Origin of the sequence: Rhodovulum sp. YNF3179, from assembly GCF_050586465.1 — a bacterium.
GTDB lineage: Bacteria > Pseudomonadota > Alphaproteobacteria > Rhodobacterales > Rhodobacteraceae > CAJXYS01.
Genome location: NZ_JBOCEG010000001.1, coordinates 1 through 54,995 on the forward strand (window position 1 = coordinate 1; position 54,995 = coordinate 54,995).

General features: G+C 69.2%; 52 protein-coding genes and 1 tRNA gene (1 of these 53 running past the window's edge). 27 read left to right on the forward strand and 26 right to left on the reverse strand.

Annotated features, from left to right (window positions below; genetic code table 11):
- Positions 1–177, forward strand: a 177-nt coding sequence (locus ACQ5SP_RS00005) for a UDP binding domain-containing protein (protein WP_430936245.1), incomplete at its 5' end; no start/stop codon positions are given.
- Between the two features lie 59 nt (positions 178–236).
- Positions 237–524: a hypothetical protein gene (locus tag ACQ5SP_RS00010; protein WP_430935128.1), complete on the forward strand. Its 288-nt coding sequence runs from the start codon at positions 237–239 to the stop codon at positions 522–524.
- A 4-nt stretch (positions 525–528) separates the two neighbouring features.
- Here ACQ5SP_RS00010 and ACQ5SP_RS00015 read toward each other — a convergent pair whose 3' ends face one another.
- On the reverse strand, positions 529–942 hold the full coding sequence (locus tag ACQ5SP_RS00015) for a GNAT family N-acetyltransferase (protein ID WP_430935130.1): 414 nt from the start codon (positions 940–942) through the stop codon (positions 529–531).
- A gap of 190 nt (positions 943–1,132) precedes the next feature.
- Here ACQ5SP_RS00015 and smc point away from each other — a divergent pair, with 190 nt between their 5' ends.
- On the forward strand, positions 1,133–4,588 hold the full coding sequence (gene smc / locus ACQ5SP_RS00020; RefSeq protein ID WP_430935132.1) for a chromosome segregation protein SMC: 3,456 nt from the start codon (positions 1,133–1,135) through the stop codon (positions 4,586–4,588).
- Positions 4,589–4,695: 107 nt separating this feature from the next.
- On the forward strand, positions 4,696–5,904 hold the full coding sequence (locus ACQ5SP_RS00025) for a Hint domain-containing protein (protein WP_430935134.1): 1,209 nt from the start codon (positions 4,696–4,698) through the stop codon (positions 5,902–5,904).
- Here the strand turns inward: ACQ5SP_RS00025 and ACQ5SP_RS00030 are convergent.
- From ACQ5SP_RS00030 to ACQ5SP_RS00040, 3 genes are all read right to left on the reverse strand, one after another.
- Positions 5,890–7,071 carry a lytic murein transglycosylase gene (locus ACQ5SP_RS00030; protein WP_430935136.1) on the reverse strand — a complete coding sequence of 394 codons (1,182 nt, stop codon included), beginning with the start codon at positions 7,069–7,071 and terminating at the stop codon, positions 5,890–5,892. The two genes, ACQ5SP_RS00025 and ACQ5SP_RS00030, sit on opposite strands and share 15 nt — an antisense overlap.
- A gap of 102 nt (positions 7,072–7,173) precedes the next feature.
- Complete coding sequence (serA, locus tag ACQ5SP_RS00035; protein ID WP_430935138.1) at positions 7,174–8,769, reverse strand: phosphoglycerate dehydrogenase; 1,596 nt, start codon at positions 8,767–8,769, stop codon at positions 7,174–7,176.
- 55 nt (positions 8,770–8,824) lie between these two features.
- Entirely contained in the window at positions 8,825–9,982 is a 1,158-nt protein-coding gene (locus tag ACQ5SP_RS00040) for a phosphoserine transaminase (protein WP_430935140.1), read from the reverse strand.
- A 157-nt stretch (positions 9,983–10,139) separates the two neighbouring features.
- Here ACQ5SP_RS00040 and serB point away from each other — a divergent pair, with 157 nt between their 5' ends.
- Positions 10,140–11,027 (forward strand): phosphoserine phosphatase SerB, encoded by an 888-nt coding sequence (gene serB / locus ACQ5SP_RS00045; RefSeq protein WP_430935142.1) that lies wholly within the window; start codon positions 10,140–10,142, stop codon positions 11,025–11,027.
- Between the two features lie 97 nt (positions 11,028–11,124).
- Positions 11,125–11,751: a class I SAM-dependent DNA methyltransferase gene (locus ACQ5SP_RS00050; RefSeq protein WP_430935144.1), complete on the forward strand. Its 627-nt coding sequence runs from the start codon at positions 11,125–11,127 to the stop codon at positions 11,749–11,751.
- Between the two features lies 1 nt (position 11,752).
- Here the strand turns inward: ACQ5SP_RS00050 and ACQ5SP_RS00055 are convergent, their stop codons facing one another.
- The 5 genes from ACQ5SP_RS00055 to ACQ5SP_RS00075 all read right to left on the reverse strand — a co-directional run bounded on the left by ACQ5SP_RS00055 (position 11,753) and on the right by ACQ5SP_RS00075 (position 15,904).
- Positions 11,753–12,577 (reverse strand): SDH family Clp fold serine proteinase, encoded by an 825-nt coding sequence (locus ACQ5SP_RS00055; RefSeq protein WP_430935146.1) that lies wholly within the window; start codon positions 12,575–12,577, stop codon positions 11,753–11,755.
- A 63-nt stretch (positions 12,578–12,640) separates the two neighbouring features.
- Positions 12,641–13,279 (reverse strand): hypothetical protein, encoded by a 639-nt coding sequence (locus ACQ5SP_RS00060; protein WP_430935148.1) that lies wholly within the window; start codon positions 13,277–13,279, stop codon positions 12,641–12,643.
- A 41-nt stretch (positions 13,280–13,320) separates the two neighbouring features.
- A complete protein-coding gene (locus tag ACQ5SP_RS00065) occupies positions 13,321–14,085 on the reverse strand; it encodes a class II aldolase and adducin N-terminal domain-containing protein (protein ID WP_430935150.1) in 765 nt (254 codons plus the stop codon).
- 126 nt (positions 14,086–14,211) lie between these two features.
- The gene (locus ACQ5SP_RS00070; RefSeq protein WP_430935152.1) at positions 14,212–15,540 is read right to left on the reverse strand and encodes an ammonium transporter; all 1,329 of its coding nucleotides are present in this window, start codon (positions 15,538–15,540) and stop codon (positions 14,212–14,214) included.
- A gap of 25 nt (positions 15,541–15,565) precedes the next feature.
- Positions 15,566–15,904 carry a P-II family nitrogen regulator gene (locus ACQ5SP_RS00075; RefSeq protein ID WP_430935154.1) on the reverse strand — a complete coding sequence of 113 codons (339 nt, stop codon included), beginning with the start codon at positions 15,902–15,904 and terminating at the stop codon, positions 15,566–15,568.
- Between the two features lie 262 nt (positions 15,905–16,166).
- Between ACQ5SP_RS00075 and ACQ5SP_RS00080 the strand changes: the two genes are divergently transcribed.
- Positions 16,167–18,323 (forward strand): transglycosylase domain-containing protein, encoded by a 2,157-nt coding sequence (locus ACQ5SP_RS00080; protein WP_430935156.1) that lies wholly within the window; start codon positions 16,167–16,169, stop codon positions 18,321–18,323.
- A 9-nt stretch (positions 18,324–18,332) separates the two neighbouring features.
- Here ACQ5SP_RS00080 and ACQ5SP_RS00085 read toward each other — a convergent pair whose 3' ends face one another.
- From ACQ5SP_RS00085 to ACQ5SP_RS00100, 4 genes are all read right to left on the reverse strand, one after another.
- Positions 18,333–18,737, reverse strand: a complete 405-nt coding sequence (locus tag ACQ5SP_RS00085) for a hypothetical protein (RefSeq protein ID WP_430935158.1) — start codon at positions 18,735–18,737, stop codon at positions 18,333–18,335.
- A gap of 105 nt (positions 18,738–18,842) precedes the next feature.
- Complete coding sequence (locus ACQ5SP_RS00090; protein ID WP_430935160.1) at positions 18,843–19,427, reverse strand: HPF/RaiA family ribosome-associated protein; 585 nt, start codon at positions 19,425–19,427, stop codon at positions 18,843–18,845.
- 78 nt (positions 19,428–19,505) lie between these two features.
- A complete protein-coding gene (locus ACQ5SP_RS00095) occupies positions 19,506–20,081 on the reverse strand; it encodes an MlaC/ttg2D family ABC transporter substrate-binding protein (protein ID WP_430935162.1) in 576 nt (191 codons plus the stop codon).
- Positions 20,082–20,100: 19 nt separating this feature from the next.
- Complete coding sequence (locus tag ACQ5SP_RS00100) at positions 20,101–20,874, reverse strand: MlaA family lipoprotein (protein ID WP_430935164.1); 774 nt, start codon at positions 20,872–20,874, stop codon at positions 20,101–20,103.
- Between the two features lie 353 nt (positions 20,875–21,227).
- On the opposite strand from ACQ5SP_RS00100, the gene ACQ5SP_RS00105 reads away from it, so the two are divergent.
- From ACQ5SP_RS00105 to ACQ5SP_RS00125, 5 genes are all read left to right on the forward strand, one after another.
- A complete protein-coding gene (locus ACQ5SP_RS00105; RefSeq protein WP_430935166.1) occupies positions 21,228–21,695 on the forward strand; it encodes a RidA family protein in 468 nt (155 codons plus the stop codon).
- On the forward strand, positions 21,692–22,462 hold the full coding sequence (locus ACQ5SP_RS00110) for a glycerophosphodiester phosphodiesterase family protein (protein ID WP_430935168.1): 771 nt from the start codon (positions 21,692–21,694) through the stop codon (positions 22,460–22,462). Before ACQ5SP_RS00105 ends, ACQ5SP_RS00110 begins: the two co-directional genes overlap by 4 nt.
- A 50-nt stretch (positions 22,463–22,512) precedes the next feature.
- Positions 22,513–23,703 (forward strand): GNAT family N-acetyltransferase, encoded by a 1,191-nt coding sequence (locus ACQ5SP_RS00115; RefSeq protein ID WP_430935170.1) that lies wholly within the window; start codon positions 22,513–22,515, stop codon positions 23,701–23,703.
- Positions 23,700–23,996 carry a 4a-hydroxytetrahydrobiopterin dehydratase gene (locus ACQ5SP_RS00120; protein WP_430935172.1) on the forward strand — a complete coding sequence of 99 codons (297 nt, stop codon included), beginning with the start codon at positions 23,700–23,702 and terminating at the stop codon, positions 23,994–23,996. The genes ACQ5SP_RS00115 and ACQ5SP_RS00120 overlap by 4 nt, the downstream gene beginning before the upstream one ends.
- 61 nt (positions 23,997–24,057) lie before the next feature.
- Positions 24,058–24,831, forward strand: coding sequence for a mechanosensitive ion channel family protein (locus ACQ5SP_RS00125; protein WP_430935174.1), 774 nt, complete (start codon positions 24,058–24,060; stop codon positions 24,829–24,831).
- 37 nt (positions 24,832–24,868) lie between these two features.
- On the opposite strand, the gene ACQ5SP_RS00130 is transcribed toward ACQ5SP_RS00125, so the two are convergent.
- Positions 24,869–25,357 carry a peroxiredoxin gene (locus tag ACQ5SP_RS00130; protein WP_430935176.1) on the reverse strand — a complete coding sequence of 163 codons (489 nt, stop codon included), beginning with the start codon at positions 25,355–25,357 and terminating at the stop codon, positions 24,869–24,871.
- 92 nt (positions 25,358–25,449) lie between these two features.
- Between ACQ5SP_RS00130 and ACQ5SP_RS00135 the strand changes: the two genes are divergently transcribed.
- From ACQ5SP_RS00135 to yaaA, 4 genes are all read left to right on the forward strand, one after another.
- Complete coding sequence (locus ACQ5SP_RS00135) at positions 25,450–26,655, forward strand: NAD(P)/FAD-dependent oxidoreductase (RefSeq protein WP_430935178.1); 1,206 nt, start codon at positions 25,450–25,452, stop codon at positions 26,653–26,655.
- 8 nt (positions 26,656–26,663) lie between these two features.
- Positions 26,664–27,227: a 16S rRNA (guanine(966)-N(2))-methyltransferase RsmD gene (gene rsmD, locus ACQ5SP_RS00140; RefSeq protein WP_430935180.1), complete on the forward strand. Its 564-nt coding sequence runs from the start codon at positions 26,664–26,666 to the stop codon at positions 27,225–27,227.
- A 126-nt stretch (positions 27,228–27,353) separates the two neighbouring features.
- Positions 27,354–29,393 carry a DNA helicase RecQ gene (recQ, locus tag ACQ5SP_RS00145; protein WP_430935181.1) on the forward strand — a complete coding sequence of 680 codons (2,040 nt, stop codon included), beginning with the start codon at positions 27,354–27,356 and terminating at the stop codon, positions 29,391–29,393.
- 74 nt (positions 29,394–29,467) lie between these two features.
- The gene (gene yaaA, locus ACQ5SP_RS00150; protein WP_430935183.1) at positions 29,468–30,244 is read left to right on the forward strand and encodes a peroxide stress protein YaaA; all 777 of its coding nucleotides are present in this window, start codon (positions 29,468–29,470) and stop codon (positions 30,242–30,244) included.
- 112 nt (positions 30,245–30,356) lie between these two features.
- On the opposite strand, the gene ACQ5SP_RS00155 is transcribed toward yaaA, so the two are convergent.
- The 7 genes from ACQ5SP_RS00155 to dapD form a co-directional block, all read right to left on the reverse strand.
- Positions 30,357–32,006 carry a Y-family DNA polymerase gene (locus tag ACQ5SP_RS00155; protein ID WP_430935185.1) on the reverse strand — a complete coding sequence of 550 codons (1,650 nt, stop codon included), beginning with the start codon at positions 32,004–32,006 and terminating at the stop codon, positions 30,357–30,359.
- Between the two features lie 136 nt (positions 32,007–32,142).
- Positions 32,143–33,480 (reverse strand): lytic murein transglycosylase, encoded by a 1,338-nt coding sequence (locus tag ACQ5SP_RS00160; protein ID WP_430935187.1) that lies wholly within the window; start codon positions 33,478–33,480, stop codon positions 32,143–32,145.
- 99 nt (positions 33,481–33,579) lie between these two features.
- Positions 33,580–35,850: a ribonuclease R gene (gene rnr / locus ACQ5SP_RS00165; RefSeq protein WP_430935189.1), complete on the reverse strand. Its 2,271-nt coding sequence runs from the start codon at positions 35,848–35,850 to the stop codon at positions 33,580–33,582.
- A 31-nt stretch (positions 35,851–35,881) separates the two neighbouring features.
- Positions 35,882–37,435, reverse strand: a complete 1,554-nt coding sequence (locus ACQ5SP_RS00170) for an AAA family ATPase (protein ID WP_430935191.1) — start codon at positions 37,433–37,435, stop codon at positions 35,882–35,884.
- Positions 37,436–37,495: 60 nt separating this feature from the next.
- On the reverse strand, positions 37,496–38,641 hold the full coding sequence (gene dapE / locus ACQ5SP_RS00175) for a succinyl-diaminopimelate desuccinylase (RefSeq protein WP_430936247.1): 1,146 nt from the start codon (positions 38,639–38,641) through the stop codon (positions 37,496–37,498).
- Positions 38,642–39,016: 375 nt separating this feature from the next.
- The gene (locus ACQ5SP_RS00180; protein WP_430935193.1) at positions 39,017–40,429 is read right to left on the reverse strand and encodes an FAD/NAD(P)-binding protein; all 1,413 of its coding nucleotides are present in this window, start codon (positions 40,427–40,429) and stop codon (positions 39,017–39,019) included.
- Positions 40,430–40,550: 121 nt separating this feature from the next.
- Positions 40,551–41,378: a 2,3,4,5-tetrahydropyridine-2,6-dicarboxylate N-succinyltransferase gene (dapD, locus tag ACQ5SP_RS00185; protein ID WP_430935195.1), complete on the reverse strand. Its 828-nt coding sequence runs from the start codon at positions 41,376–41,378 to the stop codon at positions 40,551–40,553.
- A gap of 95 nt (positions 41,379–41,473) precedes the next feature.
- Here dapD and ACQ5SP_RS00190 point away from each other — a divergent pair, with 95 nt between their 5' ends.
- Positions 41,474–42,301 carry an LOG family protein gene (locus tag ACQ5SP_RS00190; RefSeq protein WP_430935197.1) on the forward strand — a complete coding sequence of 276 codons (828 nt, stop codon included), beginning with the start codon at positions 41,474–41,476 and terminating at the stop codon, positions 42,299–42,301.
- Here ACQ5SP_RS00190 and ACQ5SP_RS00195 read toward each other — a convergent pair.
- The 4 genes from ACQ5SP_RS00195 to ACQ5SP_RS00210 all read right to left on the reverse strand — a co-directional run bounded on the left by ACQ5SP_RS00195 (position 42,295) and on the right by ACQ5SP_RS00210 (position 46,045).
- Positions 42,295–43,197 (reverse strand): esterase-like activity of phytase family protein, encoded by a 903-nt coding sequence (locus tag ACQ5SP_RS00195; RefSeq protein WP_430935199.1) that lies wholly within the window; start codon positions 43,195–43,197, stop codon positions 42,295–42,297. The genes ACQ5SP_RS00190 and ACQ5SP_RS00195 overlap by 7 nt on opposite strands.
- On the reverse strand, positions 43,170–44,105 hold the full coding sequence (gene mepA / locus ACQ5SP_RS00200; RefSeq protein ID WP_430935201.1) for a penicillin-insensitive murein endopeptidase: 936 nt from the start codon (positions 44,103–44,105) through the stop codon (positions 43,170–43,172). Before mepA ends, ACQ5SP_RS00195 begins: the two co-directional genes overlap by 28 nt.
- On the reverse strand, positions 44,081–45,448 hold the full coding sequence (locus ACQ5SP_RS00205; protein ID WP_430935203.1) for an MFS transporter: 1,368 nt from the start codon (positions 45,446–45,448) through the stop codon (positions 44,081–44,083). Before ACQ5SP_RS00205 ends, mepA begins: the two co-directional genes overlap by 25 nt.
- Positions 45,449–45,514: 66 nt before the next feature.
- Positions 45,515–46,045 carry an acyl-CoA thioesterase gene (locus ACQ5SP_RS00210; protein WP_430935205.1) on the reverse strand — a complete coding sequence of 177 codons (531 nt, stop codon included), beginning with the start codon at positions 46,043–46,045 and terminating at the stop codon, positions 45,515–45,517.
- Between the two features lie 150 nt (positions 46,046–46,195).
- On the opposite strand from ACQ5SP_RS00210, the gene ACQ5SP_RS00215 reads away from it, so the two are divergent.
- Positions 46,196–46,480: a YggT family protein gene (locus tag ACQ5SP_RS00215; protein WP_430935207.1), complete on the forward strand. Its 285-nt coding sequence runs from the start codon at positions 46,196–46,198 to the stop codon at positions 46,478–46,480.
- Positions 46,481–46,547: 67 nt separating this feature from the next.
- Positions 46,548–47,867 (forward strand): glycine cleavage T C-terminal barrel domain-containing protein, encoded by a 1,320-nt coding sequence (locus ACQ5SP_RS00220; protein ID WP_430935209.1) that lies wholly within the window; start codon positions 46,548–46,550, stop codon positions 47,865–47,867.
- A gap of 6 nt (positions 47,868–47,873) precedes the next feature.
- Here the strand turns inward: ACQ5SP_RS00220 and ACQ5SP_RS00225 are convergent, their stop codons facing one another.
- The gene (locus ACQ5SP_RS00225; protein WP_430935211.1) at positions 47,874–49,238 is read right to left on the reverse strand and encodes a cytochrome P450; all 1,365 of its coding nucleotides are present in this window, start codon (positions 49,236–49,238) and stop codon (positions 47,874–47,876) included.
- Between the two features lie 128 nt (positions 49,239–49,366).
- Between ACQ5SP_RS00225 and ACQ5SP_RS00230 the strand changes: the two genes are divergently transcribed.
- From ACQ5SP_RS00230 to rplA, 8 genes are all read left to right on the forward strand, one after another.
- On the forward strand, positions 49,367–50,002 hold the full coding sequence (locus ACQ5SP_RS00230; protein ID WP_430935213.1) for a hypothetical protein: 636 nt from the start codon (positions 49,367–49,369) through the stop codon (positions 50,000–50,002).
- A gap of 90 nt (positions 50,003–50,092) precedes the next feature.
- Entirely contained in the window at positions 50,093–51,268 is a 1,176-nt protein-coding gene (gene tuf, locus ACQ5SP_RS00235) for an elongation factor Tu (RefSeq protein WP_430935215.1), read from the forward strand.
- 195 nt (positions 51,269–51,463) lie between these two features.
- On the forward strand, positions 51,464–52,600 hold the full coding sequence (locus ACQ5SP_RS00240; protein ID WP_430935217.1) for a hypothetical protein: 1,137 nt from the start codon (positions 51,464–51,466) through the stop codon (positions 52,598–52,600).
- 61 nt (positions 52,601–52,661) lie between these two features.
- Positions 52,662–52,737, forward strand: a tRNA-Trp gene (locus ACQ5SP_RS00245).
- A gap of 124 nt (positions 52,738–52,861) precedes the next feature.
- A complete protein-coding gene (gene secE / locus ACQ5SP_RS00250; protein WP_430935219.1) occupies positions 52,862–53,059 on the forward strand; it encodes a preprotein translocase subunit SecE in 198 nt (65 codons plus the stop codon).
- Between the two features lie 187 nt (positions 53,060–53,246).
- Positions 53,247–53,780 (forward strand): transcription termination/antitermination protein NusG, encoded by a 534-nt coding sequence (nusG, locus tag ACQ5SP_RS00255; RefSeq protein WP_430935221.1) that lies wholly within the window; start codon positions 53,247–53,249, stop codon positions 53,778–53,780.
- A 106-nt stretch (positions 53,781–53,886) separates the two neighbouring features.
- Positions 53,887–54,315: a 50S ribosomal protein L11 gene (gene rplK, locus ACQ5SP_RS00260; protein WP_430935223.1), complete on the forward strand. Its 429-nt coding sequence runs from the start codon at positions 53,887–53,889 to the stop codon at positions 54,313–54,315.
- Between the two features lie 4 nt (positions 54,316–54,319).
- Positions 54,320–54,995, forward strand: partial view of a 50S ribosomal protein L1 gene (gene rplA / locus ACQ5SP_RS00265; RefSeq protein ID WP_430935225.1) — the 5' portion only. 26 nt of this gene lie beyond the right edge of the window; only the first 676 of its 702 coding nucleotides appear in the window; the start codon lies at positions 54,320–54,322; the stop codon falls past the right edge of the window.

Genomic DNA, 54,995 nt, shown 5'->3' on the forward strand with positions numbered 1-54,995 from the left:
GCCGAGGACGCGGACCTGATCGTGCTGCTGACGGAATGGAACGAGTTCCGCGCGCTGGACCTGGCGCGGCTGGCCGGCGCGATGCGGACGCCGCGCATGGCGGATCTGCGCAACATCTACAACGCCGACGACGTGGCGGAGGCCGGCTTCGAGGCCTACGCGGCCGTGGGGCGCTGACGGGCGCCGCCACGGCGGGCGTAAAGCTTTCCTTAACCCGTGCAGGGCAGGCTTGGCCCATGCGTGCGCTCGTTTTGTCAGGTCTCGTTCTCGCGGCGTGCAATGCCCCGGCCCCCGACGGGCTGGGAACGCCGTCCCGGCTGGTCGAGATCGACGGCAGCCGCTTTCGCGTCTCGCAGCAGGATGGTGTCGCGACGGCGATCCGCACCGACGTCGATTTCCGACCCACCGTCGCCAAGCTTCGTCCGCGTGCGGCCCGCGCGATGGAAGAGGCGAGCGGATGTGCCGTTGTTGCGGGGTCGCTCGAGGGGGACGCGGCGCTGATGCGTGCGCGTCTCCTGTGTTGAGGACTCAGCGCAGCGTCTTCTCGAGGCAGGGCGCGCCTTGTGCGCAGGGCAGGTAGCCCAGGCCGCGATAGAGGCCCGAGGCCGGGTCCTTGCCGGAGGCATCCACTATCCGCAGATGCCGCAGATCGAGCCGCAGGGCCTCTGACTCCAGGACGGCCATCATGGCGCGGGCCACCCCGCCGCGGCGCTGCGCGGGCATGACGAAGAGGTGCCGGATCTCACCCAGGGTGCCGCAGTCGACCAGCGCCACGCAGCCCACCGCGATGCCGTCGTCCCGTGCCACGACGAGCCGTGTCTCGGGGCCGCCGAGCGCGCGCGCCCCCGGGGCGGCGGTATCGCCACGCGCCGCCGCCCAGCCTGCCAGCAGGTCGGCGACGCCCGGCGCATCGGGCTTTTCGATGTCGACGGACAGGGGCATGCCGTACTCCTCGTGGAACGCCGGTGGGATGGCCGGTCCCAACTTCGACCCGGAGCGACGCCCGGTCAAGCATCTGCTACATCTTGGGGATAACTTTGGACCCAACGCGATATGCAGCGTTAATTGTTGACTCGCTCCCCGCTGTCCAGAACACTCGGACGTCAATCGGAATCAGGGGCAGGCCGTCCGCGTGCGCTTCACGAGACTCAGACTCAACGGTTTCAAGAGCTTCGTCGATCCGACCGACCTGGTCATCGCCGATGGCCTGACCGGCGTGGTGGGTCCGAACGGCTGTGGCAAGTCGAACCTGCTCGAGGCGCTGCGCTGGGTGATGGGCGAGAACCGCCCGACGGCGATGCGCGGCGGCGGCATGGAAGACGTGATCTTCGCCGGTGCCGCCTCGCGCCCGGCCCGGAACTTCGCCGAGGTGTCCGTCGCCATCGACAATAGCGAGCGCCTGGCGCCGTCGGGCTTCAACGATGCCGACCATATCGATATCGTGCGTCGCATCACGCGCGACGCCGGCAGCGCCTACAAGGCCAACGGCAAGGACGTGCGCGCCCGCGACGTTCAGATGCTTTTCGCCGATGCCTCGACCGGCGCGCATTCGCCGGCGCTGGTCCGCCAGGGCCAGATCGCCGAGTTGATCAACGCCAAGCCCAAGAACCGGCGCCGCATCCTAGAGGAAGCGGCCGGGATCAGCGGGCTTTACCAGCGCCGCCACGAGGCGGAACTGAAACTGCGCGGCGCCGAGACGAACCTGGAGCGGGTCGAGGACGTGCTGGAGCAGTTGGCCCAGCAGCTGTCGCAACTGACCCGCCAGGCCAGGCAGGCGGCGCGCTATCGCGAGATCGGCACGGCGCTGCGCCAGGCCGAGGGCAAGCTGCTTTACCGTCGCTGGAAGGAAGCCGATGCCGCGCGGGCCGAGGCCCAGGATGCCCTGAAGGAACGCACCGCCGCCGCCGCCCGGGCGGAGGCGGCCGCGCGCGACGCCGCGAAGGACCGCGAGGCGCGCGATGCGGCGCTCCCGCCGCTGCGCGAGGAGGAGGCGATCGCCGCGGCGGTGCTTCAACGCTTGCAGGTCGAGCGTGACACCCTCCGCGACCGGGAGGAGCGCGCCCGCCAGACCATCGAGACCCTGACCGCACGGATCGAGCAGCTGGGTCGCGACATCGAGCGCGAGACGGTCCTGAACCGCGATGCCGGCGAGACGATCGAGCGGCTGGAATGGGAACAGGCGCAGCTTGAAAAGGCGGGCGAGGGCCATGCCGAGGCGCTGGAGGCCGCCGTGGAGGAAGCCCGCGCCGCGGCGCAGGTGCTGCAGGATCGCGAGGCCGATCTCGACCAGATGACCGAGGATGTCGGCCGGCTCTCGGCGCGTCACCAGTCGGCCCACCGGGCGCTGGACGACGCGCGCACGACGCTTTCCCGGAACGAGGCCGAGTCCGAGAAAGCCCGCGCCGCGGTGGCCGAGGCGGAGTCGGCCCTGGCAAAGGCCGCCGAAGATTACCGCGCGGCCGAACAGGACCAGGCCGAGGCGGCCCGCGCGGCCGAGGAGGCCGAGGCCGCGCTTGTCGCCGCCGACGACGCCCGCGGCGCGGCACAGGCCAGGGAGGCCGAGGCCCGCGCGGAACGCTCCGAGGCCGAGGGCGAGGCCAGCGCGTTGCGGGCCGAGGTCGCGGCGCTGGCCAAGCTGGTCGAGCGCGAGACCGCCGAGCGTGACACGGTGCTCGACCGGGTGCGGGTGGAGCCGGGCTACGAGGCGGCGCTGGGCGCGGCGCTGGCCGACGACCTGCGCGCGCCCGAGGTGGACGATCCCGCGGCCTCGGGCTGGGGGCTGCTGCCGGGATATCCGAAGCCGCAATCCCTGCCCGAGGGCGTGCGCGCGCTGACGAACTACGTCACGGTGCCGGAGGTGCTGGCCCGGCGCATGTCGCAGGTCGGGCTGGTGGACCGCGCCGAGGGCGGGCGGCTGCAGGCCGGGCTGCGGCCCGGCCAGAGACTGGTCAGCGTCGAGGGTGATCTCTGGCGCTGGGACGGGTTCCGCACCGCGGCCGAGGATGCGCCCTCGGCGGCGGCGCTGCGGTTGCAGCAGCTCAACCGGCTCGTCCAGCTGAAGCGCGACCTGGAGGATGCCAACGCCCGGGCCGACGGTGCGCAGCGGGCCCATGCGGTGCTGGCCGAGCAGCTGCAGGAGCTGACCCGCGCCGACCAGGACGCCCGTGCCGCCCGGCGCGCCGCCGATCAGGCGGTCACCGAGGCCAACCGCAGGCTGTCCCGGGCCGAGGCCGACCACAGCATCGCCAGCGGCAAGCTCGACAGCCAGAAGCTGGCCGTCGCGCGTTACGACGACGAGGCCGCCGGCGCGCGCGCCCGCGTCAAGGAAGCCGACGGCGCGGTCGCGGCGCTCGAGGATCTCGCCGCTGCGAAGGCCAGGGTCGAGGATCTGCGGATGACGGTCGAGGCCGCGCGCATGACCATGATGACCAAGCGATCGGCCCATGACGAGTTGCGCCGCGAAGGCGAGGCGCGCACCAAGCGGTCGCAGGAGATCGTGAAGGAGATCAGCGGCTGGCGTCACCGGCTGGAAACCGCCGGCAAGCGGATCGGGGAACTCGAAGAGCGCAAGGCGGCCAGCGAGGCGGAACTGGCCGAGGCGACCGCCGCCCCCGAGGAAATCGCCGCCAAGCGCGCCGAGCTTTCCGGCGAGATCGACAAGGCCGGGGCGCGGCGTGCCGAGGCGGCCGACGCGCTGTCGACCGCCGAGTCGGCGCTGCGCAAGGCCGAGCAGGCCGAGCGGGACGCAGAGCGCGCGGCATCCGAGGCGCGCGAGGCCCGTGCCCGGACGGAGGCCACGGCCGAGGCCGCGGCAGAGTCGGTCGCCGCCGCCGCGCACCGGATCGAAGAAGAGCTGGAGACCACGCCCGCCGCCCTGCTCGAGACGCTCGACACCGACCCCGAGAGGATGCCCGACGCCGAGACCATCGAGGCCGAGGTCAACCGCCTGAAGCGCCAGCGCGATGCGCTGGGCGCCGTCAACCTCCGCGCCGAAGAGGACGCCCGCGAGGTCGAGCAGGAGCACGACACGCTTGCGACCGAGAAGCGCGACCTCGAAGAGGCGATCGCGAAGCTGCGGTCGGGGATCAACAGCCTCAACCGGGAGGGGCGCGAGCGGCTTCTGACCGCCTTCGAGGAGGTGAATGCGAACTTCTCCGCGCTGTTTACCCATCTCTTCGGCGGGGGCGAGGCCAAGCTGGTGCTGGTTGAATCCGACGATCCGCTGGAAGCGGGGCTCGAGATCATGTGCCAGCCGCCGGGCAAGAAGCTCTCGACGCTCTCGCTGCTGTCGGGCGGTGAACAGACGCTGACCGCGCTGGCGCTGATCTTCGCCGTCTTCCTGGCGAACCCGGCCCCGATCTGCGTGCTGGACGAGGTCGACGCGCCCCTGGACGACTCGAACGTGACGCGGTTCTGCGACCTTCTGGACGAGATGACCCGGCGCACCGAGACGCGGTTCCTGATCATCACCCATCATGCCATCACCATGAGCCGGATGGATCGGCTCTTCGGCGTGACCATGGCCGAGCAGGGTGTCAGCCAGCTGGTCAGCGTGGACCTGAAGAAGGCCGAGCAGATGGTTGCCTGAGGCCGGTCGGGCGGCTACGGGCGCGGCGCCCTGCGGTGTTAAGGCGATTTTAAACCGAAATCGCGCAATCTGTCCTCTTGTTGGCCCCGCCGGGAAGAGCAAGTGGCATGCCGATTCACACGCTGACGATGCATGGGCTCGATTGTTTCACGCCCGCGCATGCCTCAACCTCTCTTGCAGAATTCGGAGAGGACGGTACGTCTTCCTTCCTGGATGTCGGCGACCGTTTCTCGTTCAACGCCGCGACGGGTCACGTCTATTCCGTCAGGTACGAAGAAGAGGGCGCGAGCCCGGAATTTCTCAACGAAGGCGGGCCTCAAGTCCTCCTCGACGACGTCACGTTGCTGTCGCCCTATGCGCCGCGCACCTCCAACAACCCGACGCTGGAGACACCCGGCCCCGGGGGGCTGACGTTTCCGGCCGGAAGCCGGATCGGCGCGCTCCATCAGGCGACATTCGATGGCAGCGACGGCGAGAGCTACACCCTTGCAGGCATTTCCCTCGACACTGATGACAAGTCCCCTTTGCACCCGTCCCTGGAAACAACCCATGTTGTTTACTGGATCGGGGCCACGCCGCCGGACGGCACCACCCTTACCGTCAGCGGGACCGCGAATGGCGGCAGCGTTCCGGTCTGTTTCACGTCGGGCACCCAAATCCACACGCCGCACGGGCCTGTCGCGATCGAGTCTCTCCGCGTGGGCGACCAGGTCACGACCCTTGCCGGGGCCGCCCGGCCGGTTCGCTGGCTCGGTGCCTGGCAGTGTTCCGGGGCGGAGATGGCGCGCATCCCGGGGGCCGTGCCGATCCGTATCGCCGCGGGGGCCCTGGGAAACGGGTATCCGGCCGCGCCGATCCTGGTGTCGCGCCAGCACCGGGTCATGGTGTCTTCCCCGATCGCGCGCCGCATGTTCGGGGCTGAAAGATGCCTTGTTCCCGCGCTCGCCTTCCTGGACGTGCCCGGCGTTGCGCCGGTTTTCAGGGCCGACGAGGTCCGGTTTCACCACGTCTTGCTGGACAGGCACAGCGTGGTTTTCGCCAATGGGCTGCCCAGCGAAAGCCTCTGGCCGGGGCCGCATGCGCTGCGGGCGCTGTCCTGTCGGAACAGGGCCGAGATCTTCGCCCTGGGCGGCCACGTCCTGGCCGCGCATCGTGCCGCGGGTCCGGCTTTCAGGATGCCGTCCAACCAGCACTGCCGGGGCCTTGTGCGGCGCCATGTGAAGAATGGTCGGCCCTTCCTTCCGGAAGGGCTCTGCCCCGCTGCGCCTGCCCGCCTGGCCAGGCGCGCGCGGGCCGCCTGCTCAGCGCAAGCGTGACAGGAGCGCCCGCGTCGGCCAGGCATCGGCCGGCAGGCCGAGGCGACGCTGTTCGGCCTGCACCGCGGCGCGGGTCTTGGCGCCGAGGATGCCGTCCACGCCGCCGACGTCATGGCCGCGCGCCTTCAGCAGGCGCTGAAGGGTTTCCATCTCGGCGCCGCCCAGACCCGGATCGGGCGTGCCGGCGTTATAGACCGGCGCGCCCGAGAGGCGGGTTGCGAAGTAGGCCGCGGTGGTGACGTAGACGAAGCTCTGGTTCCATTCGAAATAGACCCGGAAGTTCGGATAGGCGAGGAAGGCCGGCCCCTTGCGCCCCTGCGGCAGGACAAGCGAGGCGCGCATGTCGCCGGGCGGCAGGTCGCCGGTCCGCGCCCGAACGCCCATCCGCTGCCAGTCCGACACGCGGAAGTCCTGGTCGATCCCGGTTTTCAGCCAGTCGAGGTCCTGCGGGACCTTCACTTCCTGCAGCCAGGGCTCGTTCGGCCGCCAGCCGAGCGCGCGCAGCATGTTGGCGCCGCTCAGCAGCGCGTCGGCCGGGCTGCTCTTGAGCCGCACTTGCCCGTCGCCGTCCCCGTCGACGCCCAGCGTCAGGATGTCCTCGGGCAGCATCTGCACCATGCCGATCTCGCCCGCCCATGCGCCGGTGGTGGTGCGCGGGTCGAAGTCGCCGGTCTCGAAGAGTTCGAGCGCGGCAAAGACCTGCGGGCGGAACAGCTCCGGGCGGCGGCAGTCATGGGCCAGGGTCACCAGCGAATTCAGCGTGTTGAAATCGCCCTGCACGGCGCCGTAATCGGTTTCCAGCGCCCAGAAGGCCAGGAGCACGCCGGGCGGCACGCCGTAGCGCTGCTGTGCCGCGCGGAAGATGTCGTCGTAGCGCGCGCGGTTCTCGCGGCCCTTGTTCAGCCGGTACTGGCTGATGACCCGGCGCGAGAAATCGATGAAGGACATCTTGAAAATGCCCTGCGCGCGGTCGGCGCGGATGGTCGCGGGATCGCGCCGGACATCGGCGAAGAACCGGTCCACCGTTGCACGATCATGGCCGCGGCGCTGCGCCTCGGTCTTGAGATCGGCGACGAAACCGCCGAAATCGCCCCCGCAGGGCACGCTGGCCGCCGCAGGAGCCGCAAGCGCCAGGAGCCCGGCGGCGAAGAGTGAGAGAATGCGCATGAATGAAAGCCCTTGGGTAAACCTGTCGGCAGCTTAGCAAGGCCGCGGATTCGGGCAACCCGTGGGCGGGCACGCCGCGCCGGGGCGGCGCGCCCCGTCTCGTCAGGCCACGTCGAATTCGAGCGGGCGCACCTGCCGGAAAAGCCCGGTGTCCTTCAGCGCGTCCAGCACCGGCGCCGGCGGCTGCTCGTCCAGGTAGAGAAGCGCGATGGCGTCCCGGCCGCGATCCGACCGGCCGAGGGTGAAGTTGGCGATGTTCACGCCCCCCTCGCCGAGCGTCCGGCCCAGCGTCCCGATGATGCCCGGCACGTCCTCGTTCGTGGTGTAGAGCATGTGCTGGCCGATCTCGGCGTCGATGGTGATGCCCTTGATCTGGATGAAGCGCGGCTTGCCGTCGCTGAAGACCGTGCCGGCGATGGATCGCTCGCGGCTGTCGGTCACGACGGTCAGCTTCACATAGGCGTCGAAGACGCCGGATTTCTCCTGCGTGGTGGTGGAGATGTTGATGCCACGCTCCTTCGCGACCAGGGGCGCCGAGACCATGTTGAGGTCCGGGTTGGTCGGCTGCATCAGCCCGGCCACCGCCGCCGCGTTCAGCGCGGCGGTGTTCATCTCGGCCACCCCGCCGTTATAGAGGATGTTGATTGCCTTGATCGGCTCGTCGGTCATCTGGCCGACGAAGCTGCCGAGATGCTCTGCCAGCTTGACCCAGGGCGTCAGGATCGGGGCCTCCTCGGCGGTGATCGAGGGCATGTTGATCGCGTTCGACACCGCGCCGTGCAGAAGGTAGTCGGACATCTGCTCGGCCACCTGGATCGCGACGTTCTCCTGTGCCTCGGTGGTTGCCGCGCCCAGATGCGGGGTCACCACGACCCCGGGCAGGTTGAAGAGCGGGCTGTCGGTTGCGGGCTCGACCTCGAAGACGTCGAAGCCCGCGCCCGCGACGTGGCCCGACTGGATGGCCTCGGCGAGAGCCGCCTCGTCCACCAGCCCGCCGCGGGCGCAGTTGATGATGCGCACGCCGGTCTTGGTCTTGGCGATCGCATCCTTGTCCAGAATGTTGCGGGTCTTGTCGGTCAGCGGCACGTGGAGCGTGATGAAGTCCGCCCGGCCGAGGAGCTGGTCGAGCTCCACCTTCTCGACGCCCATCTTCTGCGCGCGCTCCTCGCTCAGGAACGGGTCGTAGGCGAGGACCTTCATCTTCAGCCCGTGCGCCCTGTCGCAGACGATCGAGCCGATATTGCCGGCGCCGATCACGCCGAGCGTCTTGCCGGTGACCTCGGTGCCCATGAAGCGCGACTTTTCCCACTTCCCGGCATGGGTGGAGGCGTTGGCCTCAGGGATCTGGCGCGCGACGGCCATGATCATCGCGATGGCATGCTCGGCCGTGGTGATCGAGTTGCCGAAAGGCGTGTTCATCACGATCACCCCTCTCTTGGAGGCGGCCGGGATATCGACATTGTCGACGCCGATGCCGGCGCGGCCGACGACCTTCAGCTTCTCGGCCTTGCCAAGCAGCTTTTCGGTGACCTTGGTGGCCGACCGGATCGCCAGGCCGTCATACTGGTCGATGACTTCGGCAAGCCTCTCCTTGTCCTTGCCGAGGCCCGGTTCGAAATCGACCTCGATCCCGTGGTCGCGGAAGATCTGGACGGCGGTTTCCGACAGCTTGTCGGACACGAGTACCCTGGGTGCCATGCTCTGGGCTCCTTGTCAGAAGTTATTCGATTGTCGCTGGGGGGCAGCGGCCCGGTCAGGCCGCCGCGTCGAGCGCGGAAAGTTCGATCCGGTAGGCCCATTCGATCCAGGGCATCAGCGCCTGGACGTCGGAGTCTTCGACCGTGCCGCCGCACCAGATGCGCAGACCCGGGGGCGCGTCGCGGTAGGCGCCAATGTCGTAGGCCACGCCCTCGGCCTCGAGCCGCTTCGTGACGGCCTTGGCAAAGGCGGCCGGGTCCGAGATCCGGTCGTCTGTGAACTTCAGGCAGACGCTGGTGTTCGACCGCGTCTCGGGCTTCTCGGCGAGGAAGGCGATCCAGTCATGCTCCGCGACGAAGGCCTGCACCGCGGCGAGGTTGCGGTTCGCGCGTTCGCGCAGCCCGTCGAGCCCGCCTGCGGACTTGGCCCAGTCGAGCGCGGCGAGATAGTCCTCGACGCAAAGCATCGAGGGGGTATTGATCGTCGCGCCTTCGAAGATGCCCTCGTTGAGCTTGCCGCCCTTCGTCAGGCGGAAGATCTTGGGCAGCGGCCAGGGCGGGGTGTAGCTCTCGAGGCGTTCCACCGCGCGCGGCGACAGGATCAGAACGCCATGCGCGGCCTCGCCGCCCAGCACCTTCTGCCAAGAGAAGGTGGTCACGTCGAGCTTGTCCCAGGGCAGCGTCTGGGCGAAGGCGGCGCTGGTGGCGTCGCAGATCGTCAGCCCCTGGCGGTTCATGGGAATGAAATCGCCGTTCGGCACCCGCACGCCGCTGGTGGTGCCGTTCCAGGTGAAGACGACGTCATTGTCGAAATTGACCGCGTTCAGGTCGGGAAGCTGGCCGTATTCGGCCTCGTGCAGCGTGGCGTCGAGCCGGAGCTGCTTGACCGCGTCCGTGACCCAGCCCGCGCCGAAGCTTTCCCAGGCCAGCATCTCCACCGGGCGTTCGCCCAGCAGCGACCACATCGCCATTTCCACGGCGCCGGTGTCAGAGGCCGGCACGATACCGATGCGGTAGTCGGCGGGCACGCCGAGCACCTCTCTTGTGGTCTCGATCGCCTGTTTCAGCTTTGCCTTGCCGACGCCGGCACGATGCGACCGGCCGAGCGGCGCATCGGAAAGCGTGTCGAGGCTGTATCCGGGGAACTTGGCGCAGGGGCCAGAGGAAAAGCGCGGATTTGCCGGCCGCGCGGCCGGGGTCTCGATGTCCGTCATGTGGATATCCTTCCAGATATGCGCCCCTCGTTGGGGAGGGGTGTCCCACGGACGGGCATACGGCCCCGCGCGGGGTGGTGCAACCGGAAAAACTGCGGTAATCCGCCGCTTGAACGCCTGAAAGCGACACCCGCGACCACTATCGGAAACTTCGCCCATGTATATCGCCACGCTGCTGACCAACCCCGCCACGCCCCGCCTGACCGGCGCCATGGTCGAGGCGCTTCAGACGGCCTGGGGCGGCGGAACGGCGGCCTGGCTCGATCCGGACATTGCCGCGGAGTTCCCCCTCGACCGGGTGCCCGACAATCGCTGGGATGTCTGGGAAAGCCTCCAGGCCGAGGGGGTGGACCTGCTGGTGCAGCCCGCGGCGGGGCGGAAGAAGAAGATGCTGCTGGCCGACATGGACTCGACCATGATCGGGCAGGAATGCATCGACGAACTGGCCGCCGCCGCCGGGGTCGGCGACCGGGTGGCCGATATCACCGCGCGGGCGATGAACGGCGAGCTCGACTTCGAGGGCGCCCTGACCGAACGGGTGGGGCTGCTGGCCGGCCTGCCCGAAGCGGTCATCGCGGAGGTGCTGGCGGAGCGGATCACACCGGCGCCCGGCGGCGCGCAGCTCGTGGCGACGATGCGCGCCCAGGGCGCCTGGACCGTGCTGGTCTCGGGCGGGTTCACGGCCTTCTCGCGCGAGGTGGCCGCCTGGCTTGGCTTCGACGAGACCCGGGCCAACGCGTTGCTGATAGAGGCGGGCAGGCTGACCGGGCAGGTGGCGCAGCCGATCCTGGGCCGCGCGGCCAAGGTCGAGACGCTGGAGCGGGTGGCCCGTGCGCGGGGGATCGCGGAGGCTGACGTGCTGGCGGTGGGCGACGGGGCCAACGATCTCGGCATGTTGCACCGGGCGGGCACCGGCGTCGCGCTCCATGCCAAGCCCGCGGTGGCCGCGGAATGCGACCTGCGGGTCAACCACGGGGACCTGACGGCCCTGCTCTACCTGCAGGGCTACAGCCAGGCCGAGTTCGCGTTGCCCGACGCGGCCTGACCCCGCGCCATGCGCGGCCCGGATATCCGGCCCCCCGCGGTGAGAGGGTTGCGCGCCGAGGTTCGGCACGCTTTCCTCCAAGCGTAGGGAGGGCGGCATGGCCAAGAAGGATATCGGGCTCGACCAGGCCTATGGATTGAAGACCCCGGCGGATTCCGTCCGGCTTTACCGGGACTGGTCCGACAGCTACGACAGCGGCTTCGCGCGACGGATGGATTACCGGCTGCCCTACGTGGTGGCCGACGTCTTTCTCGATCTGGCCGGGCCGGGGGACGCGCCGGTGCTGGATGCCGGCGCCGGCACCGGTCTCGTGGCCGAGCGGCTCGACGGGCGGGCCGTGGACGCGCTCGACATCTCGCCGGACATGCTCGCGGTGGCGGCCGGCAAGGGGCTCTACCGCGCGACGCTGGTCGCGGACATGACGGCGACGCTGCCGATCGATGACGCCGCTTACGGCGGCGTGGTCAGCGCGGGCACCTTCACGCATGGCCATGTCGGGCCGGACGCCTTCGACGAGCTGCTCCGCGTGGCGCGGCCGGGGGCGCTCTTCGTCCTGTCGATCAATTCCGAAGCCTTCGTGAAGCTCGGCTTCGGCCCCGCCCTGGAGGTGCTCGGCAGCCGGATCGAGGGGCTCCACTACCGCGAAGTGCGCAATTACGGCGATGCGGCCGATCCCGATCACCGGGACGACACGGCGCAGATCGCCACGTTCCGCAAACGCTGACTCAGCCGGCGCGATCGCGTTCGCGCGGGGTGGGCAGGTACTCGACCCCGCCGGTATGGCGAACCGGCTGGGGATAGAGCCGCAGCAGGTCCAGCACGTCGGCGGGCATGTCGCGCGTGACGGGCAGGCCCATCCGGGCCGCTTCCTCGGCGGCGATGGGGTAGTCGTGGGTCCATGTTCCGCTGGACAGCAGGTCGGCCAGCTCCGCGGCCTTGTCGGCGTCCATGTGCTTGGCGAGCAGGTCGGCGGCGGCGCTCTTGACCTGGGCGAGCGCCTTGCGGCCCATGTCGGCGCGGATCAGCGTCTCGTCGTCGATCTCGGCGATGGGTTTGTCCTCCACCACCTTGACGATCGAGGCCGCGGGCCACTGGCCGAGTTGCGGGTCGACCGGCCCCAGAACGGCGTGATCGCTCATCACCACCGCGTCGGCGGCAAGCGCGATCAGCGTGCCGCCCGACAGCGCGTGATGGGGCACGAAGACGGTGACCCTGGCGGGGTGGGCGCGCAGGGCCCGGGCGATCTGCAGGGCTGCCAGCACCAGGCCGCCAGGGGTATGCAGCACGAGGTCGATGGGCACGTCGTCATCGGTCATACGGATGGCGCGCAGTACCTCTTCGGAATCGTTGACGTCGATGAAGCGCATTAGCGGGAAGCCGAGCAGGCGCATCGTCTCCTGCCGGTGAACGAGCAGGATGACCCGCGAATGCCGGGCCTTCTGCATCTTGTCGATGGTCATGAAGCGGCGGGCTTCCTGCACCCGTTGGCGGATCAGGGGTTGCACCGCGGCCAGGATGAAGAAGAGCCAGAAGAGATCGAAGATCGACATGCGCCCGCCCCTGATCGAGTCGGCACCAGCCTAGCCGCTGGGGGGAAGGGGGTCATCCCTTGTTCAGGCGTTGCGGCGGACCTTGTCCTCGCCGGCCAGCGCGGCCCGCACCAGGGCGGCGACCAGGCGCGGAAACTCCGCCTGCGGGACAAGCGCCGCCAGGCCCGCGCCGTCGCCGGGCAGCCCGAGGCGCCGCGCGGCTGTAAGCGCCTTCTTGTCGGCGAAGGGATAGAGTTCCGGCCAGGCCGCCTGTGCCTCGCGGCAGAAGATGTCCGCGCCAAGCTGGCCGATCCCCTTGAACGCCTGCAGCCCCGCATGTTCGGCGGCCGGGTCCCGGTCGCAGGCCTTGCGCAGCCGCCGCAGATCCCCGCCATGGGTGTCGAGCAGGCGCGCGGCGGTGTCGCCCAGCAGGGTGGCCGTGCTTTCGTCGAAGCGCTTGTAGCCATGGGCGCCCAGCACGGCGACCCGGCGGTCCCAGCTTGCCCGGGCCATGCGCGCCGGGGTGGTGAGACCGGCCGCGATCAGCCCGCGCGCGGCCGCGGTCGCCTGCCCGGCGCCGATCCGCGCCGAGTAGAGCGTGGAGGCCACCAGCCATTGGAACAGGGGCGCCGGCGTGTTGGCGGCGATGTCGATGCCGATCTCGTTGCAGAAGGTTCGCCCGTGGCGATCGAGCAACGTCTTCAGCCGGGTCTCGCGCGTCATGCCGGTCTCCTCGCCGGGGCGGGTCCGCCCGGCCGGTACCCTCAGGAGGCGTAGTCCGCGCCCTCGCCGTCGAGAATGGCCTTCAGCTCGTGCAGGTGGCGTTCGTCCTGCTCGGGATAGGTTTCCAGCTCGCGGGCCGTTTTCTCGGCGATCTCGTCGGACAGGACCCGCAGCGGCTGGCCGGTCTGGAGCGCGCGGATATAGGTCTCGGCGGCGCGCTCGAAATAATAGAGCCGGTTGAAGGTCTCGGCGACGGTCTGGCCGATCACCATCACGCCGTGATTGCCCATCACCATCACCTTCTTCTTCGGGTCGTCGAAGAGCTGCGCGCAGCGTTCACCCTCTTCCTCGAAGGCCAGGCCGCCGTAATGCTCGTCGATCACCACGCGGTTGAAGAAGGTCGCGCTGTTCTGGTCGATGGGCGGCAGGCGGCTGTCGGCCAGGCTCGCCAGCACGGTGGCGTGGATCGAATGCACATGCATCGCGCAGCGCGCATGCGGACAGTGCCGGTGCAGGCCGCCATGCAGCCCCCAGGCCGTCGGGTCCGGGGCGTCCGGCCGGTCGAGCGTTTCCGGATCGTTGGCGTCGATTTCCAGCAGGTCCGAGGCGCGGATACGGCTGAAATGCCGCTGGTTCGGGTTGATCAGAAACCGCGTCCCGTCCTCGTTCACCGACAGCGAGAAATGATTCGCCACGGCCTCGTGCATGTTCAGCCGGGCGGTCCAGCGGAACGCCGCGGCGAGATCCACGCGCTCCTGCCAGTGGTCGAGATTCGGACGGTCGGTGGCAACCGGGCTCAGGCTCATGGGATCCTCCTTCGCTCTCTCGGCCGCAGGCTAGCGGGGCGCCGGCAGGACGGCCAGAGGAATCCCGGAACGAAAAAGCCCCGGGCCGAAGCCCGGGGCCAGTTTTTCGGCTGACAGGAAGGGAGGTCAGCCTTTCGAGAACTCCGGATAGGCCTCCATGCCCATCTCGGCCATGTCGAGGCCGTTGATCTCTTCTTCTTCGCTGACGCGCAGCCCCATGACCGCCTTGATGATCGAGAAGGCGATGAAGCTGACGACGAAGACGAAGATCCCGATGGAGAAGAAGCCGACCAGCTGCATCCCGTAGGAGGCACCGTCGTTCGACCAGGCCACGATGAACGTGCCCCACAGGCCGGCGATCAGGTGCACCGGGATGGCGCCGACGACGTCGTCGATCTTCAGCTTGTCGAGCAGCGGAACCGTATAGACCACGATCGCACCGCCAACGGCACCGATCAGCGTGGCCTCGGTCAGCGAGGGCGCGAGCGGTTCGGCGGTGATCGAGACGAGGCCGGCCAGCGCGCCGTTCAGGACCATGGTGAGATCGACCTTGCCGTAGGTCACCTGGGTCAGGATCAGCGCGGCCACGGCGCCGGCCGCGGCGGCGGCGTTGGTGTTGGCGAAGATGCGGCTCACGTCGGCGACGTCACCGATCGTGCCCATGGCGAGCTGCGAGCCGCCGTTGAAGCCGAACCAGCCGAGCCACAGGATGAAGGTACCGAGCGTCGCGAGCGCCAGGTTGGAGCCCGGGATCGCCTGTGCCTTGCCGTCCTTGGAGTACTTGCCGATCCGCGGGCCGAGCACGATGGCACCGGCCAGCGCCGCGAAGCCGCCTGCCGCGTGGACGAGGGTCGAGCCGGCGAAGTCGGAGAAGCCGGCTTCGGCCAGCCAGCCGCCGCCCCACTGCCAGGAGGCTTCGATCGGGTAGATGAAGCCGGTCAGCACGACGACGAAGGCCAGGAAGGGCCACAGCTTGATGCGTTCGGCCAGCGTGCCCGAGACGATCGAGGCCGTGGTCGCGCAGAACATCAGCTGGAAGAAGAAGTCCGAGCCGGCCGAGGCGTAGTCGAGCGCCGTGTCAGCGGGCGCCACGCCCACCGGTTCGAGCGAGGTGACGGCGAAGATCGGGCCCATCCAGCCCTCGATCCACCAGTCGCCGGGATACATCAGCCCGAAGCCGACAAGGTAGTACATGATCGCGGCGATGGAGAAGAGCGAGATGTTCTTCGTCAGCTGCATGGTGACGTTCTTGGACCGCACCAGGCCGGCCTCGAGCATGGCGAAGCCGGCGGCCATCCAGAACACGAGGAAACCGCCCATCAGGAAGAGCAGCGTGGTGAAGATGTAGGCGGTCTGCTCGCCCGGTGCGCCGGAGGCGTCCTGGGCCAGCGCGAGCGACGGGGTGAGCGCCGCGGCCGCCAGTACAGAAAGGGAAGTGAGTGTCTTCTGTCTCATGGTTCAGGTATCCTTGCCTTGCGTCTCAGAGCGCGTCTGCGTCGGTGTCGCCGGTGCGCACGCGCACGGCCTGCTGCAGATCGAGGACGAAGATCTTGCCGTCGCCGATCTTGTCGGTCTTCGCGGTCTTGCGGATGGTTTCGACGACGTCGTCGGCCATCGCCGACGAGACCGCGATCTCGAGCTTGACCTTGGGAACGAAGTTCACGGCGTATTCGGCGCCGCGGTAGATTTCGGTATGACCGGACTGCGAGCCGAAGCCCTTGATCTCGGTCACCATCATGCCGCGCACGCCGATATCGGTGAGCGCCTGGCGCACCTCCTCCAGCTTGAACGGCTTGATCGCTGCGATGATGAATTTCACGTTGTTACCCCTCCGTCTCGCAGGCGAACCTGCATGGATTGACCCGGGAATGAGGGATGCTGCGGCGCAGAGAGGCAAGGAATCGCCCGGTCAGGGGAGGGACAATTCCAGGCCATGTTGCACAATTTTTGCACAAATTATCAGAAATGATTAAAATATAGTCAAAGTAATCACGCGGAGGTCATGACTGATCCCTCCACTTTCCGAGGCTGCGAGTCTATTTTGGTCGCAACGAAAAAGACGCGTGGCAGGCAAGCGAGACATGAGCGGACCGGGCAGGAAGCGGCCTCCACTGGTGGCGGAGCGGCGAGTGGCTTCCGAACGCAAGAAAAAACCGGCGCGGCGCAAGGCGCCGGCCAAGACCGGGCGGAGCGCGAAAGCGCGGCGCGCGCCCTGGCCCGTGCGGCTGGTGCGCTGGATGCTGCGCCTCGTGCTGCGGATCTTCTGGGCGATCGGCTGGCGGCTGGCGGTCATCGGCGCGCTCGTTCTGGGCGGGGCGACCTTCTACTACTATACCCAGCTGCCATCCTCCTTCGAGCTGGTGGACGGGCGCGCCCGCGGCTCGGTCACCATGCTCGACCGCACGGGGGAGCCCTTCGCCTGGCGGGGCGACATGTTCGGCGGGGTCATCACCGCCGACACGGTCTCGCCGCATCTGAAGAACGCGGTCGTGGCGACCGAGGACAAGCGCTTCTACCGCCATCTCGGGGTCAGCCCGCGCGGGATCGCCGGGGCGATCCGCATCAACCTGGCCGAGGGGCGCGGCCCGCTGGAGGGACATGGCGGGTCCACCATCACGCAGCAGGTGGCAAAGCTGATCTGCCTCGGCGTGCCCTATGATCCCGACCAGTGGAAGAACGAGGCCGAGTACGAGCGCGACTGCCGGCGCACGACGCTCTGGCGAAAGATCAAGGAAGTGCCCTTCGCGCTGGCGATGGAGGCCAAGTACGCCAAGGACGAGATCCTCACGATCTACCTGAACCGCGCCTACCTGGGCGCCGGGGCACGTGGGTTCGAGGCGGCGAGCCAGCGCTATTTCGGGCGTTCGGCGGCCGAGGTCGACCCGGCAGAGGCGGCGATGCTGGCCGGTCTGCTGGTGGCGCCGTCCTACTACGCGCCCACCAACGACCTGGAGCGCGCGCGGGAGCGCGCGGCCGTGGTCCTGCAGCTGATGCGCGAGCAGGGCTACCTGACCGGCGACGAGCTGGCCTATGCGCGCGGGCACCCGGCCACCCTGTCCGAGGCGGCCGAGGCCCGCGCCGGCGGCTATTTCGCCGACTGGATCATGGAGGAAGGCCCGGATTTCCTGACGCGCGACACGACGGAGGACGTTCTCATCCGCACGACCTTCGACCCCGAGATCCAGTCCGCCGCGGAAGAGGCGCTGAAAACGGTCTTCGAGGAAAAGGTGCGCGAGGGGTCGGAGGCGCAGGCCGCGATCGTCGTGATGTCGGCGGACGGCGCGGTCCGCGCCATGGTCGGCGGGCGCAACACCCGCGTCGCGGGGCAGTTCAACCGCGCCACCCAGGCGATGCGGCAGACCGGCTCGGCCTTCAAGCCCTTCGTCTACGGCGCGGCGCTCGATCTCGGGTTCCGGTTCGACAGCCGCGTTGTCGACGAGCCGATCACCATCGATGTGCCGGGATCGGGCCCCTGGTCGCCCAGCAACTACACCCGGCAGCATTACGGCGAGATGTCGCTGACCCAGGCGCTCGCCAACTCGATCAACACGGTCGCCGTGAAGGTATCGGAAGCCGTCGGCCGCGAGAACGTCCGCACGGTCGCGAGCGATTTCGGCATCGAGACTGACCTGGCGCAGGGACCGGCGCTGGCGCTCGGCACATCGGAGACGACGCTTCTGCAGATGACCGGCGCCTATGCCGGGATTCTCAACGGGGGCAGCTCGGTCAAGCCTTACGGGCTGGTGGAGCTGACGCTGCAGGGCGATTCGCAGCCTCTGATGACCGTCGACGGGGGGATCGGCGAGCGGGTCATCTCGGAACAGGCCGCGCGCCAGCTGGTCTACATGATGAGCCGGGTCGTGGCCGAGGGTTCAGGCGGGCGCGCGGCGCTGCCGGATCGGCCCGTGGCGGGCAAGACCGGCACGACCCAGGCGGCGCGCGACGCCTGGTTCATCGGGTTCACCGCGGATTACGTGGCCGGGGTCTGGATGGGCTATGACGACAACACGCCGCTGACGGGCGTCACCGGCGGCGGGCTGCCGGCAGAGATCTGGCACGACGCGATGCTGCGGATTCACGAGGGTCTGCCGCCGCGCCCGCTGCCCATGATCGACCCGGTCGAGGCCGCGGCACCGCTGGCCGGGCTGCGCCGCGACGAGCGCCGGGACCGGGGCCAGCCGCAGGTCGAACGCACGATCCTCGAGGAAGTGCTCGGCGCGATCTTCGGCCGCCGCTGAGGCGGTCGGTCAGGGCGTGTAGAGCCGGTAACTGCCGTCCATCATCGCCACGTGGCAGCTTTCGGACGTGATCTTCATGCTTGGCCGACGGGGCAGGTCGCCGCTGCGCACGGCGCTGGCTGTATCGCCCGGACAGGCCGGCAGCTCGACCCGGCGGTAGCCACGATCGGTCATGCACTGGGCGATGACCCGCTGGCGGAGCGCGGTGTTGGTGTCGGCGCTGTAGATCCCGGTATAGGGCGCCCATCCGAACTGCGTGTTGGTCGGCACCTGTTGCGTGCCCGTGACCTCGCAGCCCGTCTGATCGCGCTGGTACCGCGCGAGCGAGACGCCATCCTTGATCCAGAAACTTGCAGGGACGCAGCCGGCGAGAAGGGCGGCGATGGCGACGGGCAGGGCGCGTTCGAGGGGCACGGGAAGGACTCGCAATAAACTCGATACAACCGGGGCGGCCGGCACCGCGCCGGCCGCCCCGAAGATGAACGGCATTTTATTAAAATGCGGTAAACCGCGCCCGGATCAGCCGTGGGACGGCGGTTCGTCCTCCATGCGCAGCGCGCTTATCGCGCGCACCATCGTCGCCTGGGGGCCGACTTCGCTTTCGGTGTCGGCGATGGACAGTTCGACCGGCGTGCCGGCCTCGAGCGCGCCGAACCCGTCATCGATGACGGCGTTGCGGTGGAAATAGATTTCGCGCCCGCCCGTCGTCTCGATGAAGCCGTAGTCGGGAAACAGCCGCAAGACACGGCCCTGGCTGGGCCCGTGCAGCGCCTTCACGTCGCCGCGCACCTTCTGGGAATGGGACTCGAGCCGGCGCTCCATCGCGTTGAAGGCGTCGCGCACGGTGAGGTACGGATCGAAATGCGCGCCGTCATCGCCGGGGTCGTGGCTGATGACCAGCTCCTTGTCGGGCACGCGCACCTCGATCCGGACATGGTAGGCCAGCGGGTTGTGCTGGCTGCGATGCGGCACCTCCACCGCGACGCGGACGCTGTTGATATGGCTGAAAAACCGATGCAGGCGATCCACGCGCTCGCGGATCTTCGCGTCGAGCGCGTCCGACTGATCGGTGTTGTGATAGGCGATCTCCAGCGGAATATCCATGCGATCCTCCTCGCTTTTCCCCGATGCTGCGCGCATCGGGGCCGCCGGTCAACACGGCGCGCGGCCGCAGGTTCCGCCCTATCCGGCGCGGCGCAGCTCGGCGATCAGGGCGTCGAGGTTGCCACCCTGGCGGTCGAGCATGGCCCGGACCTCGGTGCGCTCGGTCGCAAGCATGTTCACCCCCTCGATGAAGAGGTTGAACATCTTGGGCTGGCCGCGGGAGTCGCGCACGTGCCAGCGAACCTCGAAGGGCGCCTCGCCGCGGAGATCGGCGACCGAGATCACCTCGTAGAAACTCTTGAGCGGCTGTGTGCCGGTCACCCTGATCTCGCCGCCGATGAACTCGCGGAACCGCTGGCCGTACTTGCGCGAGATATAGGATTGGAAGGCGCCGGCGAAGGCCCGGCGCTGGGGGGTCGAGGCCACGCGCCAGTCGGGGCCGAGGGCCATCTGCGCGATCAGCGGGACGTCGGCATAGGTGCCGAAGATACGCTCGAATTCCTGGTACATCGCGCTCTCGCGCTTGCCGGAATTGATCACGGCATTGATGTCCGTCACCAGGCGGTTGATCAGGTTGCTGGCCTCGGCCGTCGTCAGCGCCTGCCCCCGTCCGGGCAGCGCCAGCGCGGTGGCGCCGGCGGCGAGGCAGGTCAAGACGCGGCGGCGGCCGCGGTCACTGGGCGAACGGGTCGTAATCGGGGTCCGCGATCGGGTCGTAATCTGGGTCGGCATAGGAATCCTCCTGGTCGGGGGACAGGGCGGCGTAGGGGTCCGCTGCCCGGCCGCCGAGCTCGAAACGGCGGTTCTGCAGATACAGAACGCGTGCCTGGGCGTAGCTGTCGGCGCTCTCGTAGAGAATGGAGTCGATAAGGTCGCCGTAACGGCTGCGCGCGCTGAGCGCCCCGCCGATATTGGCGCCGGTCACCCATTTGCGGTCGCCGGAAGGCACCAGCCACCGCGTCGGGTTCAGCGCGATGTCGGTCACGAGCCCGAAGGCATCCCGTTCGGTCGAGGGGCCGGCGAGCGGCAACTCCACATAGGCGCCCTCGGGCGCGCCCCAGACATGCAGCGTCTCGCCGAAATCGGTTTCCTCGTGGGCGAGGCCCATCTCGGTCGCAGGGTCGAGCAGCCCGCCGAGCCCGAAGGTCGAGTTCACGGCGAATCGGAAACTGTTCTTCACCGCGTCGCCGAGGCGCAGTTGCAGCAGGTTGTTCAGAACGTCGCCAGGCAGGTCGAGGTTGTCGGCGAAGTTGCTGACCCCGTCCTGCACCGGGTCCGGCACTGCAAGGCTGTATCCCTCGGCGGCCGGCCGCACCAGCGCACGGTCGAGGCCCCGGTTGAATTCATGGGTGCGCCTGTTGGCGGTTTCGTAGGGATCATTGACCCCGGTGGGGGTCGTCGCCGGGCCGCAGGCCGCCAGCGCGCAGAGCGTCAGCGCCGCGATCACTGCAGCCGGGCGGCGAAAAGGGGGGGCAAGGGAGTCTGGCAATGGAGTCTCGGTCTAACGAATACGGGATACCGGCGATCTGCCGGTCGGAAGGCGCAATGTCTGTCCTGAAAGGGATAGGCGAAGGACGGGGCCGGTTGCAACAGAGGAACCGGTCACATGGTTGACATCCGCCGATCCCCGGTAGGGGTAACCGGATACGGTTAGTGAAAAAGCAGGGGTGTGTCTCTGCAGCTGCATGATCGGCAATACGCCCGTCACCCGCGCGCGGATCACGCCGGGCCGACTTTCCTGTTTCCAAGCCCGGTCGTCGGGGCTAGCGTGCGTCCGAAATGCAACAGAGGAGGACGGCCATGACCGGCAAGATCGAACGGCGTCTCGCGGATATGGGCGTCACGCTGCCCGACGCCCCCGCACCGGCGGCGAATTACGTGCCTTACGTCCAGGCGGGCAACCTGCTCTTCGTGTCGGGTCAGATCGCCATGGAGAACGGCACGCTGATCACCGGAAAGCTTGGCGTGGACATGACCGTCGAGCAAGGCCAGGCGGCCGCGAAAGCCTGCGCGATCAGCCTGCTGGCCCAGGTCAAGGCTGCCTGCGGGGGCGATCTCGACCGGCTGGAGCGCGTGGTCCGGCTGGGTGGTTTCGTGAACGCCGCGCCCGATTTCACCGACCATCCGAAGGTGGTGAACGGCGCATCGGATTTCATCGGCGAGGCTCTGGGCGAGATCGGTCGCCACGCGCGCGCCGCGGTCGGATCCTCGTCGCTGCCGCTGGGCGTCGCGGTCGAAATCGAGGGCGTGTTCCAGATCGCGACATGACGCTTCCGGACATCTTCCTGGCGCGCCCGATCGCCCATCGCGGGTTCCATGACAGGACTCGCGGCGCGATCGAGAACGCGCCGGCCGCCATCCGCGCCGCGATCGCCGCGGGCTACGGGATCGAGATCGACCTGCAGCTGTCGGCCGACGGGGCGGCCATGGTGTTCCACGATTACCGCCTCGACCGGCTGACGGCCGAAAGCGGCCCGGTCCGCCAGCGGAGCGCGGCCGAACTGGGCCGGACCGCCTTTCGCGGGTCGGGTGGCGAGACGATCCCGACCCTCGAAGAGGTGCTGGACATCGTGGACGGGCAGGTGCCGCTTCTGATCGAGATAAAGGACCAGGACGGCGCGCTCGGCCCCGGGACAGGCGCGCTGGAGGCCGCGACGGCCGCGGCGCTGGCGGGCTATGCCGGGCCGGTGGCGGTGATGTCCTTCAATCCCCACGCGGTCGCGGCCTTTGCCGAGGCCGCCCCGGATGTGCCGCGCGGTCTGACCACCTGCAGTTTCCCGGCGGAACACTGGGGCGGCTTGCCCCGTGACCGTGCCGCCAGGCTACGCGGGATTCCCGATTTCGATCGGGTCGGCGCGAGCTTCGTCAGCCACCGGGCGGGCGACCTCGACCGCCCCCGCCTGGCCGAGCTGAAGACCGGCGGGGCGGGCATTCTCTGCTGGACGATCCGTTCGCCCGAGGCAGAGGCCGAAGCGCGCCGTATCGCCGACAACATCACCTTCGAGGGTTACCGGCCGACGGGGTCCGCTGCTTGACCGGGCCACATGCGGGGCCATGTGGTAAACCGAGAGCAAGCGACAGGCCCATGCGCGACGACACCGAAATCGAGGTCTCTGTCCTTTCCGGGCTCGACGGAATATCGGCCGCGGAATGGGATGCCTGTGCCTGCCCCGAGTCGGCGGATGGCGGGCCTCCGGATGATCCCTTCACCACCCACCGGTTTCTGAAGGCGCTGGAGGACTCGGGCTCGGTCGGCGCCGGCACGGGCTGGGACCCGCACCACCTGGTCGCCCGGCAGGGCGGCGAGGTGATCGCGGTGGCGCCGCTTTACGCGAAGAACCACAGCCAGGGCGAGTACATCTTCGACCACGCCTGGGCGCATGCCTATGAACGCGCGGGCGGGCGATACTATCCCAAGCTGCAGATCGCGGTGCCGGTGACGCCGGTGACCGGGCGACGCTTCCTTGCGCGGCCGGGCCACGAGACCGCGGGACCGGCGGCGCTGGTGCAGGGCGCGGTGCAGATCGCGGCGGACAACCGGCTCTCGTCGCTGCATGTCACCTTTTGCACCGGGGCCGAGGCCGAGGCGGGCGCTGCACTGGGGTTGATGCACCGCACCAGCCAGCAGTTCCACTGGCGCAACCGGGGCTATCGCAGCTTCGATGATTTCCTCGCGCAGCTCTCGTCCCGCAAGCGCAAGAACATCCGCAAGGAACGCAGGACGGCCCAGGCCTTCGGCGGCACGATCCACCGGCTGACCGGCGACGAGATCCGGCCCGAGCACTGGGACGCCTTCTGGGTGTTCTACCAGGATACCGGCGCGCGGAAATGGGGGATGCCCTACCTGACCCGCGCGTTCTTCGACATCGCGCAGGAAACCATGCGCGACGACATGCTGCTCGTCATGGTCGAGCGCGCGGGCCACTGGGTGGCCGGCGCGCTCAACTTCATCGGCCGCGACGCGTTGTTCGGCCGCTACTGGGGCTGCACCGAGCATCACCCGTGCATGCATTTCGAGGCCTGCTACTACCAGGCCATCGACGCGGCGATCGAGATGGGGCTAGCCACGGTCGAGGCGGGGGCGCAGGGCCAGCACAAGCTGGCGCGGGGGTACATGCCGGTGACCACCCATTCGCTGCACTGGATCGCCGATGCCGGCTTCCGCAGGGCGGTCGAGCAGTATCTCGAGGCCGAGCGCGCCGCCGTGAACGAGGAGATCGAGGTCCTGACGACCTGGGGACCATTCCGCAACATCGAACCGGAGGAAACCGAATGACCGACAAGCTTACCGAAGGCGAACGCAAGGAGATGCTCGCGCCGCTGTTCGCGGCCGGCTGGAAAACCGTGCCGGACCGCGATGCGATCACCAAGAGCTACGATTTCGGCAACTTCGTCGAGGCGTTCGGATGGATGACGCGTGTGGCCATATGGGCGGAAAAGTGGAATCATCATCCCGAATGGGCCAATGTATACAAAAGTGTCGAGGTGACGCTTTCGACCCATGACGTCGGCGGGCTGTCCGAACTGGACGTGAAGCTGGCGCGGAAGATGGACAAGCTGGCCGGCTGACCGGGACCCGTCCCGGCAGCCGTCGAGCCCAAGGCCGAAGGAGGCGTAAGTGGACTGGGTGATGACTCTCTTCTTGAACGCGATCTATGCGATCGTCATTCTGATCGTCGCGCTCTGGCTGAGCGGACAGGCCCGCAGCCAGATCCTGCGGATATCGGACCGGAGCACCCGTTTCGACAAGACGCTGGCGCGGTTCCTCGGCAGCGTCGCCAAATACGCGATCATCGCGCTGGCGGTGGTCTTCATCCTGGGCCGCTTCGGGATCGAGACGACATCGCTCGCAGCGCTGATCGGTGCCTCTGCGCTGGCCATCGGCCTTGCCCTGCAAGGCACGCTCGCCAACCTTGCCGCGGGTGTCATGCTGATCGGGTTCCGCCCCTTCAAGGTGGGCGACTACATCACCGGCGGCGGTCATTCCGGGACGGTCGATTCCATCACGCTCTTCAACACCGAGCTGACGACCCCGGACAACGTGCAGATCATCGTTCCCAACGGCGACCTGTGGTCGTCTGCGATCATCAACTATTCCTACCACGACACGCGGCGATGCGATTTCGTCTTCGGGGTGTCCTATGACAGCGACCTCAAGGCGGCCGAGACGGCGATCCGCGCCTGCATCGATGCCGACGACCGCGCCAAGGTCGATCCCGAGCCCTTCGTCAAGGTCAGCAATCTCGGCGACAGTTCGGTCGATTTCACGGTACGCGTCTGGTGCGACGCCGCGGATTACTGGGGGCTCAAGTTCGACCTGACCCGCGCGGTCAAGGAAGCGTTCGACGAGAACGGCATCGACATTCCCTTCCCGACGCGGCTGGAAATCCAGAAGACCGCCTGAGCGGCAGCGGCCGGGGATCACCCCGGCCGAACGCCCCTTAGAGCGCCTCGAGCAGCGTCTCGCCGGCGGACATCTCGCAGGTGCCGGGCGACTCTTCCTTGTTCAGGATCGCCACCTTGCCGTCGTCGACCAGCATCGCGTAGCGCTGCGACCGCCGGAGCAGCCCGGCCGGGGGCGCGTCGAAGGCCATGCCGATCGCCTGGGTAAAGGCGCCCTCGGCATCCGCGAGCATGGTCAGCCCCGCCTCGTCCGCCCCGGTGGAACGCGCCCAGGCTTCCATCACGAAGGGGTCGTTGACGGAGACGCAGATGATCTCGTCCACGCCTTTTTCCCGGAGTGCCTCGCGGGTGCGGATGAAGCTTGGCACATGGGCCGAGTGGCAGGTCGGCGTGAACGCGCCCGGCACCGCGAAAATGGCCACCTTGCGCCCCGCGAGCCGTTCCTGCAGCGAGACCGGTTCGGGCCCTTCGGCGCCCATCTGCAAGAGCGTCGCGCCCGGCAGCGTGTCTCCGACTGAAATGCTCATATGTCCCCCTCCTATCGTGGATTGAATTCTTTGCGAGGAGTCATATAGGCTCCGCGCGTTCGGCGGCCAGAGCGGGATCAGGGAGCATTGGTATGGCGCATCATGTCATCGTAGGGGCCGGCCAGGCCGGGGCATCCCTGGCGGCGAAACTGCGGGCCGAGGGCTTTGCCGGAGACATCACCCTGATCGGGTCCGAAGACGCGCTGCCCTATCAGCGCCCGCCGCTGTCGAAGCAGTATCTCCTGGGCGAGATGGACGCCGAGCGGCTGCATCTGCGCCCGCGATCCTTTTATGACGAGCAGGGGATCGCGCTTCGGCTCGGGCGGCCGGTGACGCGGATCGACCGGCAGGCGCGGCGCGTGACCGTCGGGGACGCGGCCCTGCCCTACGACCAGCTTGCGCTGACCACCGGATCGACGCCGCGCCACCTGCCGGCGGCGGTCGGGGGCGACCTGCACGGGGTCTACGTGGTGCGGACGCTGGCCGATGTCGACGCGATGGCCCCCGAATTCACGGAAGGCCGGCGGGTGCTGATCGTGGGCGGCGGCTATATCGGGCTCGAGGCGGCCGCTGTGGCGTCGAAACGCGGGCTCCAGGTCACGCTGGTCGAGATGGCCGACCGCATCCTGCAACGCGTCGCGGCGCCCGAGACCTCCGATTATTTCCGCGCGCTCCACCGGGCCCACGGGGTCGACATCCGCGAGGGCGTCGGCCTCGCGCGGCTCACGGGCGACGACGCGGTCACCGGCGCGGAACTGGCGGATGGCAGCACGCTGGAGGTGGATTTCGTCGTCGTGGGCGTCGGCATCGTGCCCGCGACCGAGATCGCCGAGGTCGCGGGGCTAGAGATCGAGAACGGCATCAAGGTCGATGCCACGGGCCGCACGTCGGATCCGACGATCTGGGCGGCCGGCGACTGCGCGTCCTTTCCCTATCGCGGCGGGCGCATCCGGCTCGAGAGCGTGCAGAACGCCATCGACCAGGCCGAACTGGTCGCGCGGAACATGATGGGCGCCGGCATGGCCTATGATCCGGTGCCCTGGTTCTGGTCCGACCAGTACGACGTGAAGCTTCAGATCGCCGGTCTGAACGGCGGCTACGACACGGTCGTGGCGCGGCAGGGCGACAGCGGCGCCGCCAGCTTCTGGTATTTCCGCGGCGCGCAGTTCCTCGCGGTGGACGCCATGAACGACCCGCGCGCATATATGATCGGCAAGCGCCTGCTCGAGGCCGGCAAGTCGCCGGACCGGGCGGTGATCTCCGATCCCGCGAGCGACCTGAAGGCACTTCTGAAATAGGCGTGGCGATGCGGATCATCTCTGGCAGGCATCGCGGGCTGACGCTGGCCGCCGTGGGCAAGGGCGACGCGGCGGCGCATCTGCGCCCGACGACCGACCGGGTGCGCGAGAGCATCTTCAACCTGCTGCTCAACGGCGGCTACGGCGACCCGGTGACCGGGGCGCGGGTGCTCGATCTCTTCGCGGGAACCGGCGCGCTCGGGCTCGAGGCGCTTTCGCGCGGGGCGGCGCATGTGACCTTCGTCGATGACGGCGCGACGGCCCGCGCGCTCATCCGCGAGAATATCGCGCGCTGCCAGGCGCAGGGGGTGACGAAGCTCTGGCGGCGGGACGCGACCCGGCTCGGCGAGAACCGCGGGCCGCGGTTCGACCTCGTTTTCCTCGATCCGCCCTATGGCAAGGGTCTCGGCGAAGGCGCGCTGTCGTCGGCCCGGACGGGCGGCTGGATCGCGCCGGGCGCGGTCGTCGTCTGGGAGGACAGCACGGCGCCGGACGTGCCGGAGGGATTCGAGATCCTCGACCAGCGCCGCTATGGCGACACCGTGGTGAGTCTTCTCGCGTTCGAGGGATAAAGCCCGCGACATGTTGTGGCCTGATCCGCGGGAACCGCGATTTATGGCGGGCTGCGCCTTGTTAACGAGGCGTTGATGTGAAAGATTCTACGCACATCGAGCAGCAAGAAAAGAATGGCGCGACTGATGCCTGACCCGCGGGAGATGCTCTCCTCCGTTTTCGGATTTTCCGACTTCCGACCCGGCCAGGCCGAGATCGTCGCGGCGGTCACGCAGGGCCGCGACACGCTGGCCATCATGCCCACCGGCGGGGGCAAGTCGCTCTGTTACCAGTTGCCGGCGCTTTGCCGGGGCGGCGTGACGGTGGTGATCTCGCCGCTCATCGCGCTGATGCGCGACCAGGTCCGCGCGCTGCGCGAGGCCGGCGTGGCGGCCGGTGCGCTCACCTCCGGCAATACCGAGGAAGAAACCGAGGCGGTGCATGCCGCGCTCGAGGCGGGCGAGCTCAAACTGCTCTACATGGCGCCGGAGCGGCTTGCCGGCAGCGGCATGGCCGGGCTCCTGCGCCGGATCGGCACGGGGCTCATCGCCGTGGACGAGGCGCATTGCGTCAGCCAGTGGGGGCATGACTTTCGGCCGGACTACCTGCGGATCGGGGCGCTGCGCGCCGCGCTCGACGTGCCGCTCGCGGCGTTCACCGCGACGGCCGACGCCGAGACCCGCGAGGAAATCGTCGCCCGGCTGTTCGGCGACCGGGTGCCCGAGGTTTTCCTGCGCGGCTTCGACCGGCCGAACCTGCACCTGGCCTTCCAGGCCAAGGACAGGCCCCGCCAGCAGGTTCTCGACTTCGCGGCGGCGCGCCGGGGGCAGTCGGGGATCGTCTATTGCGGCACCCGCGCCCGGACCGAGAGCCTGTCGCAGGCCCTGGCGGAAGCCGGGCACGCGGCGGTGCATTACCATGGCGGGATGGACCCGGCCGACCGCCGCACGGTCGAGACACGCTTCACCGTCGAGGACGGCCTGATCGTCGTGGCCACGGTCGCCTTCGGCATGGGGGTCGACAAACCCGACATCCGCTGGGTCGCCCATGCCGACCTGCCCAAGTCGATCGAGGCCTATTACCAGGAGATCGGGCGCGCCGGCCGCGACGGCGCGCCGGCGGAAACCCTGACGCTCTACGGTCCCGACGACATTCGCCTGCGCCGGTCCCAGATCGACGAGGGGCTCGCCCCGGCCGAGCGCAAGGCCGCCGACCACGCGCGCCTCAATGCCCTGCTCGGGCTGGCCGAGGCGTTGGGCTGTCGCCGGGTCAAGCTGCTCGGCTATTTCGGCGAGGCGGCCGACCCCTGCGGCAACTGCGACCTGTGCCTGACCCCGCCCGAGATCTTCGACGGCACCGAGTCGGTGCGGAAGGCGCTGTCGGCGATCCTGCGGACCGGCGAGAGTTTCGGTGCGGGCCATCTCATCGACATCCTGACCGGCAACGCCACCGACAAGGTGCGCGCCCGCGGCCATGACGCGCTGCCCACCTTCGGTGTCGGGCGCGAGCACGACCGCCGCGGCTGGCAGGCGGTGTTTCGCCAGATGATGGGCCACGACCTGGTGCGCCCCGACCCCGAGCGCCACGGCGCGCTGCGCATGACCGAGAGCGCACGGCCCGTGCTGCGCGGCGAGGAGCGTATCGATCTTCGACGCGATTCGATCGCGCGCGCCGCGCGGCGCCCGGCGGCCAAGGCGCTCGTCTCGGAGGAGGACGCGCCGCTGCTCTCGGCGCTCAAGGCCAAGCGCCGCGCCCTGGCCGAGGCGCAGCGCGTGCCGGCCTACGTGATCTTCACAGACCGCACGCTGATCGAGATGGCCGAGCGGCGCCCGGCAAGCCTGGACGACATGGCCGGGATCAGTGGCGTGGGGGCCAAGAAGCTGGAAACCTACGGCGCGGCTTTCCTCGAAATCATCACGGGCGCGGCCACCGAAGAGATGCATCCGGCACGCCGGCGGCTTGCCGGGCGTGCCGGGGGCGCGGTTTACGACCGGCTGCTCGAGGCGCAGGCGGATCTGGCGCGCGGCGCGGACGGCACGGCGAAGCCGATGAGCTGCCCGGCCGCGCTGATCGCGAAGCTGGCCGAGCACCGCCCCCGGGACATGGGGGCGCTCACCCGGCTGTTGGGGGAACGGCGCGCGGAACGCTTCGGCCCGGCCTTCCTGGAGATCCTGGCAGAGGCCTGACCGGTCCGGTGCCGCTGGACAGCGCCGCCCCTGCCGCTATGTTTCCGGCTGATCCGAACGAGAGGGGGAACGCGATGCTGGTGGTTCTGTCGCCCGCCAAGAAGCTCGACTGGGAAGAGGCGCCGTTCGGCGGTTCCATGACGATGCCGCATTTCGCGGCCGAGGCGGCCGAGCTTGCCGAGACCGCCCGCGAGCTGGAGCCGGCCGACCTGAAACGGCTGATGAAGATCTCCGACAAGCTGGCGCAGCTGAACCACGACCGCTTCCAGGCCTTTTCGCTCACGCCCGACCCCGAGGATGTCCGTCCCGCGGTCTTCGCCTTCGCCGGCGATACCTACCAGGGTCTCGAGGCGCGCACGCTCTCGCCCGAGGATGTGCAGTGGGCACAGGATCACCTGCGGATTCTTTCGGGCCTCTACGGGGTGCTGCGCCCGCTCGACGGGATGCAGCCCTACCGGCTTGAAATGGGCAGCCGGCTGGAGACCGACCGCGGCAGGACCCTCTACGCGTGGTGGGGCGACGCCATTGCCGAGCGGCTCAACGCCGAGGCGGCGGCGGCCGGGACGGACATGCTGGTGAACTGCGCCTCGGTGGAATATTTCGGCGCGGTCTCCGACGCGCTGGATTTGCGGGTGATCACGCCGGTCTTCCTCGAGGAACGCGACGGCAAGCGCGAGACGGTCAGTTTCTATGCCAAGCGCGCCCGCGGCGCGATGGCGCGCTACGTGGTACAGAACCGGGTGACGACCGCCGCGGGCCTCGAAGGGTTCGACCTCGGCGGCTACCGCTTCGACCCGGACCAGTCCGCGGCCGACCGCCCGGTCTTCGTGCGGCCCTGGCCCAAGGGCTGACCGGCGGCCGCAGACTCGCGCCGCTGGCGCGGCACGCCTTTTGCCTTGCGCGCGCCCCGGGCGCGCGCGGGGCCTCCGGCGGGGATATTTCCGCCACTTGGAGGAGACGCGGTCAGCCGAAATCGCCGTGGCAGAACCATCCGCCCGAAACGAGCCCGCCATGCGCGCGGAACAGCCAGAGCCGCGCGCCCTCCTCGGTGTCGACCTGCCAGTAGTCGCGCGGCCCGCTGCGCCAAGCCGGATCGTCGAGCCACCATTCCGGCGTGATCCGCGCGGGTCCCGTCGCGGCGGCCACCCGGAACGCGCGGCGGCGCCAGCGGAAGGCGGCGGGCGGCTGGCCCGGCGCGGCGGCGGTGACCGGTTCGGGAGGGAAGAGCGTCAGCGGCCGTGGCGCCGGCGGTTCGGGCCAGCCGCCCGCGGCCGGATCGGCCCAGGCGGCGGCGACCCGGTGGGCGGTCTTTTCCGGGATATGGCTGTCCGCGGGGTGGCGGTAGGTGATCGCGTCGAGCCCGATCCGGGTGCCGAGACGCGCGATCAGGTCGTCGAGCCCGGGGCCGGCCGCCTGGCGCGCCCGCGCGGCCGCGCCGGCATCGGCATGGCCGGCCTGCTGGCGCTCGGCCAGCGGTTCGGTCAGCGGCGCGGCGAGGCGGAGCGCATCGATCCCGAAGCCGGCCTCGGCCGCGTCGAGCTTCAGCGCGAGCAGTGGGCGGATGCGGTCGGGGTCGCGGGTGGGACGGGCGAGCCCCACCTCCAGCGCCTGGCGGCTGTGGTCGCTGCGCAGAAGCTCCAGCCGGACGCGCCGCGCGCCGCGGCCGGCCGTGGCGAGTTTCGCGGCGAGCGGCGGCAGCAACCGGTCGATCCCGGCCAGGATGTCCTCCGTCCGTCCGATCGGTTCGGGCAGGGTCAGCCGCACGGCGAAGCGGATGTCGGGCGGCGCGGGCGAGAGCGGCTCCGGCACCAGCCCGAAGGCCTGGTCGAGCCGGCGCGTGAGCTCGGCGCCGAACCGCCGCGCCAGCGTGGCGCGCGGCATGCCCGAGAGGTCGCCGATACGGCGCAACCCCAGCCGTGCGAGCGTGTCCACCGTTTCCGGGGCGAGCCGGAGCGCGGCCACCGGCAGCGGCGCCAGCGCGCTGCGGGTGTGATCGGGGGGCGCGACACGCTCTGCCGTGCCGGCGACCGACGCGCGGGGGGCGGGGCCGCCGCGGGTCCAGTGCCGCCGTGCCGCGCGCGAACGGGTGGCGCGGGCCTCCTGGTCGATCATGTCGCCGCTGCGGTGGGATGCGGCCCCCTGGCCGGCATGGCGCGCCAGGGCCCAGGCGGCGCCCGGCGTGTCGGCGAGACCCGCGCGGAGCGTCAGGCCGAAGCCGGTGCAGTCCTCTTCGGCCCGGGCCAGCAGCGCGCCTTCGCCGCCGAAGAGATGCGCGCAGCCGGTGATATCCAGCATCAGCCCGTCGGGCAGGTCCTCGGCCACCCAGGGAGAGAAGCGCCCGGCCCAGCGGCGGAGGGCGCCGAGAAACGCGCGTTCGGCGGCCGGGTCGGCGGGCCGGCTGGCCAGGTCCGGGCAGAGCGCCAGCGCATCGCGCAGCGCCTGTCCGGGCCGGAGCCCCGCGGCAGCGGCGGCGGGCGAGAGGCTTTCCAGGCGCTGGGCATTGGCGATCTCGGCCACGGTGGCGAAGGCGCGGTCCGGCTCCGGCATGCGGCGCAGAAGCCGTTCCGCGGCAAGGTGGGGAAACCACAGGGACAGGAGTCTTCGGGGCGGCATGACGGCATGATGTTCATGGAATGTTCACGACATCTAGCGCGCGCTGGCCATCGAGTCGAGTCGGTCTGCCGGTCCCGGGCGGAGCGGGGCGAGCGGCGGGTGCGCGCTGCACCCCGCACCGGGCATGGCAGGCAGATCAGCCGCCGCCCCGGCGCAGGCGGCGCAGGATATCGAGCGACGTGTAGCCGTCCGGGATCAGCCCGGCAGCGCGTTGAAAGGCCCGCACGGCGGCGATGGTGTTGGGCCCGATGATACCGTCCACGCCACGGGTGTCGTAGCCGCGCGCCGTCAGGCGCTGCTGCAGCTCCTTCTTCTCGGTCAGCGACAGCGACCGGTCGCCCCGCGGCCAGTCGGCCCGGATCGGCCCGCCGCCCCGTATCCGATCCCCGAGATGCCCGACCGCGATCACGTAGGCGTCGGCGGCGTTGTAGCGCTCGATGACATGGAAATTGTCGAAGATGACGAAGGCCGCGCCCTGCGCGCCCGCGGGCAGGAGGATCGAAGCCCGGCCGTGATCGGGGATGCGGCTGCCATCGGCGCGCCGCACGCCGAGCCGGTGCCACGTGTTGACGGGTTTCTTGATCCGCGCGCCGGCGAGCGCGTAGTCGAACCCCCGCGGCAGCGTGACCTCCATCCCCCAGGGCTGGCCGTAGGTCCACCCGGCCTTGGCCAGATAATTGGCCGTCGAGGCCAGCCCGTCCGTCGGGTCATCGGCCCAGATGTCGCGGCGCCCGTCGCCGCGGAAATCCTGCGCATAGGCGAGATAGCTCGTCGGGATGAACTGGGTGTGCCCCATCGCCCCGGCCCAGCTGCCGGTCATGTTGCGCGGCGCGGTATCGCCGGACTGGATGATCTTCAGCGCCGCGATCAGCTGTTGTTCGAAGAATCGCCCGCGCCGACCGTCATAGGCGAGCGTCGCCAGCGCCTCGATGATCGGCGTGTCGCCCTTGTAGGCCCCATAGGCCGATTCGAGCCCCCAGATCGCGGTGACCACATGGGCCTCGACCCGGTAGCGCCGTTCGATCTCGGCCAGGAGCCTGCCGTGCTTGCGGTACATCTCGCGGCCGTTGCGCACCCGAGTGGGCGAGACGGCGCTGTCGAGGTATTCCCAGATCTGCTTGGTGAACTCGGACTGGTTGCGGTCGCGCTGGATCACGTCGGTGTTGTAATACACCCCGCGAAAGGCCCGGTCGAAGACCGCGCCGCGAATGCCCTGGGCCACCGCGCGATCGCGAAAGCCGTCGATCCAGCGCTGGAACCCGGTATTTGCCACCCGGCGCACCTGATCCTCCTGCCCCGTTTCCGCCGGCCGCGCCCGGGGACGCGGCGAATAGGCCAGCATGCTGACCTCGATCGTTGCGGCTGCCGGGCGCGCGGGCGGCCGCGGCGAGAGATCGACCGTGGCCGCCGTGGCGGTGGCGGCCGACAGCAGCATAGCCCCGATCAGGGCGCCCATGCCAAGACCCGTGTTCATCTGCGACTCCTGCCCGGTCTGCCTTGTTCTTTACGACAGTGTAGCGCGCTGCCATCCCGCGGTGAAGGATTAGCGTCGCTTGCGGCGGGGTGCCGCGCATCACGATTGGCGGCGTTTCGCCTTCTTCTTGAGCTTGCGGGCCCTGGGCGCGGTCTTGCCGGGCTTGCGGCCTTTCGGTCCGGGCTTGCGGCCCCCCCGGCGCTGGCGGACCGGCCCGCGCGGCATTTTCTGCCCGGCGACGTCGAGGAGTTCGAGCATCAGCCCGCCGGTGACCGGCACCGCCTCGGCGAGCCGCACCGTGACCCGGGTGCCGAGATGCAGCGTCAGGCCGGAATGCTCGCCCATCAGCGTCTGGCTGTCGGCGTCGTAATGGAAGAACTCGCGCCCGAGCGTCGAGATCGGGATGAACCCGTCCGCGCCGGTCTCGTCGAGCTTCACGAAGACGCCGAAGCGCGCGATGCCGGAAATGCGGCCCTCGAATTCGGTGCCGACCCGTTCCGAGAGATAGGCGGCCAAGTAGCGGTCGGTGGTGTCGCGTTCCGCCGCCATCGAGCGGCGCTCGGTCTCCGAGATGTGTTCCGCGGTTTCGGGCAGGCGCGCGATTTCCTCTTCCGTCAGCCCGTCTTCGCCCCAGCCATGGGCCGCGATCAGCGCGCGGTGCACCACGAGGTCGGCATAGCGGCGGATGGGCGAGGTGAAATGCGCATAGCGTTTCAGGTGCAGCCCGAAATGGCCGTAATTCTCGGGCGCGTAATAGGCCTGGGTCATGGCCCGCAGCACCGACATGTTGATGATCTCGGCATGTTCGGTGTCCGCGGCGGCATTCAGCAGGCGGTTGAAGTGCTCGGTCTTGAGAACCTGGCCCTTGGCCAGCGTCAGCCCGGCCGCCTCGGCGGTGTCGCGCAGCGCATCGAGTTTTTCCGGGCTCGGCTCTTCGTGGACACGGTAGAGAAGCGGTGTGCGGTGGGCTTCGAGCGTCTCGGCGGCGGCCACGTTGGCCAGCACCATGAACTCCTCGATCATGCGATGGGCGTCGAAGCGCTCCTTGAAGGCGACAGAGGTCACCCGGCCCTCGGGCGAGAGCTCGATCCGGCGTTCCGGCAGGTCGAGGTTCAGCGGCTGGCGGTCGGCGCGGGCGCGCTTCAGCGCCTCGTAGGCCCCGTAAAGGGGATGGATGACCTCGCCGAGCAGCGGTTCGGTCTTCTCGCAGGGCGTGCCGTCCCGCGCGGCCTGGACCTCGGCATAGGTCAGCGACGCCCGCGAGCGCATGAGACCCCGGCTGAAATGGTGCTTGAGCTTGCGGCCATGCGCGTCGATCACCATGCGCACGGCGAGACACGCGCGCGGGACGTCCTCGTGCAGCGAGCAGAGATCGCCCGAAAGCCGGTCGGGCAGCATCGGCACGACCCGGTCGGGGAAATAGGTCGAGTTGCCGCGGGTCCATGCCTCGCGGTCGAGCGTGTCGCCAGTGCGGACGTAATGCGCGACATCGGCGATGGCGACCCAGATGACGAAGCCGCCCTCGTTCCTGGGGTCCGGGTCGGGCTGGGCGAGCACCGCGTCGTCGCGGTCGCGCGCGTCCACCGGGTCGATGGTGATCAGCGGCAGCTCGCGCAGGTCCGTGCGCTGGCCGAGCCCGGCGGGCTTTCGGCCGTCGGCGGCGTCCAGCACCTCGTCGGGGAACTCGTCCGGGATGCCGTGGGCATGGATCGCGATGAGCGACACGGCGCGCGGCGCGGTCGGGTCGCCGAGGCGTTCGACGACCCGCGCGCGGGGCAGGCCCATCCGGGCCTTGGGGCCGGCCTGTTCGGCCTCGACCAGCTCGCCGTCCTTGGCGTTGCCGGCGTCGCCGGCGCGCACGATCCATTCCTTGGCGCTGCCCTTGTCGATGGGCACGATGCGGCCGCCCTCGGTTTCGGTGCGGAAGATGCCGAGCATCCGGCGGGGCGAGATGCCGATCTTGCGGATGAGCCGGGCCTCGTAGCCGTGATCCTCGGCCGCGTCCGGGGTCAGCTTGGCCAGTATCCGATCGCCCTTGCCGAGCGCGGGATCGCCGCGCCGCGCCACGTAGAGCACGCCGGGCGGCGTGCCTTCGCCCTGCCATTCGAGCGGGCGGACGAAGATGTCGCCATCGGCGTTCGGCGGCTGGACCTCCAGAACCGTCACCGGCGGCAGGCGGTCGCCGTCGCGGTAGGACTTTCGGTTGCCACGGATATGCCCCTCGTCGGCCAGTTCCCGCAGCAGGCGTTTCAGCTCGATCCGCTCGGCGCCCTTGATGCCGAAGGCCTTGGCGATCTCGCGCTTCGAGCTTTGGTCGGGATTGTCGTTGATCCACGCCAGAAGCGCGTCTTTGGAAGGGAGCTTTGCCATGCCGCCCCGATAGCACGGGCACGCCGGGGCGTCATCCGGAAAGGGCGGCGCGGGCGGCCGCCAGCGTGGCCTCGCGCGGGCCGTCGGCGTCCAGGCGCCGCCAGTCCGTGACGGCCGGGGCCGCGTCCAGCTGCAGCCGGACCACGCGGGCGTCGGCGTCGGAGGCGTCGCCGATGCGGGCCGTCACCCGGTCGAGCATCGTGTCGGCCGCGGCCTCGAGCCAGATCCCGTCGAAGGCCACGCCGGCCGCCCGGGCCAAATCGCGGGCGGCATCGCGTTCGGCGGCATGCAGGAAAACCCCGTCGAGCACCACCGCGTGCCCCGCGCCCAGGGCGCGTTCCGCGCGGTCGAACATCATGTCGTAGACTGCGGCGTTGATCCCGGGCGCGTAGGCGGAATCGGGCAGGCGCGTCAGGGCGTCCACGCCCATATGCGCCTTGCGCAGAAGGTCGCTGCGCAGGTGCAGCGCCCCCGGCACCGGCCCGATCCCGGGCGCGAGATCCCGCGCCAGGGTGGTCTTGCCCGTGCCCGACAGCCCGCCGATCGCGATCAGCCGCGCCGGCGGCGGGGACAGGAAGGCGACCGCATCGTCCAGGTAGCCGCGCGCGACCTGTCCCGCGGCGTCGCCCGTGCCGTCAAGCCGCGCGGCCTGCACCGTGGTCATCGCCCGGATCGCGGCGCGAAGCGCAAGAAAGAGCGGCAGCGCCGCCAGCCCGTCAAGCTGCGCCGGGTCACCGGCATGAAAGAAGTAGCGGTTCATGACGGTGTTGGCAGCCTCGGGCAACCCGGCGTGCCGCAGGTCCATCAACAGGAAGGCAAGATCGTAGAGCACGTCCATGGTGCCGAGGCGCTCGTCGAATTCGAGCGCGTCGAAGGGCACCGGCCGTCCGTCCAGCGCGACGATGTTGCCGAGATGCAGGTCGCCGTGACCGCGCCGGACGTGACCCGCCCGCGTTCGTGCCGTCAAGAGCGGCTGCACCGCGCGCCATGCCGCGCCGATCCGCGCGCGGTAAACCGCCACGCGGTCGGCGGGCAGCACGTCCGTCATGCCGGCGAATGCGGCGTCGAGCTCCGTGACGATCTCGCCGATCAGCTCCGCGCCGTCGGCGTCCCGGCGCGGGGCGGCGGCGTGATAGGCGGCGATCCCGGCGCCCAGCCGCTCCGCCATCGCGCGGTCCAGCCCGCCCGCCGCCGCGATTTCCGACAGTTCCGCGCCAGCGGGAAACCGGCGCATGTGCAGCGCCCATTCCACCGGCTGGCCGGTGCCGTGCAGCGCCAGCGTGCCATCGGGCGCACGCGTCACGGCGACGAGCCCGAGGTACAACTCCGGTGCGGCCGGCGCGTTCAGTTCCATCTCGCGGCGCAGCATCGCCGCGCGTTTCTCGGGCGTCGAGAAATCGAGGTAGTCGTAGCGCACCGGGCGCTTGATCTTGTAGGCGTCGTCGCCGGCGAGGAAGACCAGCGCGGCATGGGTCTCGCGCCGCTCGACGGGCAGGCCGCCATGGGTCGCCGGATCTCCGAGCAACGCTTCGACCGCCGCGACGTGGCGGTTTTCCGGGCGTTCGGGGACGGAACTCTCTGCCATGGCGGCAGGGTGTCACGGGCCGGCCTGCCGCGCCTTGAGCCGGATCAACCCCGGGTGCTCTCAGGCGAAATAGCCGTCCAGGATCCGCCGGTAGATCGCCGTGAGCTGCCGGACCTGGTCCAGCGGCACGCGTTCATCCACCTGGTGCATGGTTTCGCCCACAAGCCCGAATTCCACCACCGGGCAGTGATCCTTGACGAAGCGCGCGTCCGACGTGCCGCCGGAGGTGGACAGCACCGGGGTCACGCCGGTCTCGGTCTCCACCGCGGTGGCGACGAGATCGGAAAGCGGCCCCGGCGGCGTCACGAAGCTTTCGCCGGAGACCCTGGTGTCCATGCGGATCTCGACGCCCGTGCCCTCCGCCGCGCGCGCCGCCTCGCGCCGCATCCAGTCGATCAGCGCGTCCGAGCTCTGGGCATCGTTGAACCGGATGTTCACGGTCGCCCGGGCCGCGGCCGGGATCACGTTGTTGGCCGGGTTGCCGACATCCACCGTCGTCACCGCCAGCGTCGAGGGGTCGAAGTGATCGGTGCCTTCGTCCAGCGTGGCCGAGGCCAGCCGGTCAAGCAGGCGGATCAACGGCGGCAGCGGGTTGCGCGCGCGGTGCGGGTAGGCCGAATGGCCCTGCACCCCGCGCGCCGTGAAATAGGCGGTCATCGACCCGCGCCGGCCGATCTTGATCATCTCGCCCATGCGTGCGGGGCAGGTCGGCTCGCCCACGAGGCAGGCGGACATGGCCTCGCCCTCGGCCGCCATCCAGTCCAGCAGCGCCGCGGTCCCGTCCACGGCATCGCCTTCCTCGTCGCCGGTGATCGCCAGGATCACCGCGCCGTCGGCGGGCGGCGTCTCGGTCACGAAATCGATCGCGGCCGCGGCGAAGGCCGCCACGCCGGATTTCATGTCGGTCGCGCCCCGGCCCCAGAGCTGGCCGTCGCGGATCTCGGCGCCGAAGGGATCGACGCTCCAGGCCGCGCGGTCGCCGACCGGCACGACGTCGGTGTGGCCGTTGAACCCGAAGCTGCGGGGGTGGCCCCTGGGCCCCCAGCGCGCGAAGAGATTGGCGATCCCGTTCCGGTCCACCCGGTGACAGGTGAACCCGGCCGCCGCCAGCCGGTCTTCCAGCAGCACCAGCGCGCCGCCTTCCTCGGGCGTGACTGACGGGCAGCGCACCAGTTGCGCGGTCAGCTCGACGGGATCGGTGGGCATCGCGGTCTCCTCTGGCGGCCAGGCGTCGTCGAAGAAGGGCGTCAGCTGCGCGACGATCACGGCGTTCTCGTCCAGTGCGCGCTGCATCAGGCCGCGTTCCTCGTCGCCGATCTCGTGGCCTTCGGCGATCCGTTCCTCGGCGGTGCCGTAGCCGGTGACGTCGAGCGGGGCGAGATCGGCCTGTTTCAGGATCGCCACGGTCTCGCGCACGGCTTCGTCCTCGTCCACGCCCGAGGCATAGCATATGAGCGCGGCGCCGGTGGCGCCCTCGGGCAGCCCGTCGCCTGCCTTGCGGCCAACCTGCACCAGCAAGGTGTAGACCTCGTGCCGGGACTTGCCTTTCGTCATCGCGCTATCGCTTTCTGCCGTTTCGCGTCAGTCGTCGTAGCCGTTCGCCGCGAAGGCGTAAAGCCGCAGCTGCTCGGCGCTGTAGGGGCGCATCGGCAGAACGCCGTCGCCGATTTCCGAGAGCGCGGGCGAGAGATAGCGCAGCCCCGGCAGGGCGGTCTCCAGGCCCGGGCCGACGCGGATGCCCTTCGTGACGGGGCAGGCCTCCAGGATGCCGTCGTCGATCAGGCCGTTCGTCAGCGGGTCGAAGCGCGGTGCCGGGCCGGGGCCGGCGGTGTTGACGACCGCCGCGGCCGCCATCTGCGCAGCGGTGCCGTCGGGGGTCGTGTAGGCCACGACCAGCTTGCCGTCATCCGCGCGTCGGACCGCCGAGACCTGGCCGGCGACCATCCGCGTGCGTCCCGCCGCCGCCAGCCGGTCGAAATCGCGGATCGAGTCCCGGGTGCCCCTGAAGAACCGGCGCTCGACGCGGGTGGCGGCGCGGCGGGCCTCGTCGCGATCCGGCACGAAGCTGGTCAGCCGTTCGCGGAAAAGCCAGCCATAGAACCCACCCTGCAGTTCCGCCATCCGGTCGCCCCCGGCCCGGCAGCGGGCGATATCGGCATCGAGCGCGGCCAGGAAGGTCTCGGCCGTCCGGTAAGGCGGCGCGAGGCCGGGCGTCGCGGCCGGCCTTCGGGGGTGATGGGGCGCGGTCGGCTCCGGCAGATGCCCGGTCCGGGAGATCACGCTGAACGCGAGCCGCGATTCCTCCGTCACTGACTGCACCAGCCGCAGCACGTCCAGCATCGCCGCGTTGCCGCCGATACAGACGATGGGCCCGCCGTTGCGCGCGAACCCGGCGATCGCGGCCTCGTTGCCGTAGGGGGTCTCGAAGGCCGGCGCGCCAAGGCCGGCGCAGAGCGGCTGGTTGACCGGGCCACCGGTCGCAAGATCGACGCTGTCAGCCACCATGGCGGTCCCGTCCGAGAGCGACAGCCGGAACGCGGGGCCATCCCGGCGCAGGCCCGTCACCTTCGCGGGCAGGCGCATGATCTCCACCCCGGCCTCGTCCAGGCGCGCCAGCCCGGCCTCGATCCTGGCGCGCAGGTAGTCGCCGAAGATCGCGCGTGGCAGGAACAGCGCCGCGATGTCGTCCCGCGCAACATGCGGCGCGGCGGCCGCCAGCCAGTCCGGGCGGCGGCCGGCCATGCGTGCCGCGATGTCGTCCCAGCGCGCCGCGGCCCAGTCCACGAAGGCCTCGTCGATCAGGTAAGCGGGCGAATTCAGAAGCCAGGCGAAACGCCACGGCGCATCCGCGGGATGGTCGGCATAGGCAAGGCCCCGGCCGAGCCGGGCCACGGCCGGGCCGATCACGGTCAACCGGTCGCCGCGCCCGAGCGGCGCGGAAACGGCAAGCTCGGCCGCGCTCAGCCCGTCGCCGATGATCGCATGATGGGTCATCTCGATGATCCTGGTTACGTCACACGGAACGGGCGGGCCGGTTGCCGGCCCGCCCGCAATCTGGTGGGATCGACGTTGCGCCGCGCATGGCCGGCCCGGCAAGCACGGATCGCCGCCGGGGTCAGTCGCGCAGCAGCTCGTTGATGCCGACCTTGCTGCGGGTCTGTTCGTCCACCCGCTTGACGATCACCGCGCAGTAGAGGTTCAGGTTGTTCTTCGTCGGCATCGAGCCCGAGACGACGACCGAGTAGGGCGGCACCTCGCCCATGAAGACCTCGCCGGTCTCGCGATCCACGATCTTGGTCGACTTGCCGATATAGACCCCCATGCCGAGCACCGCGCCCTCGCGGACGATGCAGCCCTCGACCACCTCGGACCGGGCCCCGATGAAGCAGTTGTCCTCAATGATGGTGGGGCCAGCCTGCATCGGCTCCAGCACGCCGCCGATGCCGACGCCGCCCGAGAGATGCACGTTCTTGCCGATCTGCGCGCAGGAGCCCACGGTCGCCCAGGTGTCGACCATGGTGCCCTCGTCGACATAGGCGCCGAGATTCACGAAGGACGGCATCAGCACCACGCCCGGCGCGACGAAGGCCGAACGGCGCACGATGCAGTTCGGCACGGCGCGGAAGCCGGCGGCGCGCCATTCGCTGTCGCCCCAGCCCTTGAACTTGCTGTCGACCTTGTCCCACCAGTGGCCGCCTTGCGGGCCGCCGTCCTGCTGTTCCATGTCCTTCAGGCGGAAGCCGAGCAGGACCGCCTTCTTGGCCCACTGGTTCACGTGCCAGTCGCCGTTCTCCTGGCGCTCCGCCACGCGCAGCTGGCCTGAATCCAGCGCGTCGAGCGTCGCCTCGATGGCCTCGCGGGTCTCGCCGCCGGTCGCGGGGGTGATCTGGTCGCGCGCCTCCCAGGCGGCTTCGATGGCGGTCTCCAGCTGGGCGTTGGACATGCGGCGTCTCCAATTCGTATCTGGCCTCGTCGGAGTTGAGCCTATAGATCAACGCTGGTCCCCGCGCAACGCAGGCAAACCACCGAGGAGGCTGCATGACGGACGATTCCCCGAAGCGGGTCTTTCCAGACGCCGGCGCGGATATTCGCCAGGCCCAGGAGATGCCGGAGACGCCGCAGACCCGATCGCCGGCCTACCGGCTGGCCTTCAACGACGACGATTTCATGGCCCGCGACGAACTGCGCCCGGTGCGGCTGCAGCTCGAGCTTCTGAAGCCCGAACTGCTGATGAGCGAATACGGCATCGAGAGCACGGTGGTGCTTTTCGGCGGCGCGCGCATTCCCGAGCCGGATCTGCGGCACACCGCCAGGACCGAAACGCTGGCGGCGCTGGCGGATTACTACCAGGTCGCGCGGGATTTCGCGCGGCTTCTGACCGAGCGCTTCCAGACCGACGGCGTGCGTGACAACGTCATCGTCACCGGGGGCGGCCCCGGCGTGATGGAGGCCGGAAACCGCGGCGCGGCCGATGCCGGCGGCGTGTCGATCGGGCTCAACATCGTTCTGCCGCACGAGCAGGCGCCGAACCGGCACGTCACGCCCGAGCTCTGCTTTAATTTCCACTACTTCGGCATCCGCAAGATGCATTTCCTGCTGCGCGCAAACGCCGTGGCGATCTTTCCGGGCGGGTTCGGCACGCTGGACGAGATGTTCGAGGCGCTGACCCTGATCCAGACCGACCGCATGGCGCCGATCCCCTTCCTGCTTTTCGGCAAGCAGTTCTGGGAGCGGATCATAAACTTCGAGGCGCTGGCCGAGGCCGGCACGATCTCGCGCGCGGATCTCGACCTGTTCCGGTTCGTCGAGACGGCCGAGGAGGCGGTCGCGCTCATCGAGCGGTGGCACCGCACCGGCGGCTACTGATCGGCGGCGAGGCGGTATTCGACGAATTCGGTGCGCTGGAACATGTTCTCGTTGTCGTCGGAGATCATCGTCAGCCGGATCGCGCCGGCCGCGTCGCGCCAGACCGAGATGCCCTCGAGGTTGTCATGGGTGCCGAAGCCGGTCTCCAGCAGCGTCGTCTCGGCGGTGATGCCGCCGGGCCCGAGACTGAAGACGCGCACCCGGCTGGCGAAGCCCAGCAGGCCGCGGAATTCCCGTTCCAGCAGGTAGAGCCGCCCGTCCGGCCCGAAATCCGCGCCCACGGGCAGCAGTTTCCCGCGGCGCGGCAGGTCGAAGGGCCGGTCCCAGGCGCCGTTGCGGAACCGGTAGACCGGGAACGGCCGGTCCCAGGCGCCGGAACGTTCGGGCAGCGTGTAAAGCGCGCCGTCCGGCCCCCGCGCCAGCGCCTCCAGCGCCGAATTGTTCTGAAGGTGCGCGAAATCCGGGTGCCGGGGCAATGGGCGGGCCCGTGCGCCGGGCGCGTCGTAGACATCCACCCGGTGTTCGGCCTCGAAGGAAATGTAGAGCCGGCCGTCCGGGCCCATTGCCAGACCCTCGGCATCGACGCGGTAGCGGGTCAGCGGCGCGCCGTCCGCACCCTGCAGCGTGTAAAGCTTCGCCTCCCGCACGGCCGTGATGGTTCCCGTCGCATCGCGCGAGAGCCGCCCGGTCACGGCGATGCCGCGGTCGCCGACCGCGGTGAAGGCCGCGCCCCCTTCCGTCACGGCCAGCCCCGAGAGCCCGGCGACGCGTGCATCGCTGACCTGCCAGTGAAAGCTGCCGACCAGCTCCAGCCGCTCGCCGGCGGTCGCGCGACCCGCCGGGGCGAGCGCCAGGAGGAGGGCCGCGATCAGTCCGAGGCGAGAACGCGGGCGCATTGGCGAGGCAGGTCGGCCATGGTGTAATCCCGCGCGCCCCGCTTGCGCTTGGCCGGTTTCGCCGGTTCGGCGGGGGCCTCGGGCGGGTCCAGGTAATCCGTTACCCACCACGTCAGCGTCTCGTCGCAGCCATCCCCGCCATTGGAGAGGTCGGCCACGGTCGGGCGCTGGGTCTGGCAATCGCGGGATCCTCTGGGGCATTTGAGACGCACGTGAAAATGATAATGGTGACCGTAGAGCGGCCGGATCTTCTGCAGCCAGGTGCGGTCGCGGCCCGCGGTCCGGCACATTTCGATCTTGGCCGGCGCGGTGACGAAGATGCGATCGACCGCGGGATCCTTCGCCGCGGCCTTCATGATCGCCATGTGCGCCGGTGTCCAGTTCCGATTGACGCTGCGCTGGTCGGCCGAGCGGACCGAGATCGCCGAGAGGCTCTCGCGTTCGGCGCGGCTGAGATCCATCCGCTTGGCCGGGTAGAGCCAGATATCCGCGTCGAGCCCGGTCTGGTGGGACTGGTGCCCGCTGGTCATCGGGCCGCCGCGCGGCTGGGAAATATCGCCGATATAGAGCCCGGCCCAGCCCTGCCGCACGGCCTCGCGCGAGAGCCGCTCCACGAAGGCGATGGTCTCGGGATGGCCCCAGTTGCGGTTCCGGCTGAGCCGCATGGCCTGCCAGGTCGGCCCGCTCTCGGGCAGTTGCACCAGCCCGGCAGCGCAGCCCTTGGCATAGCTGCCGATGGCGGCCGGGCTCTGGCGCGAGGCGTCCCGGATCGCGCCGAAGAGCTGGTTGGCCTTGGCGCCGTCATGTCCGGATTTCGAGGCGACGCTTTCCCCGTCGGACGGGCCGTCGCCGCAGGCGGCCAGCGCCAGCATCAGCGCCGGGATCAGGAGGGATCGGGTTCGGACCATGTGGCGGTGCTCTCCCCTTGGGCTTCGACCCAGACTAGCAGGATCAGACCGATCAGGAACAGGACAATGAGCGGCGTCACGCCGAGACGCTGGCTGTCCGTTGCCCCGGTGACGACCGCGATCAGCAAGGGCGCCAGCCAGGTGGTCGACTTGCCGGACAGCGCGTAGAGCCCGAAAGCCTCGGTCATGCGGTCGGGATCGGCCTGGCGGACCATCATCGTGCGGGATGCCGATTGCAGCGCGCCCCCCGCCGCGCCGATCAGGCAGCCGCAAACGTAGAAGGCGATGTCGGGCAGGGCCGACCTCGGGGCGACCGGCAGGCCCAGAACCGTGGTCTGCGAGATCGTCACGACCACCGTGCAGACCAGCAGCAGCACCGTGATGCAGGTGGCGATGACGGGTTTCGGCCCGAACCGGGAATCGGCATGCCCGCCCGCCCAGGCGAAGATCGCCCCGGTCACGGCGGCGAGAATGCCGAAGACGCCCACATCGACCACCGACCAGCCGAGCACGCCCAGCGCGTAGATGCCGCCGAAGGTGTAGAGCCCGTTGAGCGCGTCCCGGTAGAAGAGCGCCGCGCCGAGATAGGCGAAGAGGCTGCGCGTGCGGGGCAGCCGCCGGATCGTGCGCCAGAGCCCGGTCAGCGACTCGCGCAGCGTATCGGCGCGGCCCGCGCGCTCGATCTTCGGGGCCGGGCGCTCGCGGACCCACAGGAAGAACGGGATCATGAAGACCGCGTACCATAGCGCGACCACCGGCCCGACCGACCGGGTCCCCTCGCGGACCGCAGGGTCGAGCCCGAGGATCGGCTCGATCCCGAGGAAGGTCACGCCGGCATCGTTCTCGGCGAGGAAAAGCAGCATGAGCGCCAGCGACAGCACGCCGCCCGCATAGCCGAAGGCCCAGCCGGCCCCCGAGATCCGGCCGAGTGCGGCGCGCGGGCCGAGATCCGGCAGCAGCGCGTTGGTGAAGATCGTGGCGAATTCCATGCCGACGAAGCCGATGCCGAAGGCCAGCAGGATCCAGGTGACGTTGTCGGAGTCCGGATAGGCCCACCAGAGCCCGAAGGCCCCCGCCATGTAGAGCACCGAGAATCCGGCGATCCACGGCATCCGCCGCCCGTTGACGTCGGCGACGGCACCGAGCAGCGGCGCCAGCACGGCGACGCTCAGCCCCGCGATCGTGAGCCCGAACCCCCAGAGCTCCTGTGCGCGGGTCGCGTCGCCCACCACGGTGGCGAAATAGGGGCTGAAGACGAAGGTCAGAAGCAGGGTGTTGTAGGGCTGGCTGGCCCAGTCGAAGAACATCCAGCCCCAGATCCGTTTCCGGTCGATCCCCGACATGACCCCTCACCCGTTACACGCCTGACGGGATATGACCGGGGCCGTCGCTGCGTGGCAAGGGAATTGTCAGGGGCCGGGCGGCCACGGGCGGGCGGCGTCGGCGGCGATCCAGGCGCGCACGTAATCCGGCAGCGGGGGCGAGCGCGTCTCGGCGCCGAGCGCGGCCAGCACCTCTTCGGGCGGCACGATCCCGGCGCTGCCGGTCACCGCGGCGCGGTAGAGCACCGCCGACAGCGCCTCGCCCCGGCGCCACATCGACTGCTCGATGTAGAGGAAGCGGTGATCCCAGCCGACGCAGCGCGACCGCATCTCGAAGCGGTCGAGGATCCGCGTGCGCCGCCGCCAGCGCACCGAGGCGCCGGCCATGGTTAGCCCCCAGCGCTCGCGCCGGAGCACCGCGATCAGGCCGGCCCGTCCGGCCAGCGGAATGCGCCCGAGATCGTAGAGCGTGAGCGACCGGCCGTTGTTGAGCTCCATCCAGATGTCCAGGTCCCACGGCCAGCAGACATGCTGCGAGACATGGGTTTCGGTGATCCCGAGCGGCGGGCGCCACCGGTTGAGCAGCAATTCCTTGGCGAAGCGGACGAAGGGGTACATGCACGGGCTCCTTTCGGCGCGGCACCAAAGGCAGGCCCGGCATCCGCGTCAAGCGCAACGTCGCGGCAGGCATGGCTTGCCAAGCGGGCGCGGGACACTTAGGTCTTGGCGCGTTACACGCGGACGGGCGTGACAAGGGAAGGGCCGCGCATGACGTCGCTTTTGCAGATCCTGCTGCTCATCATCGATGTGCTCTGGTTCATCGTGATCATCCACATCATCATGAGCTGGCTCATCAACTTCCAGGTGCTGAACCTGCGCCAGCCGCTGGTCGCGCAGATCTGGGACGGTCTCAACCAGCTGCTCGAGCCGATATACGGCCGCATCCGGCAGGTTCTGCCGGCCATGGGCGGGCTCGACCTGGCGCCGCTGGTGTTGCTGATCGGGCTGTACGCGCTGCAGATCGTCATTCGGAACAACATGTACGCCTTCTGAGTTAGGTTCAGGCCCGGCGGCCGGCGTCCGGCCGGCACCGCGTGGCGACCACGACCGGAGGTGTGCCATGGCCGACCCGAAACGCGACCATCCCAACGTTCCCGAAATCGACCAGTCGGACCGGTGCGTGCCGGTCAACCTGCGCCAGTCCGGCCCGACCCCGGTCGAGATGCTGATCTCGACGCGGGTGCGGAAATCCGCGTTCTGGCACCTGTCGGTGGAGGCCGGCTGCTGGCGGGCGACGGTCTATAACCGCATGTATCACCCCCGCGGCTACGTGAAGCCCGAGGATGGCGGCGCGATGATGGAGTATCACGCGCTGGTCAACCGCGTGACGCTGTGGAATGTCGCGGTCGAGCGCCAGATCCGCGTCAAGGGCCCGGACGCGGAGGCCTTCGTCGATTTCGTCATCACGCGCGATGCCACCAGGATCGCGCCGATGCGCGGCAAGTATTCCATCCTCTGCAACGAGGCCGGCGGCATTCTCAACGACCCGGTGTTGCTGCGCCTCGCCGAGGACGAGTTCTGGTTCTCGCTGTCCGACAGCGACCTGATGCTGTGGCTGCAGGGCGTGAATATCGGCCGGCGCTGGGACGTCGACATCGACGAGATCGACGTCTCGCCGCTGCAGATCCAGGGACCCCGCTCCGAGGCGCTGATGGCCGAACTCGTCGGAGAGGCTGTCCGCGATCTGCCCTATTACGGGCTGATGGAGGCCGAGATCGGCGGCGCGCCGGTCGTCGTCAGCCAGACCGGGTTTTCCGGCGAGAAGGGCTACGAGGTCTATGTGCGCGACTCGATGGCGAATGCCGAGGCGGTCTGGTACGCGATCCGCGGCCAGGGCGCGCGGCACGGGCTGCGCGTGATCGCGCCGGCGCATCACCGCCGGATCGAGGCGGGGATCCTGTCCTGGGGGCAGGACATGGATGCTGAAACCTCGCCTTTCCAGGTCAATCTGGCCTTCCAGGTGCCCCGGGAGAAGGCGGCCGACTACATCGGCAAGGCCGCGCTGGAGCGCCAGCGCGCCGAGATCGACGCCGGGCGCTATCCCTTCGCGCTCAAGCTCGTGGGGCTGAAGATCGGCGGCAAGCCGATCACCGATTACGCGCCCGATTTCTGGCTGATCCAGGATTCCGACGGGCAGCGCGTGGGCTACGTCACCTCGCCCTGGTGGTCGCCCGAACTCGAAACCAACATCGCGCTGGGCTACGTGCCCTGGGCGCTGTCCGGCGTCGGGACCGCGCTGCAGGTCGAGCTTCCGGAGAAGTATTCGCGCGTATCCGGCAAGCCCACCGCGGCGGCGGTCACCGAGGTGCCGTTCCGTCCGTCGGCCCATCCGAGCGCCCGCGAACAGGCGAAGGCGCATGGCCGCGACTGGGCGGATTGAGGCGGCTCAGACCCGTTCCACGTTGAGCCAGACGCCGCCCTCCGGCCGCAGGGTCAGGATAAGCACCGGCTTGGGCGCGCGCCCGGGCACGGTGGCAAAGCGGAACCGCGCGACCAGCGTGGCCAGGATGATGATGGCCTCGGTCATGGCGAAACTCGCGCCGATGCAGATGCGCGGCCCGTCGCCGAAAGGCAGGTAGGCGTAGCGGTCCCGCGCGGTTCCGGGCGCGAAACGGTCGGGGTCGAAGCGATGCGGATCGTCCCAGAGCTGGTGGTTCCGATGCAGCGCGTAGATCGGCAGCATCACCGTGTCGCCCGGGCGCACCGCGCGCCCGCAGAGCGTGTCCGCCTCGCGGGCCGTGCGCGACAGGAAGGCCGCCGGCGGATAGAGCCGGAGCGTCTCCTCGATCACCTGGCGGGTATAGGTCAAACGCGGCACGTCCGCGGCCGTCGCGGTCCGGCCCTGCAGCACGGTCTCGGCCTCGGCGCGCAGACGGTCCTGCACGCCGGGATCGAAGGCGACGAGGTAAAGCGCCCAGGACAGCGCGAGCGCGGTGGTCTCGTGACCGGCCACGATGAAGGTCAGCAGGTTGTCGCGCAGTTCGGCCGTGTTCATCTGCCGCCCGGTCTTGGGGTCGGCGCCGGCCATCAGCAGATCCAGCAGGTCGGGCACCTCTGGCGGCCCGGCGGCGCGCCGGGCGTCGATGGCGGCGTCGGCGACGCGCTTCATCTCGCGGTTGGCGTTCGTCGAGAAGAGCCGCCCCGGCCGCGGCACCCATGTGGGTATGCCCGCCACGTCCAGCAACGAGACCCGCGCGGTCTGCGCGATGTACTGATCGATGGCCCGGTGCACCGCCTCGCGGTCGAAGGAATCCCCGCCCGAGAACGTGACTTCGCCGATGACCTCGAAGGTGGCGGCGACCATTTCCTGGTGCAGGTCGGCGGCACGCCCGGCGACGGTTTCGAGGCGACGGGCGGACCGTTCGGCGGCGGCCGACATGATCGGGGCGAGGGCGTCGATGTTACGGGCCGAGAAGACCGGCGCCGCCGCCCGGCGCTGCCAGCGCCAATGCGCGCCCTCGGCGATGAACAGGCTCTCGCCGATGGCCGGGCGGAGGATGTTCTTGGTGACGTCGGATTTTGGATAGTTGTCGAGCCGATCCTTCAGGATGCGGCGGTTGGCCCCGGGATCCATCACCATGTGCCAGCGTGCCCCGGTCTTGCCCGAGACGATGGGCTGGCGGGTGGCGATTTCCGGGATCAGTTCGAGCACGTTTCGGCGTGCCACGCGAAAGGATTTCAGGATTCCCCAGGGCTCCGTCACCAGGGGAACCTGCGGGGGGAGTCTCTGTTCCGGCGCCGTCGTGGTCATGGCCCGTCCTTCGCACTTGCCGCATCACCATATGGCCCGGCCCTGCCGCGGGGCAATCCCGGCGATGGATTGCGTGGTGCGCGCGGCTGCGCTAAGGCTCGGCCAAGCCTCTACGGAAAGGATTTCCGATGACGACCGCCGCCCGATTGCGCACCTGTCTCGCCGCCGCCGCGCTCGGCCTGCTCGCCGCCTGCGGCGCCCGCGAGGAGCTGCCGGAGACCCCCGAGCCGATGGGAGATTTCCGTCTCGGCTATACCGTCGTCGTCGAGGAAAATGCCGAGCTCGGCCCGTTCACGCGCGAGGCCGAGCCGGGACTCTGGCGCAGCGAACTGACCCAGGCGATCGATCGGCGGCTTGGCCGCTACGAGGGCGACGCCTATTACCACGTCGCGGCCAATGTCGAGATGTATGTCCTGGCGCTGCCGGGCGTGCCGCTGCTGGTGTCGCCGAAATCGGCGCTGGTGCTGACCGTGAATGTCTGGGACGACGCCACCGGCACCAAGATCAACCTCGAGCCGAAGCAGATCACCGTCTTCGAGAGCTTCTCGGGAAAAACCGTGATCGGGTCCGGCCTGACCCAGTCCCGCGAGGAGCAGGCGCGCAACCTTGCAGAGAACGCGGCGGCGAAGATCCACGAGTGGATGCTCGAGAACACCGCGTGGTTCGAGGCGGCGGAGAGACCCGCCGCGGAGGGGGGCGAAAGCGGCCCCGGGGAGGTGACGCTGCCCCCGGTTTTCGAGGTGCCCGCGGCCCCGGCCAACTGACGCTTGATTTTTCCCGAGAACCTGATTACGCAGCGCGCGATGCGAAACCGGCCCCGCCGCGAGGGCCTTAGTCAATGAGGCGCCCGAAAGATGGCAAAAGAGAAGTTTGAACGTACGAAACCGCATGTGAACATCGGGACTGTTGGTCACGTTGACCACGGCAAGACGACGCTGACGGCTGCGATCACGAAGTATTTCGGGGACTTCCGGGCGTATGACCAGATTGACGGCGCGCCGGAGGAGAAGGCGCGCGGGATCACGATCTCGACGGCGCATGTGGAATACGAGACTGACAACCGTCACTACGCGCATGTCGACTGCCCGGGCCACGCGGACTACGTGAAGAACATGATCACGGGCGCGGCGCAGATGGACGGCGCGATCCTCGTGGTGAACGCGGCGGACGGTCCGATGCCGCAGACGCGCGAGCACATCCTTCTGGCGCGCCAGGTTGGCGTTCCGGCGCTTGTGGTGTTCCTGAACAAGGTTGACCAGGTCGACGACGAGGAGCTGCTCGAGCTTGTCGAGATGGAAGTGCGCGAGCTTCTGTCGGACTACGACTTCCCGGGCGACGACATTCCGATCGTGGCGGGCTCGGCGCTTGCGGCGATGGAAGGTCGCGACCCCGAGATCGGCGAGAACAAGATCCGCGAGCTGATGGCGGCGGTTGACGAGTACATCCCGACGCCGGAGCGTCCGGTGGACCAGCCGTTCCTGATGCCGATCGAGGACGTGTTCTCGATTTCCGGCCGTGGCACGGTCGTGACCGGCCGCGTCGAGCGCGGCGTGATCAACGTGGGCGACGAGGTCGAGATCGTCGGTCTCAAGGACACGAAGAAGACGACGGTCACGGGCGTCGAGATGTTCCGCAAGCTGCTGGATCGCGGCGAGGCGGGCGACAACATCGGCGCGCTTCTGCGCGGTGTGGACCGCGAGGGCGTTGAGCGTGGGCAGGTTCTCTGCAAGCCGGGCTCGGTGACGCCGCACACGAAGTTCGAGGCCGAGGCCTACATCCTGACCAAGGAAGAGGGTGGCCGTCACACGCCGTTCTTCGCCAACTACCGCCCGCAGTTCTACTTCCGCACGACGGACGTGACCGGGACGGTCCAGCTGGCCGCGGGCACCGAGATGGTGATGCCGGGCGACAACGTGTCCTTCACCGTCGAGCTGATCGCGCCCATCGCGATGGAAGAGAAGCTCCGCTTCGCCATCCGTGAAGGCGGCCGCACCGTCGGCGCCGGCGTCGTGTCCAAAATCATCGAGTGATGCGAAGCCCCGCGCCGACAGGCGCGGCGCTACCGCGAGGCTTTCGACGGGCCGCCCGGACATCCGGGCGGCCCGTTTCCGTTCGCGCCCGTGGCCCGGCGCCGGCGGCCCGCACCCCGCGGAGATTGCGCGGGCGCCCGTTCACGTGGCAGTAAGAGCGGGGGCAGGGCAGGGATGATGGACCGGGCACGAACCTTGATATGGCTGCGGGCGGCGGCGGCGGCGTCTCTGATCCTGGCGCTCGTCAATCACCTGTTGCCGCCCCTGAGCTTCCCGGCCACCCAGCTGCTTTTCGACTACGAGTTCGGGCTGGTGCGGCGGGGGCTGGCCGGGACCCTCCTGGCGCCGCTGCTCGACGAGCCGGTGAGCGGCGGCGCGATACGGGTCGTGACCGCTGCCGTGACGCTGTCCGGCGCGATGGGTTTCGCGCTCTGGATGATGCGCCGCTTCGACGGCAGCGTGCCGGGCCTGCTCGTCGTGATCCTCGCGCTCAATTCCTTCGCTTTCGCAAGCTTCGTGGGCACGACCGGCTATCTGGACGGGCTGCTCATGGCGGTGGCGCTGGTGGCGCTGGCGCTGGCGCCGCGGGGTGGCCTGGCCGCCGGTCTCGGGCTGGCCGCGCTGGTGGTCGTGGGGATGCTGCTGCACGAGAGCATGCTGCCCTATTTCACCGTGCTGATCGGCTTCGGGATCGCGCTGCGCGGGCCGCTCGACGCACGACCGTCCGCCGCCGCGCTGCTGCCGGTCGCGACGGGCTGCGCGGTGCTCGTCGTGCTGGTGATGTCCGATTTCGACGCCGCCACCGCCGAACGCTTCGCCGCCCATCTGCGGTCCAAGGCGGATTTCTTCACCGATCCGACCACGCTCGAGGTGGCGGGACGTCCGCTGGGGGCGAATGTCGATTTCATGCGCGGCGTTCGCGCGCGGGATGCCTACTGGATGTGGCTGACCTTCGACGGCCTGCCGCTGCTGCTCATGAGCCTCTGGCTGATCTGGTTCAACCTACGGCTCTTCGGGCCGGGGGTCCATCCGGCGCTGCGCCTGCTGATGGTCGCGGCGGTTCTCGCGCCGCTCTCGCTCAACCTCGTGGCGTTCGACGTGCATCGCTTCGGCACCGTCTCGGTCCTTGCGGGGTTCATCGCGGCGGGGCTGATCCTGCGCCGGGCCGACGGCGCGGCCGACCGGCTGCCCGCCTTGATGAGCTGGCCGGTCTTCACGCTGCTTCTGGTGGTGAATGCGAACATGTTCAGCTACCAGATCCAGGAAGATGCCATGTTCGAGGCCCAGTTCCCCTGGGTGCTGGTCAAGCAACTGGGCTGGCTGGGCGGCTGAGCGCCAATCCCCGCTTGCAAATCCGTTTCCGCTCTCGTATCTGGGCACAAGAACGGCCCGCAGGGGTATAGCTCAGTTGGTAGAGCATCGGTCTCCAAAACCGAGGGTCGCGGGTTCGAGTCCTGCTGCCCCTGCCAGTTCTTCCCTTACAAGGTCGCGGTTTCGGGGGTGCGCCGGACGCTCCGGATCCGGCGGCGCCCTTGCAAAGCCGGCCGCGAGTCCGTATGTGGCCGCGTATATTTGACGGAACGGGCAAAACCGATGGCGAACACGAACCCTCTCCAGTTCATTCAGCAAGTGCGGGCCGAGGTGTCCAAGGTCGTCTGGCCGACCCGGCGCGAAGTGCTTCTGACCACGGTCATGGTCTTCGCCATGGCGACGCTGGCGGCGGTGTTCTTCTTCATCGTCGATCAGATCATCCGCTTCGGCCTGACGTCTCTTCTGGGTTTCTTCGGCTGAGCGCGCTTTTTGGGGCGATGCTCTTGAATTGACGGGATTTCGCTTGTAAGGGGGGCGGCATCCTTGACAAAGGCGTGCATCGATTCGTCATGCGCGCTGTTTTTTGTTCTGGCGAATTGTCGTCAAAACACTGGCAAGGCGAAAGAATTTCGGCGGCAAAGCCGGCAGGCACGAGGTGACGGGCGAAATGGCGAAACGGTGGTATTCGGTGAGTGTGCTCTCGAATTTCGAGAAAAAGATCGCCGAGCAGATTCGACATGCCGTCGCCCAGGAAGGTCTCGAGGAAGAGATCGAGGAAGTCCTCGTGCCGACCGAGGAAGTGATCGAGGTGCGGCGCGGCAAGAAGGTGACGGCCGAGCGGCGTTTCATGCCGGGCTACGTGCTGGTGAAGATGGAGATGACCGACAAGGGGTATCACCTCATCAACTCCATCAACCGCGTGACCGGGTTCCTCGGGCCGCAGGGGCGCCCGATGCCGATGCGCGACGAGGAGGTGAACACCATCCTCAACCGCGTCGAGGAGGGTGCCGAGGCGCCGCGGACGCTCATCTCCTACGAGGTGGGCGAGCAGGTGAATGTGACCGACGGGCCCTTCGAGGGTTTCGCCGGCACGGTCGAAGAGGTGGACGAGGACAATGCCCGCCTCAAGGTGACCGTTTCGATCTTCGGCCGGGCGACCCCGGTCGAGCTGGAATACACGCAGGTCACCAAGCAGACCTGACGTGTGTGCATGTGGGAGGCGACGCCGGCGCGCCGGCGGACCGGACCACTAAACCGAGGACCGCGCCCGACGCGTCGTGCGCGGAGGTGAAAAGAGGAGAGGCCAGATGGCCAAGAAACTGGCAGGCACGATGAAGCTGCAAGTGCCCGCAGGCCAGGCGAACCCGAGCCCCCCGGTGGGCCCGGCGCTGGGTCAACGCGGCATCAACATCATGGAATTCTGCAAGGCGTTCAACGCCAAGACGCAGGAAATGGAACCGGGCGCGCCGTGCCCGACGCTGATCACCTACTACCAGGACAAGTCCTTCACGATGGAAATCAAGACGCCGCCTGCGTCTTATTACCTGAAGAAGGCCGCCAAGCTGAAGTCGGGTGCGAACACGCCGGGCCGCCAGACCGTCGGCTCCGTGACCCCCAAGCAGGTGCGCGAGATCGCCGAGGCGAAGATGCGCGACCTGAACGCCAACACCGTCGAGGACGCGATGCAGATCATTCTGGGATCCGCGCGGTCGATGGGCATCGAGGTGAAGGGGTAATCTGATGGCCAAGCTTGGAAAACGCATGAAGTCGGCCCGCGAGGCCGTCGCCGGCAAGAGCGACATCTCCGTCGAGGACGCGATCACCCTCATCAAGAGCAACGCCAAGGCCAAGTTCGACGAGACCGTCGAGATCGCGATGAATCTCGGCGTTGATCCGCGCCATGCCGACCAGATGGTCCGCGGCACCGTCAGCCTGCCCAACGGCACCGGCAAGACCGTGCGCGTCGCCGTCTTCGCCCGCGGCCCCAAGGCCGAGGAAGCGAAAGAGGCCGGGGCGGATATCGTCGGCGCCGAGGACCTGATGGAAACCATCCAGGGCGGCACGATCGAGTTCGATCGCTGCATCGCCACGCCGGACATGATGCCGGTCGTCGGCCGGCTGGGGAAAATCCTCGGGCCGCGCAACCTGATGCCGAACCCCAAGGTCGGCACGGTGACGATGGACGTCGCGCAGGCGGTCCAGGACGCCAAGGGCGGACAGGTCCAGTTCCGGGCCGAGAAGGCCGGCGTCGTCCATGCCGGTGTCGGCAAGGCGTCCTTCGAGGCCGACAAGCTGGTCGAGAACGTCCGCGCCTTCGTGGACGCCGTGCAGAAAGCCAAGCCCGCGGGGGCCAAGGGCGCGTATCTGAAGAAGATCTCGCTCACCTCCACCATGGGCCCGGGCGTGACCGTCGACA

Excerpts from the sequence above, each read along its gene's own strand:
- ACQ5SP_RS00010 (WP_430935128.1), top strand. The coding sequence starts at position 237 with ATGCGTGCGCTCGTTTTGTCAGGTCTCGTTCTCGCGGCGTGCAATGCC.
- ACQ5SP_RS00015 (WP_430935130.1), bottom strand. The coding sequence starts at position 942 with ATGCCCCTGTCCGTCGACATCGAAAAGCCCGATGCGCCGGGCGTCGCC.
- ACQ5SP_RS00025 (WP_430935134.1), top strand. The coding sequence starts at position 4,696 with ATGCCGATTCACACGCTGACGATGCATGGGCTCGATTGTTTCACGCCC.
- ACQ5SP_RS00030 (WP_430935136.1), bottom strand. The coding sequence starts at position 7,071 with ATGCGCATTCTCTCACTCTTCGCCGCCGGGCTCCTGGCGCTTGCGGCT.
- serA (WP_430935138.1), bottom strand. The coding sequence starts at position 8,769 with ATGGCACCCAGGGTACTCGTGTCCGACAAGCTGTCGGAAACCGCCGTC.
- ACQ5SP_RS00040 (WP_430935140.1), bottom strand. The coding sequence starts at position 9,982 with ATGACGGACATCGAGACCCCGGCCGCGCGGCCGGCAAATCCGCGCTTT.
- serB (WP_430935142.1), top strand. The coding sequence starts at position 10,140 with ATGTATATCGCCACGCTGCTGACCAACCCCGCCACGCCCCGCCTGACC.
- ACQ5SP_RS00050 (WP_430935144.1), top strand. The coding sequence starts at position 11,125 with ATGGCCAAGAAGGATATCGGGCTCGACCAGGCCTATGGATTGAAGACC.
- ACQ5SP_RS00055 (WP_430935146.1), bottom strand. The coding sequence starts at position 12,577 with ATGTCGATCTTCGATCTCTTCTGGCTCTTCTTCATCCTGGCCGCGGTG.
- ACQ5SP_RS00060 (WP_430935148.1), bottom strand. The coding sequence starts at position 13,279 with ATGACGCGCGAGACCCGGCTGAAGACGTTGCTCGATCGCCACGGGCGA.
- ACQ5SP_RS00065 (WP_430935150.1), bottom strand. The coding sequence starts at position 14,085 with ATGAGCCTGAGCCCGGTTGCCACCGACCGTCCGAATCTCGACCACTGG.
- ACQ5SP_RS00070 (WP_430935152.1), bottom strand. The coding sequence starts at position 15,540 with ATGAGACAGAAGACACTCACTTCCCTTTCTGTACTGGCGGCCGCGGCG.
- ACQ5SP_RS00080 (WP_430935156.1), top strand. The coding sequence starts at position 16,167 with ATGAGCGGACCGGGCAGGAAGCGGCCTCCACTGGTGGCGGAGCGGCGA.
- ACQ5SP_RS00090 (WP_430935160.1), bottom strand. The coding sequence starts at position 19,427 with ATGGATATTCCGCTGGAGATCGCCTATCACAACACCGATCAGTCGGAC.
- ACQ5SP_RS00105 (WP_430935166.1), top strand. The coding sequence starts at position 21,228 with ATGACCGGCAAGATCGAACGGCGTCTCGCGGATATGGGCGTCACGCTG.
- ACQ5SP_RS00110 (WP_430935168.1), top strand. The coding sequence starts at position 21,692 with ATGACGCTTCCGGACATCTTCCTGGCGCGCCCGATCGCCCATCGCGGG.
- ACQ5SP_RS00115 (WP_430935170.1), top strand. The coding sequence starts at position 22,513 with ATGCGCGACGACACCGAAATCGAGGTCTCTGTCCTTTCCGGGCTCGAC.
- ACQ5SP_RS00120 (WP_430935172.1), top strand. The coding sequence starts at position 23,700 with ATGACCGACAAGCTTACCGAAGGCGAACGCAAGGAGATGCTCGCGCCG.
- ACQ5SP_RS00125 (WP_430935174.1), top strand. The coding sequence starts at position 24,058 with ATGACTCTCTTCTTGAACGCGATCTATGCGATCGTCATTCTGATCGTC.
- ACQ5SP_RS00130 (WP_430935176.1), bottom strand. The coding sequence starts at position 25,357 with ATGAGCATTTCAGTCGGAGACACGCTGCCGGGCGCGACGCTCTTGCAG.
- ACQ5SP_RS00135 (WP_430935178.1), top strand. The coding sequence starts at position 25,450 with ATGGCGCATCATGTCATCGTAGGGGCCGGCCAGGCCGGGGCATCCCTG.
- rsmD (WP_430935180.1), top strand. The coding sequence starts at position 26,664 with ATGCGGATCATCTCTGGCAGGCATCGCGGGCTGACGCTGGCCGCCGTG.
- recQ (WP_430935181.1), top strand. The coding sequence starts at position 27,354 with ATGCCTGACCCGCGGGAGATGCTCTCCTCCGTTTTCGGATTTTCCGAC.
- yaaA (WP_430935183.1), top strand. The coding sequence starts at position 29,468 with ATGCTGGTGGTTCTGTCGCCCGCCAAGAAGCTCGACTGGGAAGAGGCG.
- ACQ5SP_RS00155 (WP_430935185.1), bottom strand. The coding sequence starts at position 32,006 with ATGCCGCCCCGAAGACTCCTGTCCCTGTGGTTTCCCCACCTTGCCGCG.
- ACQ5SP_RS00160 (WP_430935187.1), bottom strand. The coding sequence starts at position 33,480 with ATGAACACGGGTCTTGGCATGGGCGCCCTGATCGGGGCTATGCTGCTG.
- rnr (WP_430935189.1), bottom strand. The coding sequence starts at position 35,850 with ATGGCAAAGCTCCCTTCCAAAGACGCGCTTCTGGCGTGGATCAACGAC.
- ACQ5SP_RS00170 (WP_430935191.1), bottom strand. The coding sequence starts at position 37,435 with ATGGCAGAGAGTTCCGTCCCCGAACGCCCGGAAAACCGCCACGTCGCG.
- dapE (WP_430936247.1), bottom strand. The coding sequence starts at position 38,641 with ATGCCCACCGATCCCGTCGAGCTGACCGCGCAACTGGTGCGCTGCCCG.
- ACQ5SP_RS00180 (WP_430935193.1), bottom strand. The coding sequence starts at position 40,429 with ATGACCCATCATGCGATCATCGGCGACGGGCTGAGCGCGGCCGAGCTT.
- dapD (WP_430935195.1), bottom strand. The coding sequence starts at position 41,378 with ATGTCCAACGCCCAGCTGGAGACCGCCATCGAAGCCGCCTGGGAGGCG.
- ACQ5SP_RS00190 (WP_430935197.1), top strand. The coding sequence starts at position 41,474 with ATGACGGACGATTCCCCGAAGCGGGTCTTTCCAGACGCCGGCGCGGAT.
- ACQ5SP_RS00195 (WP_430935199.1), bottom strand. The coding sequence starts at position 43,197 with ATGCGCCCGCGTTCTCGCCTCGGACTGATCGCGGCCCTCCTCCTGGCG.
- mepA (WP_430935201.1), bottom strand. The coding sequence starts at position 44,105 with ATGGTCCGAACCCGATCCCTCCTGATCCCGGCGCTGATGCTGGCGCTG.
- ACQ5SP_RS00205 (WP_430935203.1), bottom strand. The coding sequence starts at position 45,448 with ATGTCGGGGATCGACCGGAAACGGATCTGGGGCTGGATGTTCTTCGAC.
- ACQ5SP_RS00210 (WP_430935205.1), bottom strand. The coding sequence starts at position 46,045 with ATGTACCCCTTCGTCCGCTTCGCCAAGGAATTGCTGCTCAACCGGTGG.
- ACQ5SP_RS00215 (WP_430935207.1), top strand. The coding sequence starts at position 46,196 with ATGACGTCGCTTTTGCAGATCCTGCTGCTCATCATCGATGTGCTCTGG.
- ACQ5SP_RS00220 (WP_430935209.1), top strand. The coding sequence starts at position 46,548 with ATGGCCGACCCGAAACGCGACCATCCCAACGTTCCCGAAATCGACCAG.
- ACQ5SP_RS00225 (WP_430935211.1), bottom strand. The coding sequence starts at position 49,238 with ATGACCACGACGGCGCCGGAACAGAGACTCCCCCCGCAGGTTCCCCTG.
- ACQ5SP_RS00230 (WP_430935213.1), top strand. The coding sequence starts at position 49,367 with ATGACGACCGCCGCCCGATTGCGCACCTGTCTCGCCGCCGCCGCGCTC.
- tuf (WP_430935215.1), top strand. The coding sequence starts at position 50,093 with ATGGCAAAAGAGAAGTTTGAACGTACGAAACCGCATGTGAACATCGGG.
- secE (WP_430935219.1), top strand. The coding sequence starts at position 52,862 with ATGGCGAACACGAACCCTCTCCAGTTCATTCAGCAAGTGCGGGCCGAG.
- nusG (WP_430935221.1), top strand. The coding sequence starts at position 53,247 with ATGGCGAAACGGTGGTATTCGGTGAGTGTGCTCTCGAATTTCGAGAAA.
- rplK (WP_430935223.1), top strand. The coding sequence starts at position 53,887 with ATGGCCAAGAAACTGGCAGGCACGATGAAGCTGCAAGTGCCCGCAGGC.